This is a genomic window from Microbacterium longlingense, from assembly GCF_058349825.2.
On sequence record NZ_JBYRJA020000001.1, the window covers coordinates 171,240 to 226,630 of the forward strand.

A 55,391-nucleotide genomic window follows, 5' to 3' on the forward strand; every position below is an offset into this window, starting at 1 on the left:
CGCGGGCGAGCTCGTGCCCGAGCTCTTCCGCCCGCTCCGCGAGCAGCCGACCGGCCGCGCGCAGGATCGCCCCGCGGGCGGCCGTCGTCTCCCGGCGCCATGCTCGCCCCGCGGAGACGGCAGACTGCACGGCCTTGTCTGCGTCCGCCGCGGACGCCTCCGCACCGGCGGCGACCACCTCGTCCGGTCGCGCCGGGTTGCGCCTCTCGAAGGCGGGGCCGGTGCCCTCCGTCCAGACCCCGCCGACGAGGTTCCGAATCAGCACGGTCATGATCCGGCCCCTCTGAGGATCCGGATGTGTCGCTGCTGCATGAAACCGTGCAGCCCCTCCGGCCCCAGCTCACGGCCGAAACCGGACATCTTCCACCCGCCGAACGGCGCGTGCAGCTCGGTGATGTCGTTGATGTTGACACCGATGCCGCCGGCATCGATCCGCTCGGCGACCGCCCAGGCCCTGTCCAGATCGCGGCCGTAGACGTACGCTGCGAGACCGGCCTCCGTCCCGTTCGCGAGCGCGGCGACCTCGTCGATCGAACTGCCGGCACGATACCGGTGCACGGCGACGACCGGGCCGAATGTCTCTTCCCGCATCACCGCGGCGCTGGTGGGCACCGCGTCGAGGACCGTCGGCGCGAAGAACGTGCCGTGGTCGAAAGCGCTGCCGGTGAGCCGCGAGCCGCCCGTGACCACGCGCGAGCCCCGCGCGACGGCATCGGCGATGTGGCGGTCGGCGACGTCGATCACCGCGGCGGTCGTGGTCGGGCCCCCCGTGACCGCGGTATCGACGCCGTGTCCGAGCGCGATCCGCTGCGCCTCGGCGGCCACCGCGTCGACGAACTCGTTCGCGATGGACTCGTCCACGAGGATCCGGTTCACGGCGATGCAGATCTGCCCGGCGTTGGAGAACGATCGTCTGGCCGCTGCCGCGGCAGCGGCAGGGATGTCCGCGTCGGAGAGCACGACGAACGGGCACTGTCCGCCGAGCTCGAGCGAGACGCGCTTCATCGTGTCCGCCGCCGACCGCATGATGGACTGCCCGGTGCGCGTGGAAGCGGTGGCCGTCACCATGCCGATGCCCGGATGAGCGGAGATCGCGCTGCCGGCCTCCAGGCCGCCGGGAAGGTCGGCGAGCACGCCAGCGGGCAGACCGGCGTCGTGCAGGCACTGCACGACCATCCCGATGGCGAGCGGCGCCTCGAGCGGCGGCTTGACGATGATCGCGTTGCCTGCCGCGAGGGCCGGCCCGATCTTCCAGGCGTACAGGTCGACAGGGTAGTTCCAGGGCACGATCGCCCCGACAACGCCGATCGGCGCCCACGTGACGAGCGAACGGATGTCAGCGCGCTGAACGGGACGGATCGTGCCGCCCACCCTCGTCCCCTCCTCGGCGTAGTAACGCAGCACGACGGCCCCGAAGGCGATCTCCTTACGGCTGTCGGCGAGCGGCTTGCCCTGCTCCCGCGTCAGCACGTCGGCGATCTCGGAGATCCGTTCGTCGATCAGATCAGCCGCCAGGCGAAGGATCGCACAGCGCTCGCCGGACGGCATCGCCGCCCACCCTTTGGCGGCGATGGCGGCGCGCTCGACCGCGGCGTCGACATCGGCCGCTCCCGCCACCGCGGTACGACCGACGAGCTCTCCGGTCGCCGGGTCCCGGACGTCGACGAGCTCGCCGGACGTCGCCGGTCGCCAGCCGCCGCCGATGTACAGCCCGCGCTCGATCACTTCACCACCGGCGCCGAGAAGTCGCGGTTGCGCAGCCGGCGCCACAGCTCTTCATAGTTGCGGTCGTTCTGCTGGTGGGCGAACGTGGTGCGGTTCGAGTTCGTGTTGATCATGATCATGGGCTCGATGCCGCGCGCGACCAGCTCGGCGGCCGTCGAGGCGTTGATGGCGTGCGAGACCGCCACCGCGATCGACGTGGAGGTCGGTCCGACCGGGAACTCGAGGCCGTCGATGAACTGCGACGCGTCTTCGAGCGGGATGCCGGTGTCGATGGTGACATCGGCGATCTCGAACAGGCGCTTCCCGCTGGAGTGGCGACTGGCCACCTGCGACGAGTGCGGGACGCTGGTGACGCCGATGACCTTCAGGCCGCGCTCCTGGAACTCCACGGCCATGTCGAGGATGACGGCGTTGATCCCGGAGTGGCTGAACAGGATGATCGAGTCGCCGTCCTTCAGCTGATGGGAGCGGAGGATCGCCTTGCCGTAGCCCTCCTGCGTGTGCATGAACCGGTACTGGGCGGTGCCCTGATCGCCGAGCACGTGGTGCATCAGCGCGATCGAGGACTCGACGATGGGCCGGAAGCCGGTGACGCCGCCGGTGCGGGGAAAAGACTCCAGCGCGGCGAAGCCGCCGTGCCCGGTGCCGAAGGTGAACACCAGTCCGTCGCCGGCGATCGAGTCCGCGCAGATCTGCGCGGCGGCCGCGATGCTGTCGGCCTGCGTGTCGCGGACCTTGCCGATCTTCGCGATGACGTCGTTGAGGTAGTCCTGTGCGATGGTCATGATTGCTCCTTAACGGGTAGCGGTCTCGGTGACGGCGGCGAGCGCCTGGAAGCCTGCCTCGAGCAGCTGGCCCTCTGCGACGGCGCGCTCCGGGCGAGCCATCTTGTCGTTGGTACGTCCGTCGACGCTGGCGAGGCAGAGCGAGCCGGCGCGGACGCCGAGCGCCTGCGCTGCCACGAGGATGGCACTGGTCTCCATATCGGTGGCGACGACGCCCGTGCGTTCGAGCTGCGCGTAGCGGTCCGCGACGGGGCGCTCCCCGAGACCGGTCTCGAACATCTCGGTGTAGAAGCCGTCGTAGCTCGCGAACAGCCCGGAGCGGGTGGGGAGGGCTGCCGCGGAGACGGCGTCCTCCAGCGCGCGGGTCAGGGTGAAGTCCGGAACGGCCGGGTACGCGACGGGCAGGTACGAGGCCGAGGTCGACTCCCCGCGAACCGCGCCGTGGGCCACCACGAACTCGCCCAGCTGGGTCGACCCCACCGTCATGACCGTCCCGAGACGCACGAACCGGCGGACGCCGAGGCCCGCGAGCTCATGCAGCACGACCGCCGCGATGGGTGCGCCCATGCCGAACGCGCTCACCGTGATCCGCACGCCCCGATACCACCCGGTCGCCGTGGTCAGGCCCCGGTCCTCGTTGAGGACCTCAGCGTCTTCCAGGATCCCCGCGGCGAGGAGCACCCGCCCCCGGTCTCCGACCAGGACGGCGGACTCCCCGACCTGATCGGCTGTGCAGCCCAAATACCAGGCGCGTTGTGACATCAGTTGTTCTCCTTCGATGGATCGGTGCACGTGGGTGAGACGCCGCTGCGGGACTGCAGCAGGGCGGCGACCGCGCGGGTCGCTGCACGCATGACGTCGTCGATCTGCGTGTCTGTGAGGTCTGCCGGAGCCGGGCAGGCCGCCAGCGCCCCCGCCAGCGTGCCGACGAACGTGTCGCCGGCCCCGGTGGTGTCGACGCTGCGCACGACCTCCGCGGGGACGAACCCTGCGCGGCTCGGCTCCCCGGAGATCCGCCAGTGCACGCCCTGGGATCCCTGCGTCTCGACCAGGAGCGCGCCGGGCGCCGTCCGGTGGTCTGATCCATCGGGAAAGACGTACGAGCGCTCGCCTCTGCTGTAGCTGACGACTTCGGCCCGTGCCAGCACGCGCCGGATGAGGTCGTCGTCGTAGACGTCATCGTCGTGCTTGACCGCCCATGCCAGCCGCACTCCGTCGGGGAGGGCGTCCAGGAGCGCCGTGGTGAGCGGGCGCGGGGCGACGGTGAGGACGAGCCAGTCGAGATCCCCCAGCACCGAGAGCTGGCGTGCGCTCAGCGCGTCGGCGTGGCAGTCTCCCTGGTCGAAGAGGCAGATGGTGCCGCCCGCCGCGATCTCGATCATCGTCGCCGACGGAGTACGGGTGCCGCTGACGGCGACGCCGCCCGCGTCACAGCCGGAGGCGACGAGCTCACGCGTCCATCGCTGGCCGTCCTCGTCGGGTGCGACCCAGCTGATGACGCTGACCGGCGCGGCGCGGCTGGCGGCGCGCGCGATGTGCGCGACCCCGCCGATGCCGGGCTCCGCGCCACGGAACCCGCGGGAGACGATGCTCGTCGCATCGACGCCGCGGAACGACCGGATCTCTCCGCCGAAGTCGAGACTGGCGTACCCGACGACGCCGAGACGCCCGCTCACAGGGCGGCCTTCGCCTCGGCGAAGCTCGGCACGCGGCCGAAGTAGCGCTCAATGTCTTCCAGGCTCGCTTCTGCGAGGTGCGGACGGTTCGAGTTGGTGGTCTCCCGGGGCACCCAGACGTCGAAGCCGCCCGCGAAGCCGTCCTGCACGGTCGCGCGGATGCACACGTTGGTCTTCACGCCGACGACGATGAGTCTTTCGATCCCCTGCTCGCGCAGGAGCAGGTCCAGATCTGTCGCGTAGAACGCCGAGTAGCGGCGCTTCCCGACCTCGACCTCACGCCCGGAATCGACAGGCTCGAATCCCGGCATGTAAGCGGCGTCCGGGTCGCCGACCTGATGGTGCCGCGGGAGCTTGCGGAACTCGAAGTCGTCGAGTCCGCGATGGTGCCGCTCGACCGCGTGCACGACGAGTGCCTCGCGGGCACGCGCGACGTCGAGAAGCTCCGCGATCGGCTCCAGCACCGACGGCGCCTCGGGATAGGAGTTCGCCTCATCGGGGTCGAAGAACGACGCGATCACATCGACGAGGACCAGAGCGGTGGGCGGGAAAGAGGGGTGGGACATATCAGCTCACAGTTCGGGCGCCGCGACGCACCTGCCGGATGCCGGTGAAGGCGAGCACGGCGACGACGGCGACGTAGGGAAGGGTGGAGATGAGGTCTGCGGACGTGCCTGCCGATGTCTGCAGCCGGATCTGGAGCGCGTCGAAGAACCCGAACAGGATGCACGCCAGCGCGGTCGGCAGCGGCCGGGAGCGACCGAAGTAGAACGCGGCGAGCGCTACGTAGCCGCGTCCGGCGGTCATGTTCTCGTTGAACAGGCCGACGGTCCCGAGGCTCAGGGCGACACCGCCCAGCGCCGCCATCGCCCCGGCGAAGACGCCAGCGAGGTCTCGGATCCCCTTCGTCCGCAGCCCGAGCGACGCACTCGCGCTCTCACCCGCCCCGGTCGCACGCAGACGCAGGCCGAGGCGGGTGTTCGCCAGGGACCACGCCAGCAGCGGGATGAGGACGATGCACAGCCAGAACAGCGGGTCCTTGCCGGAGATGAGGGCGCCCAGGATCGGGATGTCCGCGACGAGCGGGATGTCGATGCGCGGCAGCCGCACGAGCCCCGCCGGCTGCAGCGTGCCGGACGTGCCGAAGACCGTACGCAGGACGTAGCCGATGATCCCGAACACGACGATGTTGAAGCCCAGGCCGACGATGATCTCGTTGGCGTTGAGCCGCGTGATCAGGATGCTCATCAGCGCACCGGTCAGGGCGCCGGCGATGAGCCCGGCGAGAGCTCCCGCTGCCCAGTTGCCGCTCGCGCCGCTCACCACGGCGCCGACGAGCGCGCCCACGATCATGTGCGCCTCGAGGCCGATGTTCACCACACCGGCGCGGCGGTGGATCGCCCCGCCCAGCGCTGCCAGCACCAGCGGGACCGAGAGGGTGACGGTGGACGCGATGAGGGCGTCGATCATGAGCGGACTCCTTCCGCGGAAGCCCGCCGGCTGCGCAGCCAGCGCGGAACGCCGATGGCGACGACGGCGAAGATCATCACGGTGCCTTCGAGGATGTCGATGAGCTGGACGGGCAGGTCGATGAAGAGCTGCACCGTGGCGCCCGCGGCGTTGAGCGCGCCGAACAACAGGGCCGCGATGAAGATGCCGACCGGGTTGAACCGCGCGAGCAGGGCGATGGCGATGCCGGTGAACCCGAACCCGGCGGAGAAGCCGGCCGAGTACCGATGGACGAGGCCGAGAGCGTGCGCTCCGCCGCCGATGCCGCCGATGACGCCGGCTCCGATCAGCGCGGTCGCGATCACCAGGCGCACGCGAAGCCCCTGCGCAACAGCGAATCGGGGTGCGCTGCCGACCGCACGGAACTCGAAGCCCAGGGTCGAGGTGCGCATCCAGACCGCGTAGGCGATCAGCAGGACGATGGCGATGACCAGTGCCCAGCTCATCTGGCCGGGCGGCGCGAGCGCGGGAAGCTCCGCGGACTCGGCGACGTACTGGGTGCTGGAGTTCGCCTGCCCGGGGGCGAGGAAGAACGTCTGCACGGCCCAGCCGGCGATGCCCGCCGCGATGAAGTTGAACATCAGCGTGGTGACGACCTCGTCCACGCCCCATACCGCACGCAGGAGAGCGGGGATGAGCGCGACGATCCCTCCGGCGACGACGGCGCCGAGCAGGGGAAGCAATGCTCCGACACCGACCGGCAGCCCGCCCATGTTCACCCCGATGACGGCGGCGGTGAGCCCGCCAGCGACGAAGCTGCCCTCCACGCCCACCGTGAACACGCCGGCACGGTATGCGAAGGCCGCAGCGATGGCTGTGAACAGGATGGGGGTTGTCGCCGCCAGCGTCGCGTTGATCCGGCTCGGCGAGCCGAACGCCTCGGAGACGAGCAGACCGTAGACCTGCAGCGGGTTGTTTCCGGTGACGAGAAGCACGATGCCGCCGATGACCAGGGCGATGGCGACCGGCAGCAGTGCCCGCCAGGCGATGCGCAGCGTCGCGTCGAGGAGCGCAGGGACGGACGTGTGCCGCCGTGCCCCGGCAGGCTCGACGGGAGCGCCGTGTGTGGTCGTGCTCACGCGGCCTCCTCCTGTGTCGTTCCGAGCATGAGCGCACCGATCCGGGCACGGCTGGCGCCGGCCGGAAGCTCGCCGCTCACGTGCCCGCGGTGCATGACGATGATCCGGTCGGAGAGCTCCCGCAGCTCGTCGAGCTCCTCGCTGAAGAGGACGATGGCGGTTCCCTCATCGCGGGAGAGCCGCAGCAGCTCATGGATGAAGCCGATGCCGCGGATGTCGACGCCCCGCGTCGGCTGGCTGGCGATGAGCACGCGCGGGCTGCCCAGGGTCTCGCGGCCGATGACCACGCGTTGCTGGTTGCCGCCGGACAGACTCGACGCGGGGTCCGCGGCGGAACCGAACTTCACCTGCGCACGCCGCAGCGTCGCGGTCACGCGTTCCGCGACCGCGCGCGGGTTCAGCCAGCCGCCTCTGCCGAGCTCGGCCAGCGCGGGGCTCGCGATCGCGTTGTCGGAGAGGGAGAGCGCCAGCGCGAGCCCCTCATGCTTCCGGTCGGCGCTGACGTATGACATCCCCGATCGCCGCCGCGCACGGATGCCGCGGCGGGCGATGCTCGTGCCGTCGAGGAGGATGTCCCCGCCGGAGAGCACGCGGACGCCGATGAGCGCCTCGGCGAGTTCTTCCTGGCCGTTGCCGGCGACCGCGGCGATGCCCACGATCTCCCCGGCGCGCACATGGAAGCTGACACCGTCGAGCCGGTTGTGCCCGCGGTCGTCGCGTGACCGGACGTCCTGGATCGTCAGCCGCACCTCACCGGGGGTGCCGGGGGTGGCGACCGTCTCCGCGACCGCGGAGTCCCCGATGATCAGCTCGGCGAGCCGAGGCCGGTCGACCTCGGAGCGTTGGAGGTGCTCGATGGAGCGGCCGCCGCGCAGGACGGTGACGTGCTCGGCGATCGCCAGCACCTCGTCGAGTTTGTGGCTGATGAACACGACGGTGCGTCCGGCATCGCGCAGCCGGGTCAGAAGGCCGAGCAGATCGGCGGCCTGCTCGGGCGCGAGCACCGCGGTGGGCTCATCGAGGATGAGCACGTCTGCACCGCGGAAGATCAAGCGCAGGATCTCGACCTGCTGCTGGATCGCGATGGAGGTGGTGGCTGCCGGGGCGTCCCAATCGATCGAGACGCCGACATCCTGCGCCAGCTGGACGGCTCGCGCACGGGCCTGCGCCCAGTCGATCACGCCGGCACGCGCGACCTCGTCGCCCAGGATCAGGTTCTCCAGGAGAGTGAGCTCCGGGATGATGGCGAGCTCCTGCTGCACCAGGCCGATGCCGCGTTCGATCGCGTCACGGGGCGAGGACAGGGCAACGGCCTCATCATCGATCACGATCGTTCCGGTGTCGGGGTGGTCGAGACCGTAGAGCATGCGCATCAGCGTGCTCTTGCCCGCGCCGTTCTCGCCGATGACCGCGTGGATCGTGGCAGGGGCGACCGAGAGGTGCACGTCGATGTTCGCGCGGACGTCACCGAATGCGCGGCTGATGCCCTCCGCCCCGATCCGGCGGCGGACCGTCGGATCGGGAGCGGACGCGCGCGTGCCTGTGGGTGCGCTCATCGCGGAGGGGCCTTTCTGTGTGGGGGGGATGTCGGGAACCGTCAGCTCACTTCTGCGTGAACCAGTCGGGGTATCCCTGGTCGACGACGTTCCAGACCTCGATCTGTCCGTCGATGATCTGCTGGCGAAGATCGTCGACCTGCGCGATCGTGGCTTCGCCGATGGCGTCGCGGGTGTATGTGAGGGCGGAGAGCCCGACGCCGTCCTCCGCGAGGCCCAGGCTGATGGTCTGCCCGCCCGGGAACGTGCCGTCGGCATACTGCGCCAGGATCGACCTCATCGCGACGTCGGTCTTCTTCAGCATGCTCGTGAGCACATGGCCCTGGGCGATCCCGTCCTGGTCGGTGTCCACGCCGATCGCATAATGATCGGCGTCTTTCGCGGCCTGGATGACGCCCGCGCCGGTGCCGCCGGCGACCGCGTAGACGATGTCTGCGCCCTCGTCGAACATCGACTGCGCGAGCTGCTGGCCCTTCGTGGGGTCACCGAAGTCGTTCGAGTAGGAGACGAGGACCTTCACCTCGGGGTCCACATCGCGAGCTCCCTGGACGAAGCCGACGAGGAACTTGTCGATCCCGGCGGCCTGCGTGCCGCCGATGAAGCCGATCACCTTGTCTGCGTTGATCTTCGGATCGCTCGTGTTCGAGGTCTGCAGGGCGGCGAGCGCGCCGGCGAGATAGGACCCCTCCTGCTCCTGGAAGAGCACGGAGGCGACGTTGTCGCCGGCCGCGACGGCGTTGAGCATCACCCAGTCGGTGTCGGGGTAGTCCGCCGCGACCTTGGGAAGGATCTCGGCGTGCGAGTACTCCAGGTCGATGACCAGGCCCAGGCCGCTGTCCCCCGCACGGCGCAGGATCTGCTCGCCCTGTCCGACGACGTCGTCCGACTCGATGGTGGTGCCCTGAACCCCGGTCGCCTCGAGGCCGTCGTTGAACCCCGTGAGCGCCAGGTCGTTGTAGGACTCGTCCCCGAGGCCGCCCTGAGCGATGACAAGCGCGGCGCGACCGAGGTCGTTCTCGGCGACGCCGCCGTCAGTCTGCGCGGCGCAGCCCGTGGCCAGCAGCAAGGCCGCCACCGGTGCGATGCCCAGAATCACTCGATTCTTCATGTGTTGCTCCCGTCGTTGGTGCAAAAGTGATGTGGTACAGATATTCGGTTCCGAGGTAGCGCGCACGCACGACCTCGACGAGTCGCCCGTTCTGATCTCGGGAGAAACGCACGACTTCGATAAGGGCGGTGCCGGCATCGACGCCGAGGAGTTCGGCGTCACGGGCACTCGCGTTGATGGCTCGCAGGGTCTCCTCGCCCGCGGAGAGGAAGACCCCGCCGGCGCGGAGCGCTTCATACAGCGAGAAGCTCTCGCGCGCGGTCTCCTGCTCGTTCAGTCCGATCCGGTCGGCGACGTCCGCGGGAATCAGGGCGCGGTGCACACCGACCGGACGGTCGTCGACGCGACGCAGACGCTCGATCTGGACGAGCCCGGGTGTGGGGTCCATCTCATCGTCATAGGCGGATCGCGGGCGGGCGGGGTCTGCGGCCTCGAACTTCTCGTAGGCCAGCAGCTCGCTCCGGGGCGCCAGCCCCAACCCGTGCACGTGCTCCGAGAAGCTCGTGAGCTCCGGGAGCTGCCGCTCCATGGGCCGCGCGTTGACGAACGTTCCCTTGCCCTGGTGCCGGGTGACCAGACCGCGCTCGACCAGGGTGTCCAGCGCCTTGATGACGGTGGCACGGCTCAGTCGGTTCTCACGCGCCAGCACGGTCTCGCTCGGGAGCTGATCCCCCGGGGCGAGCTTCTTGAGCTCGATGTGGTCTTCCAGTGCCTTGGCAAGCTGCACGTACAGCGGTTGCTCGCCGCGTCCGTGCTCCAGCTCTACATACATCAGGTACTCCATCGTCCCTTGACCGCTTGACCGGTCAAGTTTGCAACACAACCACTTGACCGGTCAAGTCCTTTTTCTGGACGGGCCGGATACCGGTGCGTCATCGGCCGCGTCGAGAACCACCCCGCACGACCACCGCAGCGGCGCATACCGGGCCGGGCACCGCCTAGATCCGCGGGAGGAGAGCCGTCGCCTCAGCGTGCGGCATCCCACATGCCTCAAGCAGGTCGACGCTCAGGGGACGCAACGCGGTGACCAGACTCACCTCCGACTGCGAGGAGCCCGGCGGCAGAAGCTGGGCCGGGTCCAGAGCGGCGGCGATCTCGGAGAGATGCGCGATGGCGATCGCGGTGGAATCCGGGTCGACGACGGTGTGGCCGACCATGATCGTGGCCTTCCGCAGCGCGTCGACGCGCTGCGCCAGGTCGGGACGCGGCTGCTGGTCGGCCTGCAGATAGGCCGCCCGCCGCGCGACGACGCGAAGGTTGCGCACCGCGAGATCGACGCACCGAAGCAGCTGGCGTTGCCGGTCGAACTCCGGACGCCGCTTGCGCTGCAGCGGCGACACGCGGGCGACCGCGACCGCGGCGTCGAAACTCTCGTGCCACCGGTCGATCGGGCGCTGCAGCTCCCGCGCCTTCTCGAGGCCTCGATCGGCATAGGTGGAGTTGCCGGTCTCCAGCCCTTGCACGGTACGGAGCATCGCCGCATCGAACGCGCCGAAGAGCTCCTGGGCGTCGCGGACGACCTCGGCGAGGGCGCTGCGCGGCACGAGCGCCGTAAGGAGAATGGCCATCGCACCCCCCACGGCGCCGTCGATGAGCCGGCCGTAGGGCATCGGCGTGAGCGGCATCGCGAGCGCGATCGCCGCCTGCGTGGCACCGGCCATGGCGAAGACCGGGGATGGCGAGAGCATCCGCCCGACCAGCAGGGTCACCGCGAGCGTCGCCGCCAGCTGCCACCAGCCCGGCCCCACGGCGAGCCGGACGGTCTCGCCGAGGGCGATGCCGAGCAGCATGCCGAGCACGATCTCGGCGATCCGGCGCGGACGGGCGTCCCGGGCGAGGCCGAGGCTGGAGATCGCGACGGTGGCGGACAGCAGCGGGTGCTCATGGTTCAGCAGATAGTGCGAGATCGCGAACCCGGCGGTGGCCGCGACGACGAGCTGCAGGATCGCGGTCCAGGACGCGCGGATCCGTCGCCACCCGGCTTTCGGCAGGTAGGGCTGACCCCAGTGGGTCACGATCGCGTTCGTGAGCGTATCGGGGGTGGGTTCGCGCGGCTTTTCGTTCACCGTGTGGTGGAGACCTTGGTCATGGGGGATTCATCCGGGGCGTTTTCGACGAGGGTTTCGTCACCATCTCCTGCCAGCCTAAGCGCCCCGCCGACGCCGGGGAAAAGCACGACGTCGACGGCGGCAGCGACGCGCTGCACGGAGAGCCGGCACAGCGCCCGCGATCTCGCCGCGCCCGACCGGCACATGCCGGTGCGCGCGCGCCGGCGCCGTGAAAGACTGGCGGCCTCATGGACAGTCCTTCGCCGATCATCGGCACCGTCTCGCTCACCGGTCAGCTGGTGTGCTCGGGGCAGGCGCAGGTCGACGCCGTTCTCGCGCACCTTCCGGCACACATCGTCCGCACGCGCGCAGAGCCGGGGTGTCTGTCGTTCGCGGTCGAGCAGACGGCCGATCCGCTGGTCTGGCAGGTGGAGGAGCTCTTCGTCAGCGCTGCGGCGTTCGCCGCGCATCAGGAGCGCGTACGCGCCAGCGACTGGGGCCGCGCAACCGCCGGCGTCGAACGCCGCTACGACGTGCGCGGACTCTGACCGGCCTCGCCGCCCGGATCCCGGCCGGCCTCCGCGCACGGACATGAGACGATGGACCATCCAGACGCCCTGAACGGAGAACGATGACCGACGAGCAGCTGCCGCCCTGCCCCGCGTGCGCGAGCGAGTACGCCTACCCGCAGGGCGGGTTGCTGGTGTGCCCGATGTGCGGGCACGAGTGGTCGGCCGAGACGGACGGCGCCGATGCCGCCGCGACGGAGGACGACGGCATCCGCGACGCGGTCGGAAACCTGCTCGCCGACGGTGACACCGTGACCCTCGTGAAGAGCGTCAAGATCTCCGGCGGAGGCGGCGGCACGATCAAGGTCGGGACGAAGGTGACCGGTATCCGACTGGTGACCGACAGCGGCAACGGACACGACATCGATGCGCGCGTACCGGGTTTCGGCAAGATGCAGCTCAAGTCCAGCGTGGTGAAGAAGGCGAACTGACCTCCGCGCGTTGATGGCACGCCCCGCCGGGCATGTCGGATGCACCGGACCGCGATGCGCTGGACGACGCATCGTCTCAGGGCACCCCTCAGCCCGCGGAGGACACCGCCCGCTCTTCCCCCGGCTCCGCTGCCGGATGCGCAGCCCTTCTGGCTCGCGTGACGCCGACCGCGAACAGCCACAGCACGACTCCGGCGATGAACACCGCTCCCAGCACAGGAGACGGCACCCCGAGGAATCCGGTCAGCAGCGGATGCGAGTCCCGGACGGCGGCGCCGAAGGTCCAGGACGACTCGGTGCACAAGATCCCGCCGCCCCGCGCGCTCCGGCAGGTTCTGTCGACCGTCGCGTCCCCGAGCGACCCGGCCAGCACGGGCCGGATCCGGAACAGGACGACGAACAAGCCCACCCAGATGAGGAAGGAGAGCGGCCAGGCGTACCGACGCACCCCCCGCCACGCCGCGGCCCAATGGTCGCACCCGGGCCGGGCGCGCTAACGATCGCTCCTTCGCCGCCGGTACGCGGTCGACTTGACCCGGTTCTGGCAGGGCATGCTGCAGAAGCGTCTCTGCTTGTTACGGCCGTGATCCACGAAGTGGCGGCGGCAGCCCGGGGCACCGCACGTCCCGATCCGGTCGGCGTGGTCGGTGCTGTAGGCGATCGCGAGCGCGGCTGAGATCCCCGCCTCCCAGCCATCGGCGAACGGCGCCTCGGCAGCGTGGAAGTGCAGCAGCCGCCTGCCCTCTCGCTGCTCGATCTGCGGTGTCACCGCCAGACTCCTCAGGCGAGCATTGATCAACGCGATGGCGGCGGGGTCATCACGCTCGGCGATCGCGGCGAGCACGACCGAGAGGCGCTCGGCCATCGGGGGGACAGCCGCCCACTCCGCCGGCGTGGTCGGCGCGCGGTACCCGTGGTCCTCGAAGACCGTGCGCGGCCCGCGTTCGAGATCCCCGTGATGCCAGGCGTTGACGAGGGCGACAGCGACGTCGAGTCGCTGCAGCACGTCACTGTTGAACTGGTTCACGACGACTCCTTAACGTTACTGTTCATGGAGCCTATAGCAGTGACGCCGCCGCGAGTCCTCTCCGTCCACGACGCATCGTTGCGAGCGCCGGCGATCGAGATCGAACGACTGACCAGGGCCGGGGAGCTCTACCCGGAGGCCGCCACGGATCAGATCGCAGCGACGCGACTCCTGGAGACCGAGGTCGCAGCGCTCGTGGGGCACGAGGCCGCTGTGCTGATGCCGACAGGAAAGATGGCGCAGCAGATCGCCCTCCGTATCCATGCCGATCGACGCAGCCGAAGCAGGAGAGTGACGCTCGCGCACCCGGCCAATCACCTCTCCGGCTGGGAGGACGCCAATTACGCGACACTTCACCGGCTGCAGATCCGTCACGTGGGCGACCCGCACCGCCTTCTCCACGGGAGCGATCTCGAGCCGGCCATCACGGCGGACGATGTGTCATCGGTCCTGTGGGAACTCCCCCAGCGGGATCTCGGGGGCCAACTTCCTGACGGTGACGACCTTCGCCAGCAGATCTCCCTCGCCGCTCGTGCCGGTGTCGCCACCCATCTTGATGGCGCCCGGCTGTGGCAGGTCGGCCCGTTCTACGGCCAGCCCCTCGCCGACGTCAGTGGTTGCTTCGACTCCGTGTACGTCTCCCTGTACAAAGACCTCGGCGCACCGCGTGGAGCTGTGCTCGCGGGCAGCACGGAATTCGTCGACACGGCTCGCCGCTGGCGACACCGGATGGGCGGGACGATCGACGAGGCGTGGCCTTTGGCGCTTCTCGCGCTGGACGGGCTCCACCGGACGCTGCCGCTCATGCCGGATCTCGTGGCGCATACACGCGCGATCGCGGCAGAGATCCAGCGCACGACCGTCGCCACGGTGCAGCCCGCTGTGCCGCAGGCTGCCATGTTCCACGTCCATCTCCCCGTGCCGGCCGAGGCAGCGCGACGCGCCCACGAGCGGGTGATGACGCGCGGCGGCCTCGGCCTCACGCTGCGCATCCGCGCGGCGGCCGACCCGCAACGTTCCTGGTTTGAGTCGACGGTCGGCGAGAGCGCGTTGCGCATTCCTGCCGCACGCGTTGCCTCCGCCGTCAACGACGTGCTCGCCCTCGCTGCCGTGATCTAGCGCAGTGATGTCGAGACCACACGGCGGGCACGGCTCCGCGTGACGCCGGCTCCGCTCACTCGGCGACCTGCTGATCCGCTCGCTTTCGCACCGACGCGAGCCCGAGGCCGATGGGCATGAGCGCGAGCCAGAGGTTGACCGCCCACCAGGAGGCATCCCAGGTGCCGTAGAGGACGAAGAAGCTGATCGCCATCAGTCCCGCTGCGTGGGTGAACGCGAGAGCGGTCGCGTACATCGGCGTCGCCCACCGGTGCTGCTTCGGCAGGAGCGACCACATCAGGCCGGCGATGATCGCCCAGAGATCGAGCGGCAGGAACGACCAGTTCCACGCGTTGATCCACGCACCGTCGCCGACGGAGATGACGCCGAGTGCGGCAAGCACCCAATAGACAACGAGGCCGAGGTCCGTCGTGACCAGAAAGGCTTTGCGGACTCTCAATTCGTTCCTCCCGATGCCTGGCCGCACCATTCGATGAGCACGACGCCGACCACGATGAGCACGATCCCCGCGACAGCGCCCGGCGTGAGGCGCTCGTCGAAGATCAGCCACGCAACCACGGCGGTCAAGGCGACTCCAACCCCCGACCAGGTGGCGTAGGCCGCCGCCAGCGGAGCCCCGCTCGAGAGCGCGGCGGAGAACAGACCGAACGCGGCGAGGTAGCCGCCGATCGCGGCGAGCCACCACACCCACGACGCCTCGACCCGCGTCGCGGAGCGCAGGGACGTCGTCGCAAGAACCTCGGCGCCGATCGCGCCGAAGAGAAACCACCAGGACATGCGCATGAGGCTACTGTACCGGACGTCCGGTTTAGAACCGAACGTCCGGTACAGTGAGGAACGTCAGAGCATGGAGGAACATCAGAGCGTGGAGGTGATGGCCGTGGCCGATCGAGCACGCTCCACGCGCGACCGCGTCCTGGATGCGACCGCGCGCGTGCTGGCGCGCGAGGGTGGGGATGCGGTGACGATCGCCGCCGTCGCCCGCGAAGCCGGAGTCAGCAAGGGCGGTCTGTTCTACCATTTCGCGTCCAAGGAGCTGCTCATCGAGGGGCTGATCGCCCGGTACGTCGCGTCGTTCGACGCCTTGATCGCCACGGCCGGTGATGAGCCGGGAGCGGCGACACGGGCTTATCTGCGCTCAGCGGAGCAGCAGGGCGGCGAGCCCGCCTCCCAGCCCGTGATCGCGCTGCTCGCAGCGACTGTCGTCAGCCCCCGTGCGCTCGAAACGCTGCGTGACCGTTATCGGCGCTGGCAGCACCGCCTCGACAATGACGGTGTGGCGGCCGGCGTCGCCACGACCATCCGGTTCGCCGTCGACGGCCTCTGGCTCGCAGACGCGCTCGACCTCGCGCCCGCACACGGTGAGAACCGGCAGCGTGTCCTCGCGCGGCTTCTGGCCCTGATGCACGACCACGACGACGAGCACTGACACCCCGGCCAGCGCCCCCTCCCCCGCGCTCGTCCTCTGGGCGCTGTGGCACCGTTGCGGCGCACGCAGACGACAACCCAGATGATCCCGGGCACGATCAACATCAACACAGCGATGGCGAGAGCAAATGCGAACAGGGCGCTGATGACCTCTGTGAGGTCACCGATACCGCCGAGCCGGTCGAAATCCGGGAACATGTTCATCGCGCGTCGCCTGCCGGCCTTCGTCGTGCGGGGGCGTTGAGTCGTTCTCCATGTCGAGAAGGTACGACGCCTCCCGACATACGGAAGTCAGCGGCGGGCCCGGGTGGCCGGTTGGAGCGCGAGTACGAGGATCAGCATGGCGATGATGACGAAAACCGCTGAGGCCCCGCCGTGACGCATGAGCGCTGCGCCGCGCATTGCGAGCGCTCCGACGGTGGCTGCGCCGAGGGTGGTGTCGGTGTTCGTGAATCCGGAAGCAGCTCCGGATTCAGCGGCACCGACGACACGGAAGGCGCGGCGATTCAGCACGACAGAGCATGCGGGGAGTCCGGCGCCGACGAGCACGCCAGCGATGAGCAGGTATCCCCACCCGTTGATTGAGTTCCGCTTTGCATCGCAGGACCCACGCAGGGTGAGATGCTCGCATCGTGACAAGCATCGACTCGACCTTCGCGCCCGCGGTTCGAGGGACGTTCTATCGCGCCATTGATCCGAACTTCCGCGAGTTCGCGATCGCAGGATCACGTTCGGCAGGCCGTTACTCCAGGGCGCATGAACCGACGCTCTATCTGAGCTCATCGGTCGACGGTGTCGAAGCCGCCATGATCGCTCACCAGGACGCCCGGTCGGCGACGCTCGAGATCGTCGAGATCGACGTCGAAGCGTCCGGCATCGTTGACCTGCGGGATGCGAGCGCGCTGGGGGCGGCCGGCATCGACCTCGCCCACGCGGTCGCTCCCTGGCAGGACATCGCCGCCGCCGGAGGAACACCATCGTCGTGGGCGGTGCGCGACCATCTCCTCGAGCTCGGCGCGAACGGGTTGATCGACCCCTCGCGCAAGAGCCCGGGGCTCTGGCACTTGGTGCTGTTCCGCTGGAACGAGGCCGACGCGCCGGCCGTCCGACTGGGCGGAAAGTCGGCCGCCGCCGCAGACTAGCGCGGAGCGACCGGGGCTGATGCCACCGCTACTCAGGAGTACGCGGCGTCCTTCGTCGAAGCGGGCGGGACGCTCGCGCCGACCGAGACTTCGTCGGCGGCCGACGTCGCCAAGGGCACCGAGGCGGGCGCCATGGCCCTCGCGGCATGCCGCGGCAAGAACGGCTTCACCGGGTACTACTGGTTCGGTCCACAGACGGCAATGGACTCATGCAACACGCAGGCACTGATCAACGGCATCACTCTGGCCGCCGCCGGCGGCGGAACCTACGCCGCAGCCTCTGCTCTCACCGTGGCTGGGCTTCCGGCTGCCGCCGTTGTCGGGGTCGTCGCCGGGGTCCTCGGAATCGGGGTGGCGTTCTTGAACATCTGTAAGGACACCAGTAGCGTCAACGCCATCTACCTCAACGGTGGAGTTGCCGGCGTGGTTCCCCCCAGCTGCTGGGCTCAGTAAGGAGAAGAGGTCACTCTCATGTCCGCCGATAACCGTTTCACCAGCGTCGGCATCGTCATCGGCGTCCTCGGCATCGGGATCGGCGTCGGTCTCGTGATCGCGAGCTTCATGGTCGGGCTGGGAACATCACAGGGGTCGGCGTTGTCGTCGTCCGGAACAATCACGACCATCGCGTTCGTGATCTTGACGGTCGGCTTGGCCGCCGCATCGCGGCGGCAACGTCAGCTCGGCAGGCGGGGCTGATCACGATCATCCTGAAGAAGAGGGCCTCGGATGCCGGGGCCCTCTTCTGCTCTCTCCGAAAGAGTCAACCGGACAGCATCTGGCGTCCAGACCCTCTGAGCCAGGTCATCTCCAATTCATCCCGTCCGCACGGCTGTCCAGAGCGTTCTTCCAGAACGACTCGCGCGCCAGGATGATGTCAGTCCGGGTCTTCGAGTCGAAGATCTCCGGGATCGAGTGCTAGAAATTCCCCACGTTGTGGGCCGAGGTCCTGACGGATCTGCTCGAGCTCGCGGCCGACAGGAGATTCGGCTCATCGAAGACGGCGGAAACCTACGAGATGAAAACCGCTGGGAACACCGTTACCGAGATAGTCCCGCGTCAGAAGTCCCAGTCCTCGTCTTCGGTGGCAACGGCCTTGCCGATGACGTACGAGGAGCCGGAGCCGGAGAAGAAGTCGTGGTTCTCGTCGGCGTTCGGGGAGAGAGCAGACAGGATCGCGGGGTTCACGTTCGTGACCGTCGACGGGAACATCGCCTCGTAGCCCAGATTCATCAGCGCCTTGTTGGCGTTGTAGTGCAGGAACTTCTTGACGTCCTCGGTCAGCCCGATGCCGTCGTAGAGATCCTGGGTGTACTGCACCTCGTTGTCGTAGAGCTCGTAGAGCAGCGAGAACGTGTAGTCCTTCAGCTCATCGCGTTCCGCCTGGCCCAGCTGCTCGAGGCCCTTCTGGAACTTGTAGCCGATGTAGTAGCCGTGCACAGCCTCGTCGCGGATGATGAGGCGGATGATGTCGGCGGTGTTCGTGAGCTTCGCCTTGCTCGACCAGTACAGCGGCAGATAGAAGCCCGAGTAGAACAGGAAGGACTCCAGCAGAGTCGAGGCCACCTTGCGCTTGAGGGGCTCGTCGCCGCGGTAGTAGTCCATGACGATATGCGCCTTCTTCTGAAGGTTCTCGTTCTCCACCGACCACCGGAACGCGTCGTCGATTTCCGGGGTCGAGCACAGCGTCGAGAAGATCGACGAGTAGCTCTTCGCGTGCACAGACTCCATGAAGGCGATGTTGGTGTACACCGCTTCCTCGTGGGGCGTCACCGCATCCGGGATCAACGAGACAGCACCCACCGTGCCCTGGATGGTGTCCAGGAGGGTCAGCCCCGTGAACACGCGCATCGTGGTGGTCTTCTCCTGCTCGGAGAGCGTCGCCCACGACTGGATGTCGTTGGACAGCGGCACCTTCTCAGGCAGCCAGAAGTTGCCGGTGAGGCGGTTCCAGACCTCGAGGTCCTTGTCATCCTGGATGCGGTTCCAGTTGATCGCCTCGACGTGGCTGAGCAGCGGGAGCTTCTCGGAGGGGGTCATGTCGTCAGTCCTTGGTCGTGATGTCGGTCTCGGGGCCGGGCCGGCCGGGAGGGCAGAGGTGTCGCTCGCCCTCCCGCGCCGATCCGCGTCGACGCGGCGAACCCGCATCGATCCGAAGGGTCACAGCATGCAGCTGACGCACTCGGTCATGTCGGTGCCTTCGAGCGCCATCTGGCGGAGACGGATGTAGTAGATCGTCTTGATGCCCTTGCGCCACGCGTAGATCTGGGCGCGGTTGATGTCGCGGGTGGTCGCGGTGTCCTTGAAGAACAGCGTCAGCGACAGCCCCTGATCCACGTGCTGCGTGGCAGCGGCGTACGTGTCGATGACCTTCTCGTAGCCGACCTCGTACGCGTCCTGGTAGTACTCCAGGTTGTCGTTCGTCATGAACGGCGCCGGGTAGTACACGCGGCCGATCTTGCCCTCCTTGCGGATCTCGATCTTCGACGCGATCGGGTGGATCGAGCTCGTCGAGTTGTTGATGTACGAGATCGAACCGGTCGGGGGCACGGCCTGCAGGTTCTGGTTGTAGATGCCGTGCTGCTGGATGGAATCTTTCAGCTCGATCCAGTCCGCACGGGTGGGGATGCTGTGCTCTGCGAAGAGCTCGGCGACCTTCGCAGTCTTCGGCACCCACTCCTGCTCGATGTACTTGTCGAAGAACTCACCCGAGGCGTAGGTGGAGTCCGCGAAGCCGTCGAAGGCGACGCCGCGCTCGATCGCGAGGCGGTTCGACGCCCGCAGCGCGTGGAACAGCACCGTGTAGAAGTAGATGTTCGTGAAGTCGATGCCCTCGTCAGAGCCGTAGAACACGCGCTCGCGGGCGAGGTAGCCGTGCAGGTTCATCTGGCCGAGGCCGATCGCGTGCGAACGGTCGTTGCCGTCCTCGATCGAGCGCACCGAGCCGATGTGGCTCTGGTCGCTCACCGCGGTCAGCGCACGGATGGCGGTCTCGACCGTCCGGCCGAGATCGTCGGCGTCCATGGCCAGGGCGATGTTCATCGACCCGAGGTTGCAGGAGATGTCCTTGCCGATCTCCGCGTAGGAGAGGTCCTCGTTGTAGGTGGTCGGGGTGTTGACCTGGAGGATCTCACTGCACAGGTTCGACATGTTGATGCGGCCCTTGACCGGGTTGGCCCGGTTCACGGTGTCCTCGAACATGATGTACGGGTAGCCGGACTCGAACTGGATCTCGGCGAGGGTCTGGAAGAAGTCGCGCGCTTTGATCTTGGTCTTCTTGATGCGGGGGTCGTCGACCATCTCGCGATACTTCTCGGTGACCGAGATGTCGCCGAACGGCACCCCGTACACCCGCTCGACGTCGTACGGCGAGAACAGGTACATGTCCTCGTCGTTCTTCGCGAGCTCGAAGGTGATGTCCGGCACGACGACGCCCAGCGAGAGCGTCTTGATGCGGATCTTCTCATCGGCGTTCTCACGCTTGGTGTCGAGGAAGCGCATGATGTCGGGGTGGTGCGCCGAGAGGTACACCGCCCCGGCGCCCTGACGCGCGCCGAGCTGGTTGGCGTAGCTGAAGCTGTCTTCGAGGAGCTTCATCACCGGGATGATGCCGGAGGACTGGTTCTCGATCTGCTTGATCGGTGCACCGGACTCCCGGATGTTGCTGAGCAGCAGGGCCACGCCGCCGCCGCGCTTGGAGAGCTGGAGGGCGGAGTTGATGCCGCGGGCGATCGACTCCATGTTGTCCTCGATGCGCAGCAGGAAGCAGCTGACGAGCTCGCCGCGCTGCGCCTTGCCCGCGTTGAGGAACGTGGGGGTGGCCGGCTGGAAGCGCCCGGCGATGATCTCGTCGACGAGGGCGATCGCGAGGCCGTGGTCGCCGTCGGCGAGGGTGAGCGCGGTCATCACGACACGATCCTCGAAGCGCTCCAGGTAGCGCTTGCCGTCGAAGGTCTTGAGCGTGTAGCTGGTGTAGTACTTGAACGCCCCGAGGAACGTCTCGAAGCGGAACTTCGCCTCATAGGCGCGATCGTTGAGCTGCTGAATGAAGTCGAAGGGGTACTTCTCGATGACCGCGGCCTCGTAGTACTCCTTCTCCACGAGGTAGTCCAAGCGCTCCTTGAGCGAGTGGAAGAAGACCGTGTTCTGGTTGACATGCTGCAGGAAATACTCCCGCGCCGCGCGCCGGTCGGCGCCGAACTGGATCTTGCCCTCGGCGTCGTAGAGGTTCAGCATCGCGTTGAGCGCGTGATAGTCCAGCCCCTCGTACGCGGGGTCGTGCTTGAAGTCCGCCGCCTGCGTCACTGCCGCTTCCACCATCGTTCCAATCCCTCGATCACCCGATCGACGTCGTCCTGCGTGCCGAACAGCTCGAACCGATACAAGTGCGGCACGTTGCACTTGCGGCTGATGATCTCGCCGGCGAGGCAGAAAGACTCGCCGAAGTTGGTGTTCCCGCCGGAGATGACTCCGCGGATGAGGCGCCTGTTGCGTTCGTCGTTGAGGAAACGGATGACCTGCTTGGGCACGGCGCCCTTCTCGGCACCGCGGCCGACGCCCCCGCCGTAGGTCGGTGTGACCAGGACGAAGGGATCGTCGACGACGAGGTCTCCCTCACTGCGCAACAGGGGGATGCGCGCCGCCGGAAGACCCAGCTTCGCGATGAAGCGCGCGGTGTTCTCCGAAGCGCTGGAGAAGTACACCAGCAGCGGCGCCTGCGTGGCGACGGCGCTCATCTGTCACCTCCCGGGACGAATCCCACCCCTTCACCCTGGACGAGCAGGGCCGGCGATGCGGCCCTGCTCGTGGATCTTCGGATCAGGCGAGACGCGAGGCGAGCTCGTCGATCTTGTCCGGACGGAAGCCGGACCAGTGGTCGCCGTCGGTGACGACGACCGGCGCCTGCATGTAGCCCAGCGCCTTGACCTCTTCGAGGGCCGTCGGGTCCTCGGACAGGTCGTGGATCTCGTAGGCGATGCCCTTCGAGTCGAGGGCGCGGTAGGTCGCCGTGCACTGGACGCACGACGGCTTGGTGTAGACCGTGATCGGCATGTTCTTTCCCCTCAAGACCGGTGAACCCCGGGTAGAGCTCCACCGGGACTTCAATACTACATATGGGTACGGACGTTGGGTCCCACCACTAGGGATAGTAGTTACATCCGTGTCATTTTCCACCGTTCTCCACCGCGAGCCCACAGGTTATCCACCGTTTCATCCACAACGGGCCACCCTCCTTCCGGTGTCGGGAACCGCGAGATCCCGCGCCTCTCGCAGACCCCAGAGCGACCCCCTCCACAGATCGGACGATAGGCCGGGCCACCGACATCCGATTCCCCGTGGATAACCCGGCCCGGCGTGTCGCGGCGACGCCAGCACACCCCCGTCAGATCGCGTTCGCCCCCGCTACCACGGCATGCACTAACGTGTCCTGGTGGCCGGATATGGAGAACTGCTGCGCACCCCCGGAGTGGCTCGAATCATCGCGGCTCAGGTGACCGCTCGGCTTCCCAACGGCATGACGAGCCTCGCCATGCTCATGCACGTCGAGCACATCACCGGGTCCTACGGATCGGCGGGTGTCGTGCTTGCCGCCACGTCGGTCGGCCAGGCCGTCGCAGGCCCCGTCACCAGCCGCTGGATGGGCATCTGGGGCATGCGGCGCGTGCTCACCCTCACCCTCGTGGTGTGCGTGCTCGCCCTGACGAGCATGGCCCTGCTGGTACTGCCCATCGGCGGTTACATGGCACTCGGCATGATCGCCGGCCTGTCGATGCCGCCGATCCAGGCGGCCGTGCGCACGATCTACCCCAAGCTCGTCAACGCCCGCCAGCTGACCCCGCTGTTCTCGCTGGACGCCTCGATGCAGGAGATCATCTGGATCGCCTCCCCGCTGGCGATCACCATCGTCTCGACGCAGATCGGCACCGTACAGGGACTCCTCATGGTGGCGATCGTGCAGACCCTGGGCGGGGCGTGGTTCATCCTCAGTCCCGAGATCGGCCGCGTGCGGCTGCCGCGCAACAAGGGCGGGTTCGGCCGCGTCGTGCTCAAGCCGACCGTGCTGCTGGGCACCGGCATCAGTGTGCTCCTCATCGGCGGTTTCGCGGCGGTCGAGGTGGGCGTGATCGCCGAGTTCGGCGAGGGCGGCCTCGCCGCCGGCCTCATCATCGGCGTGAGCGCGCTGGGCAGCCTGATCGGCGGTCTCGGCTCCGGGCACATCCCGATCGGACCGTGGGCACTCGCGCGCCGGATGTTCGTGGTGCTCGTCGGCACGGCGCTCGCGATGCTCTGGCTCAACGAGTTCTGGATCGGCGCGATGCTCTTCCTCGCCGGCGTCGGCATCGCCCCCGCGCTGGCAGCGCTGACGGCGAGCATCTCGGCGAGCGTGAAGTTCTCGCAGACGGCGGAGGCGTTCGGCTGGATCAACAGCGGTCAGCTCGTCGGCGCGGCGATCGGCTCCGCCATCGCCGGCTTCGCGATCGACCACACCGGCCCCAGCGGCGCCTTCGTGACCGCCACGGCGCTGACCGCTGCCGGCGTGCTGCTCGCGGCGGCTTTCGTGCGCTTCCTGCCGGATCTGCGCGGACGCGACGCGAGCCCCGCTCCGGACACCGCCCCGGTCGACATCCCCGCCTGAGCGGTCGCCGCGCCGCACCCGGCCACCACGCCTAGGCTGAGCGCATGCCAGTGACACTCCCCCGCATCGCCTGGGGTGACGAGGCCTCCCCTCGCCGCGCCCTGCTCGTTCACGGACTCGGATCAAACGGCGCCCTGATGTGGCGCTACGGCACAGCGCTCGCGGACGCGGGATGGCACGCGACAGCGGTCGATCTGCGCGGACACGGCCTCGCGCCGCGCGCGCTGGACTACTCGCTCGCGGCATACACCGACGACCTCGCGCACACCCGTCCGGTCGGCGGCGGCGCATGGGATCTCGTGATCGGCCACTCGCTGGGCGGCACCACGAGCCTGTCGGCGGCATCGGCGGACCCCGCATGGGCGCACCACCTCGTGCCGGTCGACCCGGCGATCCGCCTGAGCCCGAGGATGATCGACGCGGTACGGATCTCCCAGCAGGAAAGCCTGAGCGACCCCAGCATCGCCACGGTGCGCAGCGCCCATCCCTCCTGGCACCCGCAGGACGTCGAGCTCAAGGTCCGCGCCTCCCAGGAGGTCAGCCGGTGGGCGATCGACCGGACGATGGCAGCCGATGCGCCCTGGGACATCCGCCCGGAGGTGGCCGCTCTCAGCGTCCCGGCACGGATCATCGCCGCCGACCTCGCCACCGGGGGGCTGATCAGCGACCCGGTCGCCGCAGAGGTCGCGGCCAACCCGCACGTGACGCTCTCCCGGGTGCACGGCGCATCGCACTCTCCGCACCGTGATCGTCCGGAGGAGACCATCGCGGTGCTCCGCGACGCCCTGGCCGAGTGGTTCCCCGGTGAGCTCACGGACGGAGCAGCCCGATGACCGGCACGACGTTCGACCCCGCAGAGCACCTCCCCGACGCGCTGCTCGCGCGCATCCACGACCGCGCCGCCGGATACGACCGCGAGAACGCCTTCCCCGCCGAGGACATCGCCGAGCTGACCGAGGCGGGATATCTCCGCATCCTCGTGCCCCCCGAGCACGGCGGGGCCGGCCTGGGGCTCCGTCACGCCGCCGTGCTGCAGCAGCGGCTGGCCGCAGCGGCCCCCGCGACCGCGCTGGCGATCAACATGCATCTGGTCTGGACCGGAGTCGCCGCCTACCTCACCGCGCGGGGCGACGACTCCCTCTCCTTCGTGCACGACGAGGCCGCGCGCGGCGAGCTCTTCGCCTTCGGCATCAGCGAGGCCGGCAACGACCTTGTGCTCTTCGGAAGCGACACGGAGGCCGCACCGCAGGGCGACGGCTCCTATGCGTTCACAGGCACCAAGGTGTTCACCTCCCTCTCCCCCGCGTGGACGCGCCTGGGCGTGCACGGGCTCGACACCACGGCGCACGACGAGCCGCGGCTGGTGTTCGCGTTCTTCGAGCGCGACGAGGCCGGCGAGACCATCATCGCCGCGCCGGACTGGGACACCCTGGGCATGCGGGCGACGCAGAGCAGGACGACGCAGCTGCGCGGCGCGATCGCGCGCCCCGACCGGGTGGTGCGGCGGATACCGCCCGGCCCCAGCGCCGACCCGCTGGTCCTCGGGATCTTCGCGGTGTTCGAGATCCTGCTCGCCTCGGTCTACACCGGCATCGCCCGGCGGGCGATCGACCTCTCCGTCGAGGCAGCGCACACCCGCAGGTCCAAGCGCACCGGGGCATCCTATGCACAGGACCCCGACATCCGTCGCCGCGTGGCCGGCATGGCGATCGCCTACGACGCACTCCCCCCGCAGATCGCCGCCCTCGCGCGGGATGTGGACACCCGCGCCGACCACGGCGGACGCTGGTTCACGCTGCTCTCCGGGGTGAAGCACCGCGCGGCAACTGCCGCGAAGGGCATCGTCGACGAGGCACTGCTGGTCGCCGGCGGCTCGTCGTTCTTCTCCTCGGCGGAGCTGTCGCGCCTGTATCGCGACGTCGCGGCGGGGCTCTTCCACCCCTCCGACCCCGAGTCGGCGCATGCCGCGGCTGCCGCCGCCTGGCTGGGGCCGATCGAGGACGCCGGCCGCTGACCGCGACCGGCCGCCGAGTCATCAGAATTCTCCGGTGCTGAGCACATGAGAATCCTGATGACTCGGCGGCGGAGCGCAGCGCTGAAATGACGACATTCGAAGCGTTATGTGGACAAGGCAACGGATTCAGTTGCCAATACGGAGTTCTGATGTCAGAATCAGCACATGAGCACCCCGAGCCGTTCCACGTTGCTCGATGACACCTCCAAGAGGATCATCGAGCTGCTGCAGGAGGACGGACGCCGTCCGTACGCCGAGATCGGGCGGATCGTGGGGCTCAGCGAGGCCGCCGTGCGCCAGCGCGTGCAGCGGCTGACGGAAGCCGGGATCATGCAGGTGGTCGCGGTGACCGACCCGATGCAGCTGGGGTTCCGGCGGCAGGCGATGATCGGCATCCGGGTGTCGGGCGATGTGCACGCGGTCGCCGACGCGCTCGAGACGCTGCCCGAGGTGGACTACCTCGTCGTGGTCCTCGGCGCACACGACATCCTCGCGGAGGTCGTCTGCGAGGACGACGATCACCTGCTCGACCTGCTCACCCGGCGCATCCGCGCCATCCCGGGCGTGGACTCCACCGAGACCTACGTATACGCCCGGCTGCACAAGCAGTTCTACAACTGGGGAACACGATGACAACCGCATCCGCCGACACCACCACCCGCGCGTACGACGAGAAGGCCCTGCAGCAGAAGGCCAAAGACCACCTCTGGATGCACTTCACCCGCCAGTCGACGCTGGCGGAGTCCGGGGTGCCCATCATCGTCCGCGGCGATGGTCACCACATCTGGGACGTCCAGGGCAAGCAGTATTTCGACGGCCTCGCCGGCCTCTTCGTCGTCAACGCGGGGCACGGGCGCCGCCGGCTCGCCGAAGCGGCCGCACGACAGGCGGAGGAGCTGGCCTTCTTCCCGCTGTGGTCGTACGCGCATCCGGCTGCGATCGAGCTGGCCGACCGGCTCGCCGATGCCGCACCCGGCGACCTGAACCGGGTGTTCTTCTCCAGCGGCGGCGGCGAGGCGGTCGAGACCGCCTTCAAGCTCGCCAAGAACTATTGGAAGCTGCAGGGCCAGCCCGGCAAGCACAAGGTGATCTCCCGCTCGCTCGCCTATCACGGCACGCCGCAGGGCGCCCTGGCGATCACCGGCCTGCCCGGGCTCAAGTCGATGTTCGAGCCGGTCACCCCGGGCGGATTCCGGGTGCCCAACACGAACTTCTACCGCGCGGCGGAGGCCGGAGCCCCCACCGACGACATCGAGGCGTTCGGCCGCTGGGCCGCGGACCGCATCGAAGAGGCGATCCTGTTCGAGGGGGCAGACACCGTCGCGGCGGTGTTCCTCGAACCGGTGCAGAACTCGGGCGGCTGCTTCCCGCCGCCCCCCGGATACTTCCAGCGTGTGCGTGAGATCTGTGACCGCCATGACGTCCTGCTGGTCTCCGACGAGGTCATCTGCGCGTTCGGCCGTCTCGGTCACACGTTCGCGTGCGCTGGCCTGGGCTACCAGCCGGACATGATCACGTGCGCCAAGGGCATCACGAGCGGATACGCCCCGATGGGGGCGACGATCGTGAGCGATCGCGTGTACGAGCCGTTCTCCCGCGGCGACGCGATGTTCCCGCACGGCTACACGTTCGGCGGACACCCGGTCGCTGCGGCGGTCGCGCTGGAGAACCTCGACATCTTCGAGGAGGAGGGCCTGAACGAGAACGTGCGGACCAACTCCCCGCTGTTCCGCGCCGAGCTCGAGACGCTTCTCGACCTGCCGATCGTCGGCGACGTGCGCGGCGAGGGCTACTTCTTCGGCATCGAGCTGGTCAAGGACAAGACCACCCGCGAGACGTTCGACGAGGCGGAATCCGAGCGCCTGCTGCGCGGATTCCTCTCCCCCGCATTGTTCGAGGCCGGCCTGTACTGCCGCGCGGACGACCGGGGCGACCCCGTCATCCAGCTCGCTCCGCCGCTCACCATCGGACCGGCGGAGTTCCGCGAGATCGGCCAGATCCTCCGCGGTGTGCTGAGCGAGGCCTCCTCGGTGCTCTGAGCCGTCCGGCACGCGGCCCGTCGATCGCTATCCGCTGAGCGCACGTCACTGCGCTCAGCGGATAGCGATCTGCCGTAGACGGATGACCGATCCTCGCCCGGCGGGCTAACCTGGTCGGCATCACCGGTCTTCGACGACGAAGCCGGGGAGCCTCGAGGACGAGGCTGGGAGCCCACCGATGCATGAGTACCTCACGATGTCGCCCGTGATCGGCACGCGCAGCCTCGAAGAAGCCCGCGACGCGGTCACCCGCGTCTATCTCTCCCACGAGCTGATGGGCCCCGACGACGCCATGAACATGCGGCTCAACGCCGTGGAGAACCGCCGGCTCACGCTCGGCTACCTCACGTATCAGGCTGCGGCCGAGCTGATGATGCCCGCGACGGAGGACTGCTACCACGTCAATCTCACGATCGCCGGCGAGACGCGGGCCGACCGCTCCGACGGCCGCCGGGCGATCACGCTGGCCGGGCGTTCCGGCATCGTCCTGTCGCCCGTGCAGCGCAACACCGTGCGCTGGACCCCGGACGCCGAACAGCTGATCCTCAAGGTTCCGCGCACGAGCCTCGAGTCGCATCTGTCGGACATCCTCGGAGCACCCGTGACCGAGATCGTCGACTTCGACTTCGGCATCGATCTGACCACCGGCTCCGGCCGGGCGCTGCTGCGATCGGTGGAGTTCCTGGCCTCGGAGCTGGACCGACCGGAAGGCATCACCGAGATGCCGGTGGCGCGCGAACAGCTCGAGGCCTACGTGCTCACATCGCTCCTCCACGCCGGCCGGCATCAGTTCAGCGACCAGCTGGCGGCCTCGGAGCAGCGGCGGCGCCTGGGCCGCCTTTCTCCGGTGGTCCGCTACATCGAGGAGAACGCGCACCACGAGCTCACCCCGGAGATCCTGGCGCGCGTCGCCTGCGTGAGCGTGCGCACGCTCCACGCTGCCTTCCAGGATCAGCTGGGTCAGTCGCCGATGGCGTACGTGCGCGACATCCGGCTGTGCAAGGTGCGTGCCGAGTTGCTGCGATCCGACCCCACCGAGGTCAAGATCAGCGATATCGCCATGCGATGGGGCTTCCTGCACGCCTCGCGATTCGCCCAGCAGTACCGGGAGAAGTTCCGCGAGCTGCCATCGGTCACCCTGCACCGCTGAACGCCCGTCACGCGCCCGCCCCCTCGCCGGGGGCGGGCGCTGCGCTGCGCGCGAACGTCCGCTCGGCCACGGCGCTCCGCGGCCTCAACGCCGCCGAATTCGGATATCCCGGCGGCGGATCCCTTTCTACGGTCAATGTCACGGCCATCCCCCGCTCACAGAACAGGAGGTCCATCGTGACCGAGAACCCGGAACTCGAGACGTTCGCCCTCTTCATCGACGGTCGTCGCGTCGATGCGAGATCCGGGCAGACCTTCACATCGGTCAACCCCTACACCGGAGAGCCGTGGGCGGTGCTCGCGGACGGCGGCCCAGAAGACGTCGACGATGCGGTCCGCGCGGCACGCCGTGCGTTCGAGGGCGAGTGGGGCCGGAAGTCTGGTTTCGAACGGGCCGCGGTGATGCGCGATATCGCGGCGGCGATCACCGCCAACGCCGAGCGGCTCGCACTGCTCGAGGTGCGCGACTCCGGGAAGCTCATGCGGGAGATGCTGGGCCAGCTGCAGGGCCTCGGCACCTGGTACACCTACTTCGCCGGGCTCGCAGACAAGATCGAGGGAAAGACCGTCCCCGCCCTCGCACCCGACACCTATTTCGGCTTCACCACGCGCGAACCGGTCGGGGTGGTCGGCGCGATCACGCCGTGGAACAGCCCGCTCCTCCTGCTCACCTTCAAGCTCGCACCCCTGCTGGCCGCCGGCTGCACGTGCGTCGTCAAGCCATCGGAACACTCCCCCGCCTCCACCGTCGCCTTCGCCGAGATCCTCACCGCCGCCGGACTCCCCGCCGGCGTGCTCAACGTCGTGACGGGCTGGGACCGCTCCACAGGCGAATCGCTGGCCGCCCACCCCGGCGTCGACAAGGTCGCCTTCACCGGCTCCACCCCGACCGGCATCGCGGTCGCCCAGGCAGCGCTCTCCAACGTCAACAAGATCACGCTCGAGCTCGGGGGCAAGTCGCCGCAGGTGGTCTTCCCCGACGCCGACCTGGATGCTGCCGCCAACGGCCTGGTCGCCGGGGTCTTCGCCGCCACCGGGCAGACCTGCATGGCCGGATCCCGGCTGATCGTGCACGAGTCGATCAAGGACCAGCTGGTGGCGAAGGTCGTCGAGCGTGCGAACACGATCGTGCAGGGCGACCCGACGGCCGCGGACACCGAGATGGGCCCCGTCGCCAACCGACCGCAGTACGAAAAGGTCCTCGGCTTCATCGCGGGAGCCACGGCCGAGGGCGCCATCATCGCCTGCGGCGGCGAGCCGAACGCCGACCTGGGCGGCCTGTTCGTCCGCCCCACCGTGGTGGTCGCCGGTCACGAGAGCACCATCGCCCGCGAGGAGGTGTTCGGTCCCGTGCTGACCGCTTACACCTTCACCGACGAAGACGAGGCGATCCGGCTCGCAAACGACACCCCGTACGGCCTGGCCGGAGCGGTGTGGACCAAGGACGTGCACCGCGCCCACCGCGTCGCTGCGGCGCTGCGCGCCGGAACCGTCTGGGTCAACGCCTACCGGGTCGTCACCCCCAACATGCCCTTCGGCGGCTTCGGGATGTCCGGCATCGGCCGGGAGAACGGAACCGACGCCGTGAACGAGTACCTCGAGACCAAGTCGGTGCTCATCGAGCTCACCGGCGGCACACGCGACCCCTTCCGGATGGGCTGACCAGCCCGTCCGGATCCCCCTCAACCACCGCATCCCCACAGAAGAGGAGAAGGCACATGACCGTGCTCACCGCGAACGAACGCCTCGGGCTCGCCCCCACCGAACCGCGCCCGAAGAACGAGACCACCCCCGCACAGGACCGTGCGGAGACCAACCCCCTCCTGAACGACCAGCCGATGAAGCTCGGCCTGTTCGGCACGAACTGCTCGTACGGGCTCATCATGTCCCACGCCGAGAGCACATACGAGGCGACCTGGGAGCACACCAAGTCGATCGCGATGCACGCCGACCGGATGGGCATGGAGGTCCTCGTCCCCGTCGCGCGCTGGAAAGGCTTCGGCGGCACCACCAACTTCAACGGCAACTGCTTCGAGACCTACACCTGGGCCGCCGGGCTCGCAGAGGCGACCGAGAACATCGCGATCGCCGCGACCTCGCACCTGCCCACCGTGCATCCGATCGTCGCAGCGAAGATGGCAACCACCGTCGACCGGATCTCCGGCGGCCGGTTCGCGCTGAACATGGTGATGGGCTGGGTCCCGCCGGAGATGGAGATGTTCGGAGGAGAACAGCGCGACCACGACTCCCGCTACCAGTTCGGCCAGGAGTGGATCGACTATGCGATGCGCCTCTGGACCGAAGAGGGCAGCTTCGATGTGGACGGCGCGTTCTTCCACGGGAACGACGTCGAAGCCTATCCGAAGCCGCATCAGGGGCCGCACCCGGTGCTCCTGAACGCCGGGAACTCGCCGGCTGGCGTGGACTTCTCGGCCCGCAACGTCGACATCAACTTCGCAAGCCTGGACACGATGGACAACATCCGCACCTACACCGACATGGTGCGCTCCAAGGCACGCACGGAGTACCAGCGGACGATCGATGTGATGACCTACGGCCTGGTGGTCGTCCGTGACACCGAGGAGGAGGCCAAGCGGGCCTTCCAGAACGTCGTCGACGAGGGCGACTGGGGCGCGGCAGGCAACGTCATCAAGATCGCGCTGTCCGGTGCCAGCCAGTCCTTCGACCACGCCCGCGAGATGTCGGAGCGCTTCATCGCCGGCTGGGGCGGCTACCCGCTCGTCGGCACGGCCGAACAGGTCGTCCAGGGAATGAAGGACCTCAACGACGCCGGGATGGGCGGAATGATCATGGGCATGATCGACCCCAACGAGGAACTGCCGATGTTCCAGGAGCAGGTGCTTCCCCTCATGGTCGAGGCGGGAATCCGGCACTGAGACCGCGGCGGGGCGCACGAGACACCGATGCGCCCCGCCGCGCGCACGGACCGACCGCCCACCCCTGCACCGGAGAAGACCATGCGCAACGGCACCCTGACCCACCGGCTCCTCGCCGACCACCTCGTCGATGGTGCTCTCGTTCCCGGCACCGACATCACCACGGCTGTCGATCAGGTGCTCATCGAGGACGCCACCGGAACGATGTGCGCGATGCAGTTCGAGGCGCTCGGCGCCGACCGCGTCGCCGTGCCGCTGGCGGTGATGTACATCGATCACAACGTGCTCCAGATCGACGATCGGAACATGCAGGACCACCGCTACCTGCAGACCTTCTCCGCCCGATACGGGCTGCACTTCTCACCCGCAGGGCACGGAATCTCCCACTACATCCACCTGGAGAGGTTCGGGGCCCCCGGGCGGCTGCTGCTCGGCGCGGACTCGCACACGTCCACCGGGGGTGCGCTGGGCATGTTCGCGCTGGGTGCGGGCGGTCTCGAGGTCGCGGCCGCGATGGCGGGCTACGGCTTCACGTTCCCCTGCCCGCGCGTGATCGGCGTCCGGCTGCGCGGCAGCCTGCCGGCGGGCGTCGCGGCCAAGGACATCGTGCTCGAGCTGCTGCGCCGATACGACGTGCGCGGCGGGCGGGGTGCCGTGTTCGAGTTCTTCGGCGAGGCGCTGCCCGCCCTTCCGGTGCCCGCGCGCGCCACCATCGCGAACATGATCATCGAGACGGGTGCGACAACAGCGGTCTTCCCCTCCGACGTGCGCACCAGGGAATGGCTGCGGGCCCAGGGCCGGGAGCACGAGCATGTCGAGCTGGCAGCCGATCCGCTCGCCGCATACGACGAGCTCGTCGAGCTCGACCTCACCGCCCTCGTGCCCCTTATCGCGCTGCCCCCGTCCCCCGGCCATGTGGTGCCGGTCGCGGAGATCGCCGGACTCCCGATCGGTCAGGTGTGCGTCGGTTCGTCGGTGAACAGCTCCTACGAGGATCTCGCCGTTGTCGCACAGACCTTGCGCGGAAACCGCGTCGCCCGGAGCGTCCAGATGACGGCGACGCCCGGATCGAAGCAGATCCTCTCGGCCATCCTGCACACCGGCGTCTACGAAGACCTGATGACCGCCGGAGTGCGGATGCTGGAACCGGTGTGCGGGCCGTGTGTCGGCATCGGCCACGCGCCCTTGCGCGACGTGCCATCGCTGCGCACGTTCAACCGCAACTTCCCCGGTCGCAGCGGCACGACCAGCGACAGCGTGTACCTGTGCAGCCCGGCCACGGCGGCGGCGAGCGCGCTCAGCGGGGTCGTCACAGACCCGCGCGGCGTGGTGCGCGCGATCACCACCGCCCCGCCGGCACCCGATCTGCGAGCGCACCAGAACGTCATCATCCCGCCCCTGCCGGAGCCGGATCGCATCACCACCGTGATCGAGCGCGGTGCGGGCCTGGTCGCGCCCGGGGCGCCGCCCGCCCTGCCCGAGACCCTGGAGGGCGAGGTCCTGATCCAGGTCGGCGACGACGTCTCGACCGGTGACATGGCGCCGGACGGGGTCATCGCGATGTCGGTGTGGTCGGACATCGCCGCATGCGCGGAGTTCATGTTCGCGCGATTCGATCAGGCCTTCCCGTCTCGGGCGCGCGCGAAGCCCGGCGGCTTCATCGTCGGTGGTGAGAACTACGGCCAGGGGTCATCGCGCGAGCACGCGGCACTCAGCCCGGTGCACCTCGGCATCCGCGCCGTGATCGCCCGGAGCTATGCACGCATCCACCGCCGCAACCTCATCGCGTGCGGGGTGCTCCCCCTCGTGCTCCCGCCGGACGCCCACCTCACGCGCGGAGAGACCCTGCGGCTCCCGGGGGTGCGCTCCGCGCTCCTCTCCGGAGCATCCGAGGCACCGGCCGCCGTCGCGACTCCCGGCGGCGGCAGCCGCCGAATAGTGTTGCGGATGGAGCTCAGTGACGACGAGCGTCGCGTCCTGGCCTCGGGGGGCCTCATCGCCCATATCCGGGCAGGACGCCGTTCCCCGATCCACCATCGCAGAGAGGAAGGTGCCGTATGAGCGCCTCGACCGGTCCGCTGACGGGTATCACCGTCCTGGAGCTCGGAAACTTCATCGCCGCACCCACCGCCGGCCGGATCCTCGGTGACTTCGGTGCCGACGTGATCAAGGTCGAACGTCCCCGCACCGGTGACGAGCTGCGCACCTGGCGGCTGCACACGGCGACCAACAGCTCCCTGCTGTTCCGCACCCTCGGGCGCAACAAGCGCAGCGTCACCGCAGACCTGAAGAACCCCGAGGGCCTGGAGATCGTGCGCGGGCTCATCGCACGCGCCGATGTCGTGCTCGAGAACTTCCGCCCCGGCGCCATGGAAAGACTCGGCCTCTCCCCCGCGGAGGTGCGGCGGATCAACCCGGACGCCGTCCTCGTCCGCATCTCGGGATACGGCCAGACCGGCCCGTACCGCGACCGCCCCGGCTTCGGCGGCGTCGCGGAGTCGGTCGGCGGCCTTCGCCACATCGTGGGCTATCCCGACCGGCCGCCGGTGCGCGTGGGCATCAGTCTCGCCGACACCGTCGCCGGCATGAACGCCGTCATCGGTGCGCTCATGGGCCTCGTCGCCCGCTCTCGGACGGGGGGCGGCGATGTGGTCGACGTCGCCCTCTACGAGTCGGTGTTCTCGCTGATGGAGGACCTCGTGCCGGAGCACACTGCGTTCGGCGTGGAGCGGGAGCCGGCCGGCTCCCGCCTGCCCGGCATCGTCCCGTCCAACAGCTTCCGCTGCAGCGATGGCGGCTATGTCATCATCAGCGGGAACGGCGACGCGATCTACCGTCGGCTGATGGCCGCCATCGGACGTCCGGACCTCGGCGATGACCCCGCGCTGGAGGCCAACGACGGTCGGGTGGTCCAGGTCGAACGGATCGAACAGGCTCTGGCCGACTGGGCGGCGTCCGTCACCACGGCGGACGCCCTCGCGGTACTGGAGCAGGCCGACGTGCCGAGCGGTCCGATCTACCGGGCGTCGGACATCGTCGCCGACCCGCACTACCGCGAGCGCGGAATGCTCGAAGAGCACACCGTCGACCTCGGCGGGCCGGGTGAGACCACGGCGGTCTTCCCTGGTGTCACGCCCCGCCTCGACCGCCACCCCGGCGGGGTGCGCTGGCTCGGTCCCGACCTCGGAGCCCACACCGAGGAGGTGCTGGCCGAGCTCGGCTACGACACCGAACGCATGGAAGCCCTCCGCGCGAACGGAGCCATCTGATGGCGTCCGTCGAGATCGTCGAGGTCAGCCCGCGCGACGGACTCCAGAACGAGAAGAACATCGCGTCGACGGGCGCGAAGCTCGCGCTCATCGACGACCTCATCGCCGCCGGGGCACGGCGGATCGAGGCGGTCTCCTTCGTGCACCCGCGTCTCGTGCCGACCATGGCCGACGCCGAGGAGGTGATGGCGCGTGTACCCCGCGGCGACGGCGTCCGCTACAGCGGACTCGCCCTGAACGAGCGCGGAGCGCGGCGGGCGATCGACGCGGGCGTCGACGAGGTGAACTTCGCGATCGCGGCCACCGAGGCCTTCGCCCTCGCCAACCAGAACACCACCCGCGCACGCGTGCTCGACGACCTCGCCGCGGTGGCTCCCCTGCTGCATGACGCCGGCATCCCGCTCACGGTGACGGTGATGGTGGCGTTCGGCTGCCCGTTCACCGGTGAGGTGCCGGAGAACGACATCGCCTGGGTCATCGCCGAATCCGCCCGCCGCGCGGAGATCGCCGAGATCGCGCTGGCCGACACGATCGGGTGCGGTGTGCCTGACCAGGTGCGCGCCCTGTTCTCCCTGGCGGAGATGCGCGCGTTCCCCCGACGGCGCGTTCATCTCCACGAGACCAGACACACGGCGGTCGCGAACGCCTTCGCTGCCCTCGAGGCGGGCGTCGCCGCACTGGATGCCTCGGTCGGCGGCCTCGGCGGATGCCCCTTCGCCCCGGGCGCCGCCGGCAACGTCGCCACGGAAGACCTCGCCTGGGCCCTGGAGCGCAGCGGGTGGTCGAGCGGCGTCGACATCGCCCTGGCGACCGAAGCGGGCAGGGCGATCTGCGCGGAGGTCGGCGTGGTCCCGCGTTCCGGCATCGCGGCGGCAGGGACCTTCCCGCCGTTCACGCCGCTGGAGATACCGCGCCAGAACCACCGCTGAGAGCCAGCTCCCCCGGACTACCTCCGGTCGAAGTCGAACGCCTTCAGCAGCTCGGCCACCGCCTGGTCGCGCTCCTCGCCGCCGTGCTCGAACATGTGCACGACATGGGTGTTGAGATGGTTCTCCAGCAGCAGTCGGTTGAGCGACTCGAGCGAGCGCTGAACCGCCCGGGACTGCGTGATGATGTCGATGCAGTAGTCCTCGTTCTCGATCATCCGGGCGATGCCGCGCAGCTGCCCCTCCAGGATGCTGGTGCGGTGCAGCGCGCGCTTCTTGATGTCTTCGATCACCCTGCCGAGATTACCCGGTGGGGGTATGAGCGGGGCGGGTCGGTCGCTCGCTCCCGGCGCGACGATCGATGCTCGGCATCGTCCGGAGAGCGGGTCACGCACGCGAGCGCGCGCACCTCATGACAGGATGACCCCATGCCGCATACGCCCCTGGAGCTGCTGTCGGACGCGGATCGCGAGCGCCTGAAGGGCCTGCGGCGGATGAAGGCCGTCGCCCTGGGCGGCCTGCTTCTCATGGCCCTGCTGTTCGCCGTCGGCTTCTGGCTGCAGGGCAGATACCCCGCCTTCGGCGCGCTGCGCGCATTCGGCGAGGGCGGCATGGTGGGCGCCCTGGCCGACTGGTTCGCCGTCACCGCGCTGTTCCGCCGCCCGATGGGGCTGCCGATCCCCCACACCGCGATCATCCCGACCCGCAAAGACGAGATCGGCCACACCCTGGGGGAGTTCGTCGAGACGAACTTCCTCTCCGCCGATGTCGTGCGCACCAAGCTGTCCGAGACCAACATCGCCGGACGCCTCGGCGAATGGCTGGGCGACGAGGCCCACGCTGCGCGCGTGGGAGAGGAGGCCGCAGCGCTGGCAACCGCCGTGCTGCGGGCGCTCGACGACGACGACGTGCGCGACCTCATCGCCGACCTCGCGCGAGAACACCTGGTAGAGCCGGAATGGGGCCCGAGCCTGGGCTCGATGCTCGAACGCGTGGTGGCCACCGGTGCCCACCACGACGCGATCGACCTCGCCCTGGACAGCATCGGCTCCTGGCTGATCGCCAACGAGCACGCCTTCGACGGGCTCATCTCACGGCGCCTGCCGTCCTGGGTGCCGGGCGTCGCCCACCGGCTGGTCGACGGCGCCGCCTATCGCGAGGCCGTGAAGTTCGTCGAGGCCGTGCGCACCGACGGCCAGCATCCCGCGCGCATCGCCCTCGACGGCTACCTGGCACGGGTCGCCGACGGCCTGCAGAACGACCCCGTCATGCAGGCCAGGCTGGAAGACGCGAAGTCGTCGGTGTTCGACAGCCCGCGGGTGGCGATCCTCGCCTCCGACGTCTGGAACACCGCGAAGGCCGGGCTCATCTCCGCCCTCGCCGACCCGGACAGCGGTCTGCGCCGCCGCGTGCACGCCGCGCTCGTCGACATCGGTCGACGCCTCGCCTCGGAGCCGACGTTCTCCGCGCGGGTGAACGAGTGGGTCACCGGCACAGCGGTCTTCCTCGTGGACCGGTACCGCCACGACATCGCATCGATCATCACCGACACGGTCGAGCGCTGGGATGCGGCGGAGACCACGGAGAAGATCGAGCTCATGGTGGGACGTGACCTGCAGTACATCCGGCTGAACGGCACGGTCGTGGGCGCGATCGCCGGGCTCGGCATCTACCTGCTCGCCCACGCGCTCATCCCCGGCGCGTAGCGGCCCGCCCACGGCGTCCCCAACTCAGGCAAGATCCGCGGGCCGCGGCAAAAAGCGGCCCGAATCAGCCCCGCGCGCGGCTTCTGGCTGAGTTAGGACGCGTGGCCGGCGGCGTAAACCTCCGCGCCGTCCTTCCACACGCGCGACACGAGGGGCACACCGGGCCGGTACGCCAGGTGCACCAAGGTCGGCGCGTCCAGGAGCACCAGGTCGGCGCGCTTGCCCGGGGCAATCACGCCGATGTCGTCCCGCCGGAGCGCTGCCGCGCCCCCGGCGGTCGCCGCGCGCACGGCCTCTGCCGGCGTCATCCCCATCTCGCGCACGGCGAGCGCGATACAGAAGGGCATCGACGAGGTGAAGCACGAGCCGGGGTTGGTGTCGCACGCGATCGCCACGCGCACCCCGGCGTCGATCAGTCTGCGCGCGTCTGGATAGGGCTGACGAGTCGAGAACTCCACCCCGGGCAGCAGCGTGGCCACGGTGTCGGAGGCCGCGAGCGCCGCGATGTCCTCGTCCGTGAGGAACGTGCAGTGGTCGACAGAGGCCGCGCCGAGCTCGACCGCCAGGCGCACGCCGTCGCCGGCACCCAGCTGACTCGCATGCACCCGGGGCGCGAGCCCGCGTGCGATCCCCGCTTCGAGCACCCGCCGGGACTGGTCGACGGTGAACGCGCCGGTCTCGCAGAACACGTCGATCCAGCGCGCATGCGGCGCGCACGCATCGAGCATCGGCCCGACGACGAGATCGACGTAGTCGTCGGCACGGCCGGCGTAGTCCGCCGGCACGACGTGGGCGCCCAGGAAGGTGACCTCCGGGGTGGCTTCAGCGGCCAAGCGCACCAGACGTTCCTCATCGACGACCGAGAGGCCGTAGCCGCTCTTGATCTCGATGGTCGTGGTGCCCTGGGCATGCAGCTCGCGCAGGAACCCCCGCAGGCGCGCACGCAGTTCCTCATCGCTCGCCGCGCGCGTGGCCGCGACGGTCGAGCGGATGCCGCCCGCCTCGTAGCGCCGACCGGCCATGCGTGCCTCGAACTCGGCCGCACGATCTCCGCCGAACACGAGGTGGCTGTGGCTGTCGACGAAGCCCGGGATGACAGCCCGTCCTTCCGCGTCGACCACGGCGTCCGCGGCGGGCGCTTGTGCAGACGGGCCGACCCACGCGATCCGTTCGCCGTCGATCAGCACCGCCGCATCGCGTATCGCCCCGTGCCCGTCCCCCGCTTCCCCTTCTGCCGTGGTGAGCTCCCCGATGTTCCGTATCAGCAGCATCCCGCCATCCCCTCCATCCATCCCGCCCGCCCGCGAGCGGCCACGCAATGTCGCCATTTCGCGCGAATTACAGCTTTTCGTGGCCGCTCGCGCCCGAGGTGGGGAGCATCGGAACGCGCAGGCCGCGCTCGCGCGCCACCTCGCGGGCGTGCTCGTAGCCGGCGTCGACGTGACGCATCACCCCGGTGCCCGGATCGTTGGTGAGTACCCGCTCGAGCTTCTCCGCCGCCAGCGCTGAGCCGTCGGCGACGATCACCTGCCCGGCATGGATCGAGCGGCCGATGCCCACCCCGCCGCCGTGATGGATCGAGACCCACGACGCACCGGATGCGGTGTTGAGCAGCGCGTTCAGCAGCGGCCAGTCGGCGATCGCATCGGAACCGTCCTTCATCGCCTCGGTCTCACGGTAGGGCGATGCCACCGACCCGGCATCGAGGTGATCACGACCGATCACGATCGGCGCCTTGAGCTCACCCGATGCGACCATCTCGTTGAACTTCCGTCCGGCACGGTGCCGCTCCTGGTATCCGAGCCAGCAGATCCGCGCCGGCAGCCCCTCGAAGTGCACAGTGGACCCGGCCTTCTCGAGCCAGCGATGCAGCGCGGTGTCCTCGGGGAAGAGCTCGGCGATCGCGCGATCCGTGGCGTAGATATCCTCCGGGTCTCCCGAAAGGGCCGCCCACCGGAACGGACCGCGCCCCTCCTCGAACTGCGGCCGGATGTACGCCGGGACGAAGCCGGGGAACGCGAAGGCCCGCTCGAACCCGCCCAGCTCCGCCTCGGCGCGGATCGAGTTGCCGTAGTCGAACACGGCCGCCCCCGCGTCCTGGAATGCCACCATCGCCGCCACATGCTGGGCCATCGACTCCCGCGAACGCCGGGTGAACTCCACCGGGTCGCGATCGGCCTCCGCCTTCCACTCCTCGACGGGGATGCCGCTCGGCAGATATGCCAGCGGATCGTGGGCGCTGGTCTGGTCTGTGACGACATCGATCGGGACGCCACGGCGCAGGAGCTCGGGGAAGACCTCCGCAGCATTGCCGACAACGCCCACCGACAGCGCTTGGCCGGCGTCCTTCGCCGCGACCGCGCGCGCGATGGCTGCGTCGAGGTCGGTGGTGTATTCGTCGAGGTAGCCGTGCTCGACGCGCCGGGCCAGGCGCGACTCGTCGACGTCGACGATCAGCACCGCGCCCTCGTTGAGAGTCACGGCGAGCGGCTGCGCACCGCCCATACCGCCCGCCCCGGCGGTGAGCGTCAGCGTGCCGCGGAGCGAGTCGCGTCCGAGCGAGCGCGCCACGGCGGCGAAGGTCTCGTATGTGCCCTGCAGGATGCCCTGCGTGCCGATGTAGATCCACGATCCGGCCGTCATCTGGCCGTACATGGTCAGCCCCAGTTCCTCGAGGCGGCGGAACTCGGGCCACGTCGCCCAGTCGCCGACGAGGTTGGAGTTCGCGATCAGCACGCGCGGCGCCCACTCGTGGGTGCGGAACACGCCGACGGGCTTGCCAGACTGCACGAGCAGCGTCTCATCCGGCTCCAGCTCGTCGAGGGTGCGGACGATCGCGTCGAAGGCTTCCCATGAGCGGGCCGCGCGACCGGTGCCGCCGTAGACCACCAGGTCCTCGGGGTGCTCTGCGACCTCGGGGTCGAGGTTGTTCATCAGCATCCGCTTGGCCGCCTCGGCGCCCCAGCTCTTGGCGGTGCGCTCGTTCCCGCGCGGGGCGCGGATCGAGCGGGTGTGATCGGAAGTCGTCATGACTCGATTCCACACCGCGCCGGCGTGACGCGACAGGACCGGCGAGCGGATGCTGTCTGGCACACCAGACAGCCGGCCACGGTCCGGCACCGGGGCGAAACAGGCACACCGAACCCCCCTTCCCCCACTCAGGCAGAACGGAACCCGCACGCACACCGCGCCGCGCGCTTCTGCGGGCGGCAGCCCGGCCGCTCGGGTTTTGCCTGAGTCGGGGAAGGGTCGGCCGGAGCCTCAGGCGGCGGCCGCCCGCGCGGTCTCCGCCACCGCACCCGACTGGACGAGCGCGGCGACGCCCTCCATCTCGGGCGAGAGGAAGCGGTCGGCGCCCGGGCCGTCGGCGACCGTGCGCACGAGGTCGCGCACGGCGCCGGTGACCGGCCCCGGCTGGAGCGGGGCGCGCAGGTCGAGCGCGCGGGCGGCGGTGAGGATCTCGATGGCCAGCACGCGACCCAGTCCGTCCACCGCGCGACGCAGCTTGCGCGCCGCGGCCCAGCCCATCGAGACGTGGTCCTCCTGCATGGCAGAGGACGGGATCGAGTCCACCGACGCGGGCACCGCGAGCCGCTTGAGCTCGGAGACGATGCCCGCGGCCGCATACTGCGCGATCATGAGGCCGGAGTCCACGCCGACCTCGTCGGCGAGGAACGGCGGCAGGCCGTGGCTGCGAGCGGGGTCGAGCGCACGGTCGGTGCGCCGTTCGGAGATCGAGGCGAGGTCGGCGACCGAGATCGCCAGGAAGTCGAGAACCGCCGCGACCGGCGCGCCGTGGAAGTTGCCGTTGGATTCGACGCGGCCGTCCAGGGTCACGATCGGGTTGTCGATCACCGAGGCCAGCTCGCGCCCGGCGATCGTCGCAGCGTGACCCATGGTGTCGCGCGCCGCGCCGTGCACCTGCGGGGAGCAGCGCAGCGAATAGGCGTCCTGCACCCGCGTGCACGTCTCGGGATCGCGGTGGCTCGCCATCATCGGGGAGCCGGCGAGGAAGTCGCGCAGGTTCGCCGCCGATGCGGCCTGACCGTCCTGCGGACGCAGGGCCATGAGGTCCGCGGCGAACACGGCGTCGGTTCCCAGCTGACTCTCGATCGACATCGCCGCGGCGACGTCGGCGGTGACGACGAGGTCGTGGAGGTCGTGGAGGGCCAGCAGCAGCATCCCGAGCATGCCGTCGGTGCCATTGATGAGGGCGAGCCCCTCCTTCTCCACGAGCACGACCGGCTCGATGCCGGCCGCCGCGAGGGCGTCTCCGGCGGGACGGAGAGCACCAGCCGCATCGCGCACCTCCCCTTCGCCCATCGCGGCGAGAGCGATGTGCGACAGGGGCGCCAGATCGCCGGAGCAGCCGAGCGAGCCGTACTCACGCACCACCGGGGTGATGTGCGCGTTGAGCATCGCAGCGTAGGTGTCGACGACGACCGGCCGCACCCCGGTGCGCCCGGTCGCCAGCGTCTGCAGGCGCAGCAGCTGGAGCGCCCGGACGACCTCGGTCTCGACTTCAGCACCCGTTCCGGCAGCATGGGAGCGGATGAGGCTCGCCTGCAGCTGACGGCGGCGCTCCGGTGCGATGAACGTGGTGGCGAGCGCACCGAAACCGGTGGAGACGCCGTAGTGCGGCTGCGGGTCGTTCGCGAGGGCGTCGATCGTGCTGCGGGTGGCGGCGACGCGGTCGCGGGCGGCCCGGTCGATCTCGACGGGTGCGCCGTGTCGCGCGATGGCCACCACCTCCGCGGGATGAAGGGGTGCTGCGCCGACGACGATCGGAGACGGGGATGCGCTCATCCTCCGATTCCACACCGGCGGCCGCGGCGGGGCCGCGGATGCGTGCCATGCTGTGTCTGTGATTCCAGACGACGAGACGTCGCCGACCGTGCGGACTGGTCGCCGCGCCGGCCCGCAGGTGCCCGCGGCCGACCAGACCCTGCGCATCCTGTCCCATCTGGCGCGCCGTGCGACGCCGGTCGCGGCCTCCGCGCTCGCCCGCGATCTGGAGATCCCCCGGTCGAGCATCTATCACCTGCTGACGACGCTCGCCGATCACGGCTTCGTCGTGCATCTGCCGCAGGAGCGCCGATGGGCCCTCGGCCCCGCCGCATTCGAGCTGGCCGGCGGCTATGCCCGGCAGGAACCCCTCGCACGGCTGGGCCGTCCGCTCGTCGCCTCCCTCGCCGACCGCGTGGGCGAGAGCGCCCACCTCGCGGTGATGAGCGGGCGGGACGTGCTCTACATCGTGGAGGAGCGGGCGCGGCGCCGGCCGGTGCTGGTCACCGAAGTGGGAGTGCGCCTGCCGGCGCACCTCACGGCGACAGGGCGCGCGATGCTGGCAGCCCTCCCCGCAGCACAGGTGCGCGCACTGTACCCCGATGCGTCCGCGCTGACCGAACGCACCGGCCGCGGGCCCGCGCGCCCCTCCGAGCTGCGTGAGCTGCTGCGTCAGACCCGCGCACAGGGATACGCCGACGAGGATGGCGAGGTCACGGTCGGCCTGGCATCGGTGGGCGTGGCCGCGTGCGACGCCCAGGGGTGGCCGATGGCGGCTGTCGCGGTGACCTACCCGGCGGACGGCGGAGCGGATCCGGCCGTGCTGGTGCACGCCGTCACGGATGCCGCGACGGAGCTGGCCAGGCGGATCGGCGCACGCACGGCCCGGTGAGGCACCCCTGGCCGATCAGTCGACCTTCACGACCTCCCCGCCGGTGAGGCGGACCAGCTCGTCGAACGTCAGAGGGAACACGGTGTGCGCAGTGCCGCCCGCCGCCCAGATCTCCGGGTGGTCGCGCAGCGCCTCGTCGACGACGGTCGTCAGCGGCGCCGGATGCCCGGCCGGGGCGACGCCGCCGATCGCCTGGCCCGTGGCGTCGCGCACCTGGTCCGCGGTGGCGCGGCTGATCCTGCTCCGGCCGATGCGCGCAGCGAGCGCCGCCGTGTCGACGCGGTGCGCTCCGCTGGTCATCACCAGGAGCGGGGCACCGTCGGCGATGAAGACGAGGCTGTTGGCGATCGCGCCGACCGCCACCCCCAGCGCCTCTGCGGCGAGCGCCGCGGTGGACGCGGCGTCGGGGAGCACCCGGATCTCGCCGGTGATCCCGGCGGCACGAAGGGCGTCGTGGACGAGGATGCTGCGCGGGGGAAGGGACGCTGTCATGCGCTCATGATAGGGAGCAGCTCGCGCAGACGCCGACCCCGGCCCGGCGCGTCTGCGCCGTTGTTCTCTCGCCGCAGCGGCACGGGCGCCGTGGGACCGGCGCTTCAGGCCGCGTTACGCTCGAACGCCGCGTTACGCTCGAACAATGCTCGACTCGCTCACCGGATTCGCCGTGGTGGGCCTGGCGATCGTCGTCGGGTACATCATCGGGCGCATCGATCTGCTCGGCGAGCATGCCCGGTATGTGCTGGGCAGGCTGACGTTCTTCGTGCTGTCCCCCTTCCTGCTGTTCACCGTGCTGGCGCAGGCCGATGCGCGGATGCTGTTCTCCGCGCTCCTGCCCGCCTCCGCCCTCGCGGCAGCCGTGGTGATCCTGATCTCGGTGCTCGCCAGCCGCCTCCTCTGGAAGAGAAGCGTCGGGGAGACGGTGATCACCGCACTGTCGTCCGGGCAGGTCAACTCCAACAACTTCGGCATCCCGCTCTCGCTCTATCTGCTGGGAAGCGCCGCCTACCCTGCTCCGGTCATCCTGATGCAGCTGGTCGTGCTCACTCCGGTCGTTCTCGGCATCCTCGATGCCGTGACCCGTGAGCGGGTAGCGGTGCGTACCGCGGTGGTCCGCACGATCAGCAATCCGATCGTGCTGGGCTCCCTGCTGGGAACCGCCGTGTCGGTGTCCGGCATCGAGCTGCCGGTCATCGTGATCGAGCCGATGCAGCTGATCGCGAACGCGTGCGTGCCGGTGCTGCTGATCAGCTACGGCATCTCGCTGCACGGACAGCGCGTGCTCGGACCGCACGGCCGACGCCGCGACGTGGTGCTGGCCTCCACGCTCAAGCTGCTGGTGATGCCGGTGGCTGCGTGGGGCATCGCGCACCTGCTGGGTCTTTCGTCCCACGAGACCCTGATCGTCGTGGTGCTCGCCGCGCTTCCGACCGCGCAGAACGTGTTCAACTTCTCCGAGCGCTACGGTGTGGGATCGGTGATCTCGCGGGACACGATCTTCATCACGACGATCGGGTGCCTTCCGGTGCTGTTCCTCGCCACGGTTCTGCTGGGGTGACGTCGGCGGCGGCCGCACGGTTCCGAGCATGGTAATGTAGCTGAGGTTCACGGGCCCATGGCGCAGTTGGTAGCGCGCTTCGTTCGCAATGAAGAGGTCGGGGGTTCGAATCCCCCTGGGTCCACACTGTGTTGAGACAGTGGGAAAAGGCTCCGCCGGAAGGCGGGGCCTTTTCTTCTTTCCCTGCCCCGGCAGCCGGCGAACGCTACGGCACAGGGTCTGCGGCGAGCAGCTCACGGACCCGGGGCGCGACACCCGTTCCGAACAGCCGGATCGTGCGCTCCCGCAGCGCGCGCGGCATGCCCAGCAGATCGTATTTCAGGTCGAAGCGCGACAATCGGTTGACGCGGGCGACCCGCGCGATCTTCTGTGCGACGGTCTCGACCGAGCCCACGAACAGCGCCCCGGTCGTGATCTCCTCGGCGTAGCGCTCCGGAGTGGGCGGCGCGAATCCCCGTTCGATGCTGAGCCGGCGCACCACCGGCTCCCAGAAGGGCCAGTAGTCCTCCGCCGCCTCCCGGTCGGTGTCGGCGATGAGCCCGAGTGAGTGCTGGGCGATGGGGAGCGCGGGCCGACCCAGCTCCGCGAGGGTGCGCAGGTACAGCTCCGCATGCCCGGCGAAGCGCTCTGGCTGGCCGCCGATGATCGCGATCATGAGGGGCAGCCCGTTGCGGGCGGCCCGGATCACCGATTCGGGACTGCCGCCGATGCCGATCCAGACCGGAATGCCGCCCTCCGGCATGCGCGGATGCAGCTCTACCCGGTCGAGCGGCGCACGGAAGCGTCCCGACCAGGTCACCGGCGACTCCCGCACGAGACGCAGGAACAGCTCGAGCTTCTCCTCGAACAGCTCCTCGTACTGGTCGAGGTCATAACCGAACAGCGGAAAGGACTCGACCGCGGACGCCCGCCCCAGGACCAGCTCTGCGCGCCCGCGGGAGAGGGCGTCGACGGTGGCGAACTCCTGGTACACCCGCACCGGATCCTGCGTGGACAGCACCGTGACCGACGTTCCGAGCCGGATGCGTTCGGTGGCCTGCGCGATGCCGCCCAGCACCACCGCTGGGGCGGAGTCCACGCGGCCGGGCTGATAATGCTCCCCCAGGCTGAAGACATCGATCCCCGCCTGCTCGGCGATTCTCGCCTCGTCCACCAGCAGCAGGACGGCCTCCGCATCCGAGAGCGCGCGGCCGGCGTCGTCGAGCGGAACCTCTCCGAAGGAATCAAGACCGAACACGAAATCCTTCGCTTGCGGCGACATGGCATCACGACCCTTCTCGACGGGATACAGCAGGTAGTTGACGTGTCAATGATGAACGCATATGGTTGATACGTCAACTACCCGAGAAACCGACCCCTGGAGGTGACGTTGTTCGATCGCACGAAGAAGCGCCCGATGCCCTCCAGCGAGGAGCTGCGGGTGTGGCGTTCGTTCATCGAGACGTCCTATCTCCTGCGCGGCGCGATGGACCGGCGCATGCAGGCCGCCGGCCTCTCCGGCGGCGACTACTCGGTCATGCTCGCCCTCAGCGAGGCCGAGCATCGCACCCTGCGCTCGTCCGACCTCGCGGCACGCATCGACTGGGACCGCAGCCGCCTCTCGCACCACCTGGGGCGCATGGAGAAGCGCGGACTGATCTGCCGGAGGAAGTGCGCCGAGGACAGCCGCGGATCGCTGGTGGTGCTGACCGACGAGGGCCTGCGGCTGTTCCGCCGCGGCTCCGTTCCGCACCTGCGCGATGTGCGCGAGCTGTTCATCTCCGCGTTCACCCCCGCGCAGCTGGATGCGGTCGCCGAGACGACGCACGCGCTGCGCGCCCACCTCGATGAGGTCCTCGACCGCCCCGCGGAGCCCTGAGCCTTTTCCCCCGACCACCGCGCGCCACGGCACGATCGCACCCGCACGGTATCCCGAGACACACAACAGAGCACGGGCCACGAGCCCCGAAAGGAAACACATGACCAGCGACCTCCGCATCGCCATCATCGTCGGCAGCACCCGCCCCGGCCGCAACGGCCGGGCCGTCGCCGACTGGGTGCTGGAGCAGTCCGCCACCCGCGAGGCGAACTACGAGATCGTCGATCTCGCCGACCACGCGCTGCCGATCCTCGACGAGCCGATCCCGGCGTCGATGGGTCAGTACCAGAACGAGCACACCCGGAAGTGGGCCGAGACCATCGGCGCGTTCGACGGCTACGTGTTCGTGACCCCGGAGTACAACCACTCCACCAGCGGGGCGCTCAAGAACGCGATCGACTACCTCTACGCCGAGTGGAACGACAAGGCCGCCGCCTTCGTCGGCTACGGCAGCCTCGGCGGAGGCCGGGCCATCGAGCACCTGCGTGGCATCGCCGGGGAACTCCAGCTCGCCGACGTGCGCGCCACGCTCACCTTCTCGCTGCTGACCGAGTTCGAGAACTTCTCGGTGTTCACGCCGGGCGACTACCAGGCTGCCGCCGCGCAGGTCCTGTTCGACCAGCTCGAGCGCTGGGCCGGGGCTCTCCAGCCGCTGCGCGGCTGAGCTCCACCGACCGAACTCAGGCAGAAAACCCCCTGAAGCGCCGGGTGCCGCGGAATACCGCGGCACCCGGCGCTTCAGCGTTGCCAGCTGCCTGAGTTCGGCCGTGCCCTCGCGCACGACAGCACGCCCCGCCGCCGGGTGCTCTGGCTATCCGGATTGCTCTCCGGCGTCGGATGGCGAGGCCTCGGCGCGAGCGCGCACCCGCGGCAGCCTGGACCGGTGGATCGTCGCGGAGGCGTGTCGTGCGGCGAGGGGGCGCAGGGAGATGTTGAGGGTGTCGAACACGCGCCCCGCTTCCTCGCCTTTCCAGCCGGCGGGCAGCAGAGAAAGCGGAAGTCCTGGATCTCGGTACGGAAGCCGACGCCAGTCGGTGAGCATCGGCACGTAGACGGCGAAGGCCGCGGCGGGGTCGAGCGGGCCGCCGTCACGGTTCGTGCCGGCATGGCGATACTTGCGCAGGAACTCGATGGAGAGCGATTCCAGTTCGTCCAAGTCCCACCAGGTGGCAACCTCCGTGCGCAGGTCGCGGGGTGCAACGTAGTGCGAGAGGAAGAGGTCGACGTACTCGCTGAGCTCCTGACGCTCGAGCGCGCGACGCGTCTCTGCGGCAAGCGTTCCCGGAGCGATCCACACGCCCGGGGCCGCCGTGCCGAACCCGAGCCGGGTGAGTGTCGTGCGGATCGTATGCCGCTTCTCGCGCTGCGACTCCGGCACCGAGAACAAGACAAGCACCCAGCCGTCGTCGACGGTCGCCCGAGTCGCCTCGAAGATGCGCACGTCGCCTTCCGCGAGTGTCTCCAGCGCGGATGCGGACAGTGCGTATCCCACGGCGTTCTCGCGCCGCTCGCTGAGCAGCACCCCGCGCCGTTTCAGCCGAGAGACGGCCGATCGGACGGCCTGCGCCTCAAGACCGAGCGTTCCGGTCAGCTCGATGAGAGACGCGACAGAGAGCCAGTTGTTCTCCCCCCTGGCATAGAGGCCGAACACGGAGACGACGAGCTGCGACAGGCTGGAATCGCCGTTCTCTGCCGTCCTCGCCGTGCTCGGCCTGCTGGCACCCGTCGCCCGTGGTCGAGACTTCGCCGCCGTTGCGTCCATGTGGGCACGATAGCCGTTCCGGCACCCCGCGGCCGGAAGCGCTGGAACCTGTGGCGTGCCCGTGTCGGCGTTCACCGAGCCGCCACAAAAAGCGCGTCAGCCCTGAGCGCGTCGGCCCTGAGCGCGTCGGTGGCGACGACGCGCCCCTCGACCCACCGCGCGTGCAGGGGCTCGGGCTCCGGCGGCGAGGTCGGCGGGTCCAGCCGTGGGCGCACCGCGCCGGTGCGAACCGATGGCGGCCGGGGCGAACCGGCCAGGAACCGCGGAGCCCCTTCCGACCCGGCAGCCCGGCGGCGCAGGCCCGCGGCCGACGAGCGACGCGCCGACCGGCTCTGTGCGTCGCGAAAGACGTCGCGAGGCACAGAGCCGGGCCGGTCCCCCGCTGGCAGGCTATCTCCGTCGCCGCGTCGCGAGCACCTGCTGTGCCACGAGGTGGCCGGAGCCCGCGCCAAGACCCGGGCCGGGATGCGTGGCGGCGCCCAGATGCCAGACCCCGGGAATCGGTGTGCGGTGGTGGGCGCCGTTCGGGAAGGGGCGCCAGCGCAGGTTCTGATCGAGCTCGCTGCTCCCGCCGTAGGGGTCTCCCTCGATCGCGTTCGGGTTCGCCGCGACGAGGTCGCTCGGGGCGATGAAGTCGGAGGCGAGCACGCTGGAGCGCAGCCCGGGCGCGAAGGCCTCGATCCGGTCCAGCACCCGATCGAGGTACTGCTCGCGCAGCGACGGGTCCTGCCAGCCGCCGCTCACGTCAATGACGCCAGCGGCATCACCCACGGGAGCGAACGGCGCTTCCTGCAGTTGCAACCACAGCGTGGCTTTCCCCTCCGGCGCACGACCCGGGTCGAGCAGGTGCTGTTGGCCGACGACGACCGTGGGTGAGGAGGGCAGAAGACCGGCCTCGGCCTGAGCCACCGCGACACCGGTGCTGCCGGAACCGTCGCTGAGGTGCACGAGGGGCACCGCACGCAGGCGTTCGTCCTCCCAGCCGACCGGCCGGTCGAGCGCCAGGTGGAGCTGGACCGCCGCCCTTCCTGCCCGGTACTGCTTCGCCGCGATGCGCTGGGCGGTCGCGGCGGCCGCGTCCTTGAGAAGGGTGCCGTAGAGCGCGCCGGGCGACACGCTCGCGAGCACCGCATCGGCCGGGATGACGCCGGAGGAGGTCTGCACCGCCGCCGCGCGGCCCTGCGCGAGCACGATGGTCTCGGCCTCGACGCCGGTGAGGATCTTCACGCCGTGGTCGAGGAGCAGCCGCTCGAATGCGGCGAGGAAGTTACCGGCACCGCCCACGACCACCGGCAGGCCGAACTCGTGGATCGCCCCGGCGAACACCGGCAGCAGCATGCCGCCGGTGGCGTGGTCCGGACCGAGGCCGGCGTGCAGCAGCCACGGGGTCCACAGCGCGTCCGGCTCCCAGCCGTCGAATGTTCGCCGCAGCAGCCCGCGGCCGCTGGTGAGCGCATCCCGGATGAACGCCTCGCCGCTGCGCAGTCGCAGCCGGCGCAACGCCAGCCACGCCAGGCGCGCCAGATTCGACGTCGAGCCGAGCTCGGCGCCGAGCGCACCGAAAACCACGTCTGCACGCTTTCCGAAGTTCTGCAGCAGATCACGGTACGCATCGGTGTCACGTCGGAGCGCGAAGCCTTCGGCGGTTTTCACCGGGTCGCGATAGGCCACCACGGTGCGCCGCTCGCCCGCGACATCGGCGGTGCTCGCCGTCACCGCGTCCGGTGCGTTGGCGTACTCGAGGCCCCGGGCCCGCAACTCCGCGCCGAGCACCCCGTAGGCCGCCGACGAGACGAACAGCGGATGCCAGGACGAGTAGGTGTCGTGCACGAAACCCGGCACGGTGCGCTCGTCGGAGGCGATGAACCCGCCGATCCGGTCGGCACGCTCGACGATCGTCACCTCGTTTCCCGCGAGTGCCAGCTCGGCTGCGGCGACCAGGCCGTTGATGCCGGCGCCGATGACGACGACCCTCATCGCGCTTCCCCGCTCGTGCTCTTCCTGTGCTCCACGCGCTCAGTCCTTGCGCTGGGCCACGGTCGGATGCGCGGTGGTGTCGTGGTACATGCCGCGGTGGAACACGAGCGGGGCCGCGATGCGGTACTCGTAGCGTTCCACCTCACCGATGAAGATGATGTGGTCGCCGGCCTCGTGGCGGCCGGCGGTCCGGCACTCGAAGCTCGCCACCGTCCCGGCGAGCACGGGAACACCGCCAACGCCCTCCCTCGTCTCGACGCCGTGGAACTTGTCGGTGCCGGCCGAGGAGAAACGTGCGGAGAGCGCGTGCTGCTCGCTGGCGAGCACGTTGATGGCGAAGTGACCGGCCTGCTCGAAGTGTCGCAGGCTGTGCAGGTGCCTGCCGGGACACCAGAGGAGGAGCGGCGGGTCGAGCGAGACCGAGGTGAAGGAGTTCGCCGTCACGCCGATCGGCTCGCCCTCGAGCGAGAGTGCCGTGACGATCGTCACGCCGGTCGCGAACTGCCCGAAGGCGCTCCGCAGGTCCCGCGTGTCCGGTGCTTGTGCCTGCCCGTTCATGCCGGCGTCCCCGCCGTGGCCAAGTCGGTCAGATAGCGCTCAGCGCCCTCCGCGTCGAGGAAGTAGTCGCCGTAGTCGGCAGGGTCGTCGAAGCCGTTGGCGAAACGCTGCGCGAGCTCGGGGTACTGCGCGGCCGAGGCGAGCACGTTCAGCGCGTGCGGTGCGGGCGGACGGAGCAGTGTTTTCGTCCAGTCGGCGACCGGCTTGATGCGCGCCCAGTAGCGTTCGAAAGCGTGCTGCTGGAATGCGCGGTCATAAGGCAGACCGCCGTGGTCGAGAATCGCGTCGAGGTAGCTCTGGGCCGACTTGGACGCGTTGTTGGACCCCTGCCCGGTGATCGGGTCGTTGAGCACGACGACGTCCGCGATGCCGAGCACGGTCCGGCCGGACGGGAGAACGGCGACGGGTTTGCGCACCGTCGGCGCGAAGCGCCCCTGCAGAACGCCGAGGTCATCGGTGAGAGAGACATCCGTGGCCCGTTCGGCCTCCCAGGGCAGGTACTCGCGCAGGAAGTCGAGCGAGGCCTCGAGGTGCTGCTCTGGCGTCAGCCCTGCCCAACGGTCGAGGGGGCCGCCGGGAATGCCCTCGAACACGAAGATGTCGGCGGGGCCGGAGAGCGTGAGCGTGGGGAAGACGAAGAACTCGCCCACGCCGGGCACGAGGTTGAAGCTCACCCGTGAGAAGTCCGGCGTCGGCTGCAGCCCGTGCACGTACGTGAGGGCGAGGGCGCGCTGCGGGGCGTCGAAGGTGGAGCGTTCGGCGTCGCGGTCGAAGAGCCGGGCGATCTCGCCCTTGCCTGCGGCGATGATGACCAGTTCGGACTCGAGCGTGTAACGCTCGAGGTCCTCGATGCTCGCCTCCTCGTAGACGACCTCGCCGCCGCGGGACGCGAACAGCTCGATGAGCGCGGGGAACTTCACGCGCTGGTCGATCGACTGGGCCGGGGCATCGAGCCTGCCGGACCAGCTGAACAGGCGTTCGCCTGGTCGATCGGGGTTCGGCACGCTGAAGCCGATCCCTTCCACCCAGGGCGCGTCGTCCCAGAGGTCGACGCCGACGGCGCGCTCGTAGGACAGCGCGGTGTGGAACATGCACTGGCTGGAGGCGACGCGGCCCGCGGCGATCTCCTCTGGCGTGCGGTCGGAGATCAGACGCACGGCGTAGCCGTGCTGCAGCAGGCCGAGGCCCAGCTGCAGGCCGGACTGACCGGCGCCGACGATGGTGATGCTGCGTTGTGTCATGGGGGGCTCCTGAAGGCGAAGGCTGGTTCGGTCAGTGCGCTGCGTCGGGGCGCTCGGCGAGGCGGGGGATCTGCGGCTCGCGCTGCTCGGGGCCGAGCGCGGAGTAGCCGCCGTCTGCGGCCCAGTCGGCGCCGGTGACGAAACTCGCCTGCGGCGAGGCGAGGAAGGCGACCACCCGGCCGATCTCGGCGGGGTCGCCCAGGCGACCGAGCATGTGGAAGGAAGCGGCCACGCGATCGGCGTGCGCCCGGTCTCCTCCGGAGACCTCCTCGATGATGTTCGACCACGTCCATCCCGGGCTCACCGAGTTCACCCGGATGCCGTCCTCCGCCAGATCGAGCGCCTGCAAGCGGGTGAGCTGCACGATCGCGGCCTTGCTGACCGGATACACCCACCGCCCGGTCTGGGCGACGCCTGAGGAGATCGACGAGATGTTCACCACGGCGCCGCTCCCGGATGCGGCCAGGTGTGGCCGTGCGATGGCGACCACGCGTACCGCGCTCACGAGGTTGACGTCGAGGGCGCGCAGCCAGTCCGCTCGGGAGGTGTCGGCGCCGTCGTCGAGATAGGTCGCGGCGAGGTTCACCACGACGTCGAGCCGGCCGTGGCGGACGAGGATCCCGTCGACGAGGGATTGCACCTGCTCGTCATCGGTGATGTCGACGTGCTGCGCGTCCACGTCCGCGGCGAGCTGGGCAAGCCCGTCGTCATCGATATCGGCGACGACGACGGTCGCCCCCTCGCCGCGCAGGACGTCGACGACACCCCGCCCGATCTTGGTCGCACCGCCCGTGACGACGGCGACCTTGCCATCGAGTATGCCCATATCCGGGCCTCCGATCGTGTAGATGGGATTGCCGCTCGTCATGGCGCACGCCGGGCCCATCGTGGTGCCCCGCCCGCTTCCTTGCGGCCTGGCGAACAGCTAATCTGATTGCCACCCGCGGCGACTATCCGCCAGGCGCAAGGTATGTCCGACTGACGCAGATGTCAGACGGGCGCGGTAGGAGGAACCCCTGACCCTGATCTCTCCCGTTGCGATGCCACGGGCAGCCGAGGTGCTCCCCTCACGGCGCACCGTCACCGCGCGCGCGATCGATGCTGCTCACGCCACGATCACCGACCTGTTCTGCGAGCATCGGCTGAGCCCGATCGAACGCACCGGTGCGGTGGAGATGCAGTTGCGCTCAGTGCACGACGCCGATATCGGCATCGGGATCGAACTGCTCGACTACGGCGCACCCGTCCGCATCTCGCCGGTGGGGCTCGAGAGCTTCCACCTGGTGCAGATCCCCCTGTCGGGACGAGCGACCATGACCGTCGGCCGCACGGAGGTGTTTTCCTCGCCCGACCTCGCCACGGTGCCGCCGCTCGATCGCGACTTCGTCATGGCGTGGGAGCGGAACACGCCCCACCTCATCGTGTACGCACGGCGCGACCGACTGCTGAAGGTCGCCGCCGGAGTGTTCGGCGCCCTGCGCCCTGACGCACTGCACCTCGCACCCAGCCTTCGTCTGGACACCCGCGAAGGCCGTTCCTTCTTGCGGGCCGTGTTCGAGCTGCACGAGAGCTTCGAGGCGCCGATCGTGTCCGGGGGCTACGCTCGGGCGCTTGCCGCCGATCTCGTGCTCGTGCAGATGCTTCGCGCCGTCGAGAACTCGGTCAGCAAATCGCTCGGCGCCTGGGACACCCCGGCCCCGACGATCCTGCCCGCTGACCGGCTGCACCGGCTCTTCTCCGAGCAGCTCGAACGCGCCATCGACGAGCATCTCGGCGTCGTCGACATCGCGGGTTCGCTGAACGTGCCGCTGCGAACCCTGCAGGAGCACGTTCGCACCGCCTCCGGTCGCACACCCTCGGAGCTGCTGCGCGACGCCCGGTTCCGGCGGGCACACCGGTCGCTGCTCGCCGGCGACCCGCGCGTGGACACCGTGACCGCCATCGCCGAACGCTGCGGCTTCGGGCATCTCGGGCGCTTCTCCGCCGAGTATCGCAACCGCTACCAGGAGACGCCGACGCAGACGCTGCGCCGGTGAGGCGTCCGGCGCAGCACACATCTGGCACCATCACCCCCTTTTTGAGGCAGGGGGCGGTGTCTTCGGTGGCGTCTGGGGTGAGGGGTTCCTGAAGTGCTAAGACCCTCTGGCGGTCGAGATGCACCGTTGGTATCGTGCCCATGACACCGTCGTCACAGATTACGCATATGCCTGGTGGGTGACCGGGTGTCATCCGCACGCACTCGACCATCATCAGGCGCGGGGCCGCTTCAGAGCAGAGGCGGCATTCCGGCCGTGAGAGTAAGGATGATTCATGACCGTCACCGCTTCCGTCCTCAAGGCGCTGTCAACCGGCGCCGTGCGCGTGGTCGACCTCACCAACCCGCTGTCTTCGGAGACGCCGACCCTGCGCCTGCCGGAGCCCTTTGCCAACCTCATCGATCTCACTCTCGAGCAGGTGAGCGCGTACGACGCGCCCGGCCCGTTCTGGAAGCACCACAACATTCACACCGGCGAACACATCGGCACCCACATCGATGCGCCGGTGCACTGGATCACGGGTCGCGAGGGGCACGATGTCTCGCAGATTCCGCCTGCCCGTCTGGTCGGGCCGGCCGTGGTCATCGACAAACGCGCGGAGGTCTCCGCCGATCCGGACTTCCTGCTGGACATCGAGCACGTCGAGGCGTGGGAGGCGGAGCACGGGCGCCTGCCCGAGAACGGCTGGTTGCTGTACCGCACGGGCTGGGACCGCTTCGCGCAGGACAAAGAAGCATTCCTCAACGCCGACGAGACCGGCTCCCACACCCCGGGGGTGACGGCACGCCTCGCCGAATGGCTCGCCGTGGAGCGCCCCATCTCCGGTTTCGGTGTCGAAACCGTCGGCATCGACGCCGGGCGCGGTGCTGAACTCGATCCTCCATTTCCCGC

At 69.4% G+C, this 55,391-nt stretch carries 57 protein-coding genes, 1 tRNA gene and 1 pseudogene (2 of these 59 cut by a window edge); 26 read left to right on the plus strand and 33 right to left on the minus strand.

Annotated elements, in window-relative coordinates; genetic code table 11:
* From AC3RXY_RS00755 to AC3RXY_RS00810, 12 genes are all read right to left on the minus strand, one after another.
* On the minus strand, positions 1–271 hold the 5' portion of the coding sequence (locus AC3RXY_RS00755) for an aldehyde dehydrogenase family protein (RefSeq protein ID WP_491508967.1). 1,175 nt of this gene lie to the left of the window's left edge; the window shows 271 of its 1,446 coding nt (coding positions 1–271); the start codon lies at positions 269–271; its stop codon lies off the left edge, out of view.
* Complete coding sequence (locus AC3RXY_RS00760; protein ID WP_491508968.1) at positions 268–1,725, minus strand: aldehyde dehydrogenase family protein; 1,458 nt, start codon at positions 1,723–1,725, stop codon at positions 268–270. Before AC3RXY_RS00760 ends, AC3RXY_RS00755 begins: the two co-directional genes overlap by 4 nt.
* Complete coding sequence (locus AC3RXY_RS00765) at positions 1,722–2,510, minus strand: sugar isomerase domain-containing protein (RefSeq protein ID WP_491508969.1); 789 nt, start codon at positions 2,508–2,510, stop codon at positions 1,722–1,724. Before AC3RXY_RS00765 ends, AC3RXY_RS00760 begins: the two co-directional genes overlap by 4 nt.
* Before the next feature lie 9 nt (positions 2,511–2,519).
* Positions 2,520–3,272, minus strand: coding sequence for a nucleoside phosphorylase (locus AC3RXY_RS00770; protein ID WP_491508970.1), 753 nt, complete (start codon positions 3,270–3,272; stop codon positions 2,520–2,522).
* On the minus strand, positions 3,272–4,186 hold the full coding sequence (locus AC3RXY_RS00775; RefSeq protein WP_491508971.1) for a carbohydrate kinase family protein: 915 nt from the start codon (positions 4,184–4,186) through the stop codon (positions 3,272–3,274). The genes AC3RXY_RS00770 and AC3RXY_RS00775 overlap by 1 nt, the downstream gene beginning before the upstream one ends.
* Positions 4,183–4,752: a cysteine hydrolase family protein gene (locus AC3RXY_RS00780; protein WP_491508972.1), complete on the minus strand. Its 570-nt coding sequence runs from the start codon at positions 4,750–4,752 to the stop codon at positions 4,183–4,185. Before AC3RXY_RS00780 ends, AC3RXY_RS00775 begins: the two co-directional genes overlap by 4 nt.
* A 1-nt stretch (position 4,753) precedes the next feature.
* Positions 4,754–5,656 (minus strand): ABC transporter permease, encoded by a 903-nt coding sequence (locus AC3RXY_RS00785; RefSeq protein ID WP_491508973.1) that lies wholly within the window; start codon positions 5,654–5,656, stop codon positions 4,754–4,756.
* Complete coding sequence (locus AC3RXY_RS00790; protein WP_491508974.1) at positions 5,653–6,774, minus strand: ABC transporter permease; 1,122 nt, start codon at positions 6,772–6,774, stop codon at positions 5,653–5,655. Before AC3RXY_RS00790 ends, AC3RXY_RS00785 begins: the two co-directional genes overlap by 4 nt.
* On the minus strand, positions 6,771–8,330 hold the full coding sequence (locus AC3RXY_RS00795; RefSeq protein ID WP_491508975.1) for an ABC transporter ATP-binding protein: 1,560 nt from the start codon (positions 8,328–8,330) through the stop codon (positions 6,771–6,773). Before AC3RXY_RS00795 ends, AC3RXY_RS00790 begins: the two co-directional genes overlap by 4 nt.
* Positions 8,331–8,376: 46 nt before the next feature.
* Positions 8,377–9,438 carry a BMP family lipoprotein gene (locus AC3RXY_RS00800; protein WP_491508976.1) on the minus strand — a complete coding sequence of 354 codons (1,062 nt, stop codon included), beginning with the start codon at positions 9,436–9,438 and terminating at the stop codon, positions 8,377–8,379.
* Positions 9,362–10,210, minus strand: a complete 849-nt coding sequence (locus AC3RXY_RS00805; protein WP_491508977.1) for a GntR family transcriptional regulator — start codon at positions 10,208–10,210, stop codon at positions 9,362–9,364. The genes AC3RXY_RS00800 and AC3RXY_RS00805 overlap by 77 nt, the downstream gene beginning before the upstream one ends.
* A 166-nt stretch (positions 10,211–10,376) precedes the next feature.
* Positions 10,377–11,504, minus strand: coding sequence for an FUSC family protein (locus AC3RXY_RS00810; protein ID WP_491508978.1), 1,128 nt, complete (start codon positions 11,502–11,504; stop codon positions 10,377–10,379).
* 230 nt (positions 11,505–11,734) lie between these two features.
* Between AC3RXY_RS00810 and AC3RXY_RS00815 the strand changes: the two genes are divergently transcribed.
* Both AC3RXY_RS00815 and AC3RXY_RS00820 read left to right on the plus strand, forming a co-directional pair.
* Positions 11,735–12,034, plus strand: coding sequence for a putative quinol monooxygenase (locus tag AC3RXY_RS00815; protein ID WP_491508979.1), 300 nt, complete (start codon positions 11,735–11,737; stop codon positions 12,032–12,034).
* Between the two features lie 83 nt (positions 12,035–12,117).
* Positions 12,118–12,486, plus strand: coding sequence for a zinc ribbon domain-containing protein YjdM (locus tag AC3RXY_RS00820; protein ID WP_491508980.1), 369 nt, complete (start codon positions 12,118–12,120; stop codon positions 12,484–12,486).
* A gap of 88 nt (positions 12,487–12,574) precedes the next feature.
* On the opposite strand, the gene AC3RXY_RS00825 is transcribed toward AC3RXY_RS00820, so the two are convergent.
* A complete protein-coding gene (locus tag AC3RXY_RS00825; RefSeq protein WP_491508981.1) occupies positions 12,575–12,934 on the minus strand; it encodes a hypothetical protein in 360 nt (119 codons plus the stop codon).
* Positions 12,935–12,979: 45 nt separating this feature from the next.
* The gene (locus tag AC3RXY_RS00830) at positions 12,980–13,513 is read right to left on the minus strand and encodes a CGNR zinc finger domain-containing protein (RefSeq protein ID WP_491508982.1); all 534 of its coding nucleotides are present in this window, start codon (positions 13,511–13,513) and stop codon (positions 12,980–12,982) included.
* A 39-nt stretch (positions 13,514–13,552) separates the two neighbouring features.
* Here AC3RXY_RS00830 and AC3RXY_RS00835 point away from each other — a divergent pair, with 39 nt between their 5' ends.
* Complete coding sequence (locus tag AC3RXY_RS00835) at positions 13,553–14,632, plus strand: threonine aldolase family protein (protein WP_491508983.1); 1,080 nt, start codon at positions 13,553–13,555, stop codon at positions 14,630–14,632.
* 55 nt (positions 14,633–14,687) lie between these two features.
* Here the strand turns inward: AC3RXY_RS00835 and AC3RXY_RS00840 are convergent, their stop codons facing one another.
* Together AC3RXY_RS00840 and AC3RXY_RS00845 are read right to left on the minus strand one after the other, a co-directional pair.
* Entirely contained in the window at positions 14,688–15,071 is a 384-nt protein-coding gene (locus tag AC3RXY_RS00840; protein WP_491508984.1) for a DUF5360 family protein, read from the minus strand.
* The gene (locus tag AC3RXY_RS00845) at positions 15,068–15,463 is read right to left on the minus strand and encodes a DMT family transporter (protein WP_491509393.1); all 396 of its coding nucleotides are present in this window, start codon (positions 15,461–15,463) and stop codon (positions 15,068–15,070) included. The genes AC3RXY_RS00840 and AC3RXY_RS00845 overlap by 4 nt, the downstream gene beginning before the upstream one ends.
* 16 nt (positions 15,464–15,479) lie before the next feature.
* Between AC3RXY_RS00845 and AC3RXY_RS00850 the strand changes: the two genes are divergently transcribed.
* Positions 15,480–16,061, plus strand: coding sequence for a TetR/AcrR family transcriptional regulator (locus tag AC3RXY_RS00850; RefSeq protein ID WP_491508985.1), 582 nt, complete (start codon positions 15,480–15,482; stop codon positions 16,059–16,061).
* Positions 16,062–16,099: 38 nt separating this feature from the next.
* On the opposite strand, the pseudogene AC3RXY_RS00855 reads toward AC3RXY_RS00850, so the two are convergent.
* A pseudogene (locus tag AC3RXY_RS00855) lies at positions 16,100–16,264 on the minus strand (DUF6112 family protein); the annotation flags it as partial.
* 87 nt (positions 16,265–16,351) lie between these two features.
* On the minus strand, positions 16,352–16,573 hold the full coding sequence (locus tag AC3RXY_RS00860) for a hypothetical protein (RefSeq protein ID WP_491508986.1): 222 nt from the start codon (positions 16,571–16,573) through the stop codon (positions 16,352–16,354).
* 119 nt (positions 16,574–16,692) lie between these two features.
* On the opposite strand from AC3RXY_RS00860, the gene AC3RXY_RS00865 reads away from it, so the two are divergent.
* From AC3RXY_RS00865 to AC3RXY_RS00875, 3 genes are all read left to right on the plus strand, one after another.
* Positions 16,693–17,202 carry an RES family NAD+ phosphorylase gene (locus AC3RXY_RS00865; RefSeq protein WP_491508987.1) on the plus strand — a complete coding sequence of 170 codons (510 nt, stop codon included), beginning with the start codon at positions 16,693–16,695 and terminating at the stop codon, positions 17,200–17,202.
* 132 nt (positions 17,203–17,334) lie between these two features.
* Positions 17,335–17,655, plus strand: a complete 321-nt coding sequence (locus tag AC3RXY_RS00870; RefSeq protein WP_491508988.1) for a hypothetical protein — start codon at positions 17,335–17,337, stop codon at positions 17,653–17,655.
* Between the two features lie 18 nt (positions 17,656–17,673).
* Positions 17,674–17,898: a hypothetical protein gene (locus AC3RXY_RS00875; protein ID WP_491508989.1), complete on the plus strand. Its 225-nt coding sequence runs from the start codon at positions 17,674–17,676 to the stop codon at positions 17,896–17,898.
* A 360-nt stretch (positions 17,899–18,258) separates the two neighbouring features.
* On the opposite strand, the gene nrdF is transcribed toward AC3RXY_RS00875, so the two are convergent.
* The 4 genes from nrdF to nrdH form a co-directional block, all read right to left on the minus strand.
* Positions 18,259–19,239 carry a class 1b ribonucleoside-diphosphate reductase subunit beta gene (gene nrdF / locus AC3RXY_RS00880; protein WP_491508990.1) on the minus strand — a complete coding sequence of 327 codons (981 nt, stop codon included), beginning with the start codon at positions 19,237–19,239 and terminating at the stop codon, positions 18,259–18,261.
* A 120-nt stretch (positions 19,240–19,359) separates the two neighbouring features.
* Entirely contained in the window at positions 19,360–21,519 is a 2,160-nt protein-coding gene (gene nrdE, locus AC3RXY_RS00885) for a class 1b ribonucleoside-diphosphate reductase subunit alpha (protein WP_491508991.1), read from the minus strand.
* Positions 21,501–21,935, minus strand: coding sequence for a class Ib ribonucleoside-diphosphate reductase assembly flavoprotein NrdI (gene nrdI / locus AC3RXY_RS00890; protein WP_491508992.1), 435 nt, complete (start codon positions 21,933–21,935; stop codon positions 21,501–21,503). The genes nrdE and nrdI overlap by 19 nt, the downstream gene beginning before the upstream one ends.
* Before the next feature lie 82 nt (positions 21,936–22,017).
* Positions 22,018–22,251, minus strand: coding sequence for a glutaredoxin-like protein NrdH (gene nrdH, locus AC3RXY_RS00895; RefSeq protein ID WP_491508993.1), 234 nt, complete (start codon positions 22,249–22,251; stop codon positions 22,018–22,020).
* Positions 22,252–22,630: 379 nt separating this feature from the next.
* Here nrdH and AC3RXY_RS00900 point away from each other — a divergent pair, with 379 nt between their 5' ends.
* From AC3RXY_RS00900 to AC3RXY_RS00950, 11 genes are all read left to right on the plus strand, one after another.
* On the plus strand, positions 22,631–23,836 hold the full coding sequence (locus tag AC3RXY_RS00900; protein ID WP_491508994.1) for an MFS transporter: 1,206 nt from the start codon (positions 22,631–22,633) through the stop codon (positions 23,834–23,836).
* 44 nt (positions 23,837–23,880) lie between these two features.
* Positions 23,881–24,669 (plus strand): alpha/beta fold hydrolase, encoded by a 789-nt coding sequence (locus AC3RXY_RS00905; RefSeq protein WP_491508995.1) that lies wholly within the window; start codon positions 23,881–23,883, stop codon positions 24,667–24,669.
* The gene (locus AC3RXY_RS00910; protein WP_491508996.1) at positions 24,666–25,850 is read left to right on the plus strand and encodes an acyl-CoA dehydrogenase family protein; all 1,185 of its coding nucleotides are present in this window, start codon (positions 24,666–24,668) and stop codon (positions 25,848–25,850) included. Before AC3RXY_RS00905 ends, AC3RXY_RS00910 begins: the two co-directional genes overlap by 4 nt.
* Before the next feature lie 165 nt (positions 25,851–26,015).
* Positions 26,016–26,483: an Lrp/AsnC family transcriptional regulator gene (locus AC3RXY_RS00915; protein WP_491508997.1), complete on the plus strand. Its 468-nt coding sequence runs from the start codon at positions 26,016–26,018 to the stop codon at positions 26,481–26,483.
* Positions 26,480–27,889, plus strand: a complete 1,410-nt coding sequence (locus tag AC3RXY_RS00920) for an aspartate aminotransferase family protein (RefSeq protein ID WP_491508998.1) — start codon at positions 26,480–26,482, stop codon at positions 27,887–27,889. Before AC3RXY_RS00915 ends, AC3RXY_RS00920 begins: the two co-directional genes overlap by 4 nt.
* Before the next feature lie 178 nt (positions 27,890–28,067).
* Positions 28,068–29,039, plus strand: a complete 972-nt coding sequence (locus tag AC3RXY_RS00925; protein ID WP_491508999.1) for an AraC family transcriptional regulator — start codon at positions 28,068–28,070, stop codon at positions 29,037–29,039.
* Positions 29,040–29,215: 176 nt separating this feature from the next.
* Positions 29,216–30,700 carry an aldehyde dehydrogenase gene (locus AC3RXY_RS00930; RefSeq protein ID WP_491509000.1) on the plus strand — a complete coding sequence of 495 codons (1,485 nt, stop codon included), beginning with the start codon at positions 29,216–29,218 and terminating at the stop codon, positions 30,698–30,700.
* A 56-nt stretch (positions 30,701–30,756) separates the two neighbouring features.
* On the plus strand, positions 30,757–31,935 hold the full coding sequence (locus AC3RXY_RS00935) for an LLM class flavin-dependent oxidoreductase (protein WP_491509001.1): 1,179 nt from the start codon (positions 30,757–30,759) through the stop codon (positions 31,933–31,935).
* Between the two features lie 81 nt (positions 31,936–32,016).
* The gene (locus AC3RXY_RS00940; RefSeq protein WP_491509002.1) at positions 32,017–33,996 is read left to right on the plus strand and encodes an aconitate hydratase; all 1,980 of its coding nucleotides are present in this window, start codon (positions 32,017–32,019) and stop codon (positions 33,994–33,996) included.
* A complete protein-coding gene (locus AC3RXY_RS00945; protein WP_491509003.1) occupies positions 33,993–35,204 on the plus strand; it encodes a CaiB/BaiF CoA transferase family protein in 1,212 nt (403 codons plus the stop codon). The genes AC3RXY_RS00940 and AC3RXY_RS00945 overlap by 4 nt, the downstream gene beginning before the upstream one ends.
* The gene (locus AC3RXY_RS00950; protein WP_491509004.1) at positions 35,204–36,133 is read left to right on the plus strand and encodes a hydroxymethylglutaryl-CoA lyase; all 930 of its coding nucleotides are present in this window, start codon (positions 35,204–35,206) and stop codon (positions 36,131–36,133) included. Before AC3RXY_RS00945 ends, AC3RXY_RS00950 begins: the two co-directional genes overlap by 1 nt.
* 17 nt (positions 36,134–36,150) lie before the next feature.
* Here AC3RXY_RS00950 and AC3RXY_RS00955 read toward each other — a convergent pair whose 3' ends face one another.
* On the minus strand, positions 36,151–36,423 hold the full coding sequence (locus tag AC3RXY_RS00955; protein WP_491509005.1) for a metal-sensitive transcriptional regulator: 273 nt from the start codon (positions 36,421–36,423) through the stop codon (positions 36,151–36,153).
* A 135-nt stretch (positions 36,424–36,558) separates the two neighbouring features.
* On the opposite strand from AC3RXY_RS00955, the gene AC3RXY_RS00960 reads away from it, so the two are divergent.
* Complete coding sequence (locus tag AC3RXY_RS00960; protein WP_491509006.1) at positions 36,559–37,836, plus strand: DUF445 domain-containing protein; 1,278 nt, start codon at positions 36,559–36,561, stop codon at positions 37,834–37,836.
* A gap of 92 nt (positions 37,837–37,928) precedes the next feature.
* Here the strand turns inward: AC3RXY_RS00960 and hutI are convergent, their stop codons facing one another.
* The 3 genes from hutI to hutH all read right to left on the minus strand — a co-directional run bounded on the left by hutI (position 37,929) and on the right by hutH (position 42,642).
* Complete coding sequence (hutI, locus tag AC3RXY_RS00965; protein WP_491509007.1) at positions 37,929–39,107, minus strand: imidazolonepropionase; 1,179 nt, start codon at positions 39,105–39,107, stop codon at positions 37,929–37,931.
* Positions 39,108–39,174: 67 nt separating this feature from the next.
* A complete protein-coding gene (gene hutU, locus AC3RXY_RS00970) occupies positions 39,175–40,866 on the minus strand; it encodes a urocanate hydratase (protein WP_491509008.1) in 1,692 nt (563 codons plus the stop codon).
* Positions 40,867–41,097: 231 nt separating this feature from the next.
* Entirely contained in the window at positions 41,098–42,642 is a 1,545-nt protein-coding gene (hutH, locus tag AC3RXY_RS00975) for a histidine ammonia-lyase (RefSeq protein ID WP_491509009.1), read from the minus strand.
* Between the two features lie 58 nt (positions 42,643–42,700).
* On the opposite strand from hutH, the gene AC3RXY_RS00980 reads away from it, so the two are divergent.
* Positions 42,701–43,513, plus strand: a complete 813-nt coding sequence (locus tag AC3RXY_RS00980) for an IclR family transcriptional regulator (protein WP_491509010.1) — start codon at positions 42,701–42,703, stop codon at positions 43,511–43,513.
* Positions 43,514–43,528: 15 nt separating this feature from the next.
* Here AC3RXY_RS00980 and AC3RXY_RS00985 read toward each other — a convergent pair whose 3' ends face one another.
* Entirely contained in the window at positions 43,529–44,005 is a 477-nt protein-coding gene (locus AC3RXY_RS00985) for a YbaK/EbsC family protein (protein WP_491509011.1), read from the minus strand.
* 145 nt (positions 44,006–44,150) lie between these two features.
* On the opposite strand from AC3RXY_RS00985, the gene AC3RXY_RS00990 reads away from it, so the two are divergent.
* Both AC3RXY_RS00990 and AC3RXY_RS00995 read left to right on the plus strand, forming a co-directional pair.
* On the plus strand, positions 44,151–45,068 hold the full coding sequence (locus AC3RXY_RS00990) for an AEC family transporter (protein WP_491509012.1): 918 nt from the start codon (positions 44,151–44,153) through the stop codon (positions 45,066–45,068).
* A 51-nt stretch (positions 45,069–45,119) separates the two neighbouring features.
* Positions 45,120–45,192 (plus strand) — tRNA-Ala (locus AC3RXY_RS00995).
* Positions 45,193–45,273: 81 nt separating this feature from the next.
* Here the strand turns inward: AC3RXY_RS00995 and AC3RXY_RS01000 are convergent.
* Entirely contained in the window at positions 45,274–46,329 is a 1,056-nt protein-coding gene (locus tag AC3RXY_RS01000) for an LLM class flavin-dependent oxidoreductase (protein ID WP_491509013.1), read from the minus strand.
* Positions 46,330–46,464: 135 nt separating this feature from the next.
* On the opposite strand from AC3RXY_RS01000, the gene AC3RXY_RS01005 reads away from it, so the two are divergent.
* Complete coding sequence (locus AC3RXY_RS01005) at positions 46,465–46,926, plus strand: MarR family winged helix-turn-helix transcriptional regulator (protein ID WP_491509014.1); 462 nt, start codon at positions 46,465–46,467, stop codon at positions 46,924–46,926.
* A gap of 100 nt (positions 46,927–47,026) precedes the next feature.
* A complete protein-coding gene (locus AC3RXY_RS01010; RefSeq protein ID WP_491509015.1) occupies positions 47,027–47,590 on the plus strand; it encodes an NADPH-dependent FMN reductase in 564 nt (187 codons plus the stop codon).
* 147 nt (positions 47,591–47,737) lie between these two features.
* On the opposite strand, the gene AC3RXY_RS01015 is transcribed toward AC3RXY_RS01010, so the two are convergent.
* The 5 genes from AC3RXY_RS01015 to AC3RXY_RS01035 all read right to left on the minus strand — a co-directional run bounded on the left by AC3RXY_RS01015 (position 47,738) and on the right by AC3RXY_RS01035 (position 53,332).
* Positions 47,738–48,688 carry a PaaX family transcriptional regulator gene (locus AC3RXY_RS01015; protein WP_491509016.1) on the minus strand — a complete coding sequence of 317 codons (951 nt, stop codon included), beginning with the start codon at positions 48,686–48,688 and terminating at the stop codon, positions 47,738–47,740.
* 390 nt (positions 48,689–49,078) lie between these two features.
* Positions 49,079–50,665, minus strand: a complete 1,587-nt coding sequence (locus tag AC3RXY_RS01020; RefSeq protein WP_491509017.1) for a phytoene desaturase family protein — start codon at positions 50,663–50,665, stop codon at positions 49,079–49,081.
* Between the two features lie 39 nt (positions 50,666–50,704).
* Entirely contained in the window at positions 50,705–51,223 is a 519-nt protein-coding gene (locus AC3RXY_RS01025; RefSeq protein WP_491509018.1) for a flavin reductase family protein, read from the minus strand.
* The gene (locus AC3RXY_RS01030; protein ID WP_491509019.1) at positions 51,220–52,464 is read right to left on the minus strand and encodes a styrene monooxygenase/indole monooxygenase family protein; all 1,245 of its coding nucleotides are present in this window, start codon (positions 52,462–52,464) and stop codon (positions 51,220–51,222) included. Before AC3RXY_RS01030 ends, AC3RXY_RS01025 begins: the two co-directional genes overlap by 4 nt.
* 31 nt (positions 52,465–52,495) lie before the next feature.
* Complete coding sequence (locus AC3RXY_RS01035) at positions 52,496–53,332, minus strand: SDR family oxidoreductase (protein ID WP_491509020.1); 837 nt, start codon at positions 53,330–53,332, stop codon at positions 52,496–52,498.
* Positions 53,333–53,504: 172 nt separating this feature from the next.
* On the opposite strand from AC3RXY_RS01035, the gene AC3RXY_RS01040 reads away from it, so the two are divergent.
* Both AC3RXY_RS01040 and AC3RXY_RS01045 read left to right on the plus strand, forming a co-directional pair.
* Positions 53,505–54,500 (plus strand): AraC family transcriptional regulator, encoded by a 996-nt coding sequence (locus tag AC3RXY_RS01040; protein WP_491509021.1) that lies wholly within the window; start codon positions 53,505–53,507, stop codon positions 54,498–54,500.
* A 274-nt stretch (positions 54,501–54,774) separates the two neighbouring features.
* Positions 54,775–55,391: the 5' portion of a cyclase family protein gene (locus tag AC3RXY_RS01045; RefSeq protein WP_491509022.1), read on the plus strand. It continues 163 nt past the right edge of the window; 617 of the gene's 780 nt are visible here — the first part of the coding sequence; its start codon is at positions 54,775–54,777; its stop codon lies beyond the right edge, outside the window.

Coding starts and splice junctions, on each gene's coding strand:
- AC3RXY_RS00960 (WP_491509006.1), top strand. CDS start 36,559: ATGCCGCATACGCCCCTGGAGCTGCTGTCGGACGCGGATCGCGAGCGC.
- nrdE (WP_491508991.1), bottom strand. CDS start 21,519: ATGGTGGAAGCGGCAGTGACGCAGGCGGCGGACTTCAAGCACGACCCC.
- AC3RXY_RS00940 (WP_491509002.1), top strand. CDS start 32,017: ATGCGCAACGGCACCCTGACCCACCGGCTCCTCGCCGACCACCTCGTC.
- AC3RXY_RS00820 (WP_491508980.1), top strand. CDS start 12,118: ATGACCGACGAGCAGCTGCCGCCCTGCCCCGCGTGCGCGAGCGAGTAC.
- AC3RXY_RS00815 (WP_491508979.1), top strand. CDS start 11,735: ATGGACAGTCCTTCGCCGATCATCGGCACCGTCTCGCTCACCGGTCAG.
- AC3RXY_RS01010 (WP_491509015.1), top strand. CDS start 47,027: ATGACCAGCGACCTCCGCATCGCCATCATCGTCGGCAGCACCCGCCCC.
- AC3RXY_RS01035 (WP_491509020.1), bottom strand. CDS start 53,332: ATGACGAGCGGCAATCCCATCTACACGATCGGAGGCCCGGATATGGGC.
- AC3RXY_RS00925 (WP_491508999.1), top strand. CDS start 28,068: ATGCATGAGTACCTCACGATGTCGCCCGTGATCGGCACGCGCAGCCTC.
- AC3RXY_RS00780 (WP_491508972.1), bottom strand. CDS start 4,752: ATGTCCCACCCCTCTTTCCCGCCCACCGCTCTGGTCCTCGTCGATGTG.
- nrdI (WP_491508992.1), bottom strand. CDS start 21,935: ATGAGCGCCGTCGCCACGCAGGCGCCGCTGCTGGTGTACTTCTCCAGC.
- AC3RXY_RS00950 (WP_491509004.1), top strand. CDS start 35,204: ATGGCGTCCGTCGAGATCGTCGAGGTCAGCCCGCGCGACGGACTCCAG.
- AC3RXY_RS00935 (WP_491509001.1), top strand. CDS start 30,757: ATGACCGTGCTCACCGCGAACGAACGCCTCGGGCTCGCCCCCACCGAA.
- AC3RXY_RS01040 (WP_491509021.1), top strand. CDS start 53,505: ATGCCACGGGCAGCCGAGGTGCTCCCCTCACGGCGCACCGTCACCGCG.
- nrdH (WP_491508993.1), bottom strand. CDS start 22,251: ATGCCGATCACGGTCTACACCAAGCCGTCGTGCGTCCAGTGCACGGCG.
- hutI (WP_491509007.1), bottom strand. CDS start 39,107: ATGCTGCTGATACGGAACATCGGGGAGCTCACCACGGCAGAAGGGGAA.
- AC3RXY_RS00850 (WP_491508985.1), top strand. CDS start 15,480: ATGGAGGAACATCAGAGCGTGGAGGTGATGGCCGTGGCCGATCGAGCA.
- AC3RXY_RS00870 (WP_491508988.1), top strand. CDS start 17,335: ATGGCCCTCGCGGCATGCCGCGGCAAGAACGGCTTCACCGGGTACTAC.
- AC3RXY_RS00800 (WP_491508976.1), bottom strand. CDS start 9,438: ATGAAGAATCGAGTGATTCTGGGCATCGCACCGGTGGCGGCCTTGCTG.
- AC3RXY_RS00795 (WP_491508975.1), bottom strand. CDS start 8,330: ATGAGCGCACCCACAGGCACGCGCGCGTCCGCTCCCGATCCGACGGTC.
- AC3RXY_RS00910 (WP_491508996.1), top strand. CDS start 24,666: ATGACCGGCACGACGTTCGACCCCGCAGAGCACCTCCCCGACGCGCTG.
- AC3RXY_RS01005 (WP_491509014.1), top strand. CDS start 46,465: ATGCCCTCCAGCGAGGAGCTGCGGGTGTGGCGTTCGTTCATCGAGACG.
- AC3RXY_RS01015 (WP_491509016.1), bottom strand. CDS start 48,688: ATGGACGCAACGGCGGCGAAGTCTCGACCACGGGCGACGGGTGCCAGC.
- AC3RXY_RS00765 (WP_491508969.1), bottom strand. CDS start 2,510: ATGACCATCGCACAGGACTACCTCAACGACGTCATCGCGAAGATCGGC.
- AC3RXY_RS00770 (WP_491508970.1), bottom strand. CDS start 3,272: ATGTCACAACGCGCCTGGTATTTGGGCTGCACAGCCGATCAGGTCGGG.
- AC3RXY_RS00990 (WP_491509012.1), top strand. CDS start 44,151: ATGCTCGACTCGCTCACCGGATTCGCCGTGGTGGGCCTGGCGATCGTC.
- hutU (WP_491509008.1), bottom strand. CDS start 40,866: ATGACGACTTCCGATCACACCCGCTCGATCCGCGCCCCGCGCGGGAAC.
- AC3RXY_RS01000 (WP_491509013.1), bottom strand. CDS start 46,329: ATGTCGCCGCAAGCGAAGGATTTCGTGTTCGGTCTTGATTCCTTCGGA.
- AC3RXY_RS00920 (WP_491508998.1), top strand. CDS start 26,480: ATGACAACCGCATCCGCCGACACCACCACCCGCGCGTACGACGAGAAG.
- AC3RXY_RS00785 (WP_491508973.1), bottom strand. CDS start 5,656: ATGATCGACGCCCTCATCGCGTCCACCGTCACCCTCTCGGTCCCGCTG.
- nrdF (WP_491508990.1), bottom strand. CDS start 19,239: ATGACCCCCTCCGAGAAGCTCCCGCTGCTCAGCCACGTCGAGGCGATC.
- AC3RXY_RS01030 (WP_491509019.1), bottom strand. CDS start 52,464: ATGACACAACGCAGCATCACCATCGTCGGCGCCGGTCAGTCCGGCCTG.
- AC3RXY_RS00945 (WP_491509003.1), top strand. CDS start 33,993: ATGAGCGCCTCGACCGGTCCGCTGACGGGTATCACCGTCCTGGAGCTC.
- AC3RXY_RS01025 (WP_491509018.1), bottom strand. CDS start 51,223: ATGAACGGGCAGGCACAAGCACCGGACACGCGGGACCTGCGGAGCGCC.
- AC3RXY_RS00805 (WP_491508977.1), bottom strand. CDS start 10,210: ATGTATGTAGAGCTGGAGCACGGACGCGGCGAGCAACCGCTGTACGTG.
- hutH (WP_491509009.1), bottom strand. CDS start 42,642: ATGAGCGCATCCCCGTCTCCGATCGTCGTCGGCGCAGCACCCCTTCAT.
- AC3RXY_RS00915 (WP_491508997.1), top strand. CDS start 26,016: ATGAGCACCCCGAGCCGTTCCACGTTGCTCGATGACACCTCCAAGAGG.
- AC3RXY_RS00985 (WP_491509011.1), bottom strand. CDS start 44,005: ATGACAGCGTCCCTTCCCCCGCGCAGCATCCTCGTCCACGACGCCCTT.
- AC3RXY_RS00905 (WP_491508995.1), top strand. CDS start 23,881: ATGCCAGTGACACTCCCCCGCATCGCCTGGGGTGACGAGGCCTCCCCT.
- AC3RXY_RS00875 (WP_491508989.1), top strand. CDS start 17,674: ATGTCCGCCGATAACCGTTTCACCAGCGTCGGCATCGTCATCGGCGTC.
- AC3RXY_RS01020 (WP_491509017.1), bottom strand. CDS start 50,665: ATGAGGGTCGTCGTCATCGGCGCCGGCATCAACGGCCTGGTCGCCGCA.